General features: G+C 65.8%; 55 protein-coding genes and 1 pseudogene (1 of these 56 only partly in view). 32 read left to right on the forward strand and 24 right to left on the reverse strand.

The features are described from left to right. The first annotated feature begins 64 nt into the window (after positions 1–64). On the forward strand, positions 65–1492 hold the full coding sequence (locus ACIBJI_RS09145) for a FadD3 family acyl-CoA ligase (protein WP_397083621.1): 1428 nt from the start codon (positions 65–67) through the stop codon (positions 1490–1492). Here the strand turns inward: ACIBJI_RS09145 and ACIBJI_RS09150 are convergent. The 4 genes from ACIBJI_RS09150 to ACIBJI_RS09165 all read right to left on the reverse strand — a co-directional run bounded on the left by ACIBJI_RS09150 (position 1480) and on the right by ACIBJI_RS09165 (position 5112). After that, positions 1480–2355, reverse strand: coding sequence for an LLM class flavin-dependent oxidoreductase (locus ACIBJI_RS09150; protein ID WP_397083623.1), 876 nt, complete (start codon positions 2353–2355; stop codon positions 1480–1482). The two genes, ACIBJI_RS09145 and ACIBJI_RS09150, sit on opposite strands and share 13 nt — an antisense overlap. Further along, positions 2352–3170 (reverse strand): mycofactocin-coupled SDR family oxidoreductase, encoded by an 819-nt coding sequence (locus ACIBJI_RS09155; protein WP_364342743.1) that lies wholly within the window; start codon positions 3168–3170, stop codon positions 2352–2354. Before ACIBJI_RS09155 ends, ACIBJI_RS09150 begins: the two co-directional genes overlap by 4 nt. Then, the gene (gene mftC, locus ACIBJI_RS09160) at positions 3167–4162 is read right to left on the reverse strand and encodes a mycofactocin radical SAM maturase (RefSeq protein ID WP_397083624.1); all 996 of its coding nucleotides are present in this window, start codon (positions 4160–4162) and stop codon (positions 3167–3169) included. Before mftC ends, ACIBJI_RS09155 begins: the two co-directional genes overlap by 4 nt. 116 nt (positions 4163–4278) lie before the next feature. Then, positions 4279–5112 carry a TauD/TfdA dioxygenase family protein gene (locus ACIBJI_RS09165; protein WP_397083626.1) on the reverse strand — a complete coding sequence of 278 codons (834 nt, stop codon included), beginning with the start codon at positions 5110–5112 and terminating at the stop codon, positions 4279–4281. Between the two features lie 92 nt (positions 5113–5204). On the opposite strand from ACIBJI_RS09165, the gene ACIBJI_RS09170 reads away from it, so the two are divergent. The 3 genes from ACIBJI_RS09170 (at position 5205) to ACIBJI_RS09180 (ending at position 7688) form a co-directional block, all read left to right on the forward strand. Next, positions 5205–5882, forward strand: a complete 678-nt coding sequence (locus tag ACIBJI_RS09170; RefSeq protein WP_397083628.1) for a TetR/AcrR family transcriptional regulator — start codon at positions 5205–5207, stop codon at positions 5880–5882. Positions 5883–6125: 243 nt separating this feature from the next. After that, on the forward strand, positions 6126–7379 hold the full coding sequence (locus ACIBJI_RS09175) for an amidohydrolase family protein (protein ID WP_364342752.1): 1254 nt from the start codon (positions 6126–6128) through the stop codon (positions 7377–7379). Positions 7380–7391: 12 nt separating this feature from the next. Beyond that, positions 7392–7688: a hypothetical protein gene (locus tag ACIBJI_RS09180; protein ID WP_364342755.1), complete on the forward strand. Its 297-nt coding sequence runs from the start codon at positions 7392–7394 to the stop codon at positions 7686–7688. Between the two features lie 47 nt (positions 7689–7735). Here ACIBJI_RS09180 and ACIBJI_RS09185 read toward each other — a convergent pair whose 3' ends face one another. Both ACIBJI_RS09185 and ACIBJI_RS09190 read right to left on the reverse strand, forming a co-directional pair. Then, positions 7736–8611: an SDR family NAD(P)-dependent oxidoreductase gene (locus ACIBJI_RS09185; protein WP_364342758.1), complete on the reverse strand. Its 876-nt coding sequence runs from the start codon at positions 8609–8611 to the stop codon at positions 7736–7738. Between the two features lie 21 nt (positions 8612–8632). Next, positions 8633–9280, reverse strand: coding sequence for a TetR/AcrR family transcriptional regulator (locus ACIBJI_RS09190; protein WP_364342761.1), 648 nt, complete (start codon positions 9278–9280; stop codon positions 8633–8635). A gap of 110 nt (positions 9281–9390) precedes the next feature. Between ACIBJI_RS09190 and ACIBJI_RS09195 the strand changes: the two genes are divergently transcribed. Both ACIBJI_RS09195 and ACIBJI_RS09200 read left to right on the forward strand, forming a co-directional pair. After that, positions 9391–10740, forward strand: coding sequence for a hypothetical protein (locus ACIBJI_RS09195; RefSeq protein WP_396958125.1), 1350 nt, complete (start codon positions 9391–9393; stop codon positions 10738–10740). Then, positions 10737–12140 carry an acyl-CoA reductase gene (locus ACIBJI_RS09200; RefSeq protein WP_397083630.1) on the forward strand — a complete coding sequence of 468 codons (1404 nt, stop codon included), beginning with the start codon at positions 10737–10739 and terminating at the stop codon, positions 12138–12140. The genes ACIBJI_RS09195 and ACIBJI_RS09200 overlap by 4 nt, the downstream gene beginning before the upstream one ends. On the opposite strand, the gene ACIBJI_RS09205 is transcribed toward ACIBJI_RS09200, so the two are convergent. The 5 genes from ACIBJI_RS09205 to ACIBJI_RS09225 form a co-directional block, all read right to left on the reverse strand. After that, positions 12137–12553 carry a hypothetical protein gene (locus ACIBJI_RS09205; protein ID WP_364342769.1) on the reverse strand — a complete coding sequence of 139 codons (417 nt, stop codon included), beginning with the start codon at positions 12551–12553 and terminating at the stop codon, positions 12137–12139. The genes ACIBJI_RS09200 and ACIBJI_RS09205 overlap by 4 nt on opposite strands. Then, complete coding sequence (locus ACIBJI_RS09210) at positions 12550–13710, reverse strand: thiolase C-terminal domain-containing protein (RefSeq protein WP_364342772.1); 1161 nt, start codon at positions 13708–13710, stop codon at positions 12550–12552. Before ACIBJI_RS09210 ends, ACIBJI_RS09205 begins: the two co-directional genes overlap by 4 nt. Beyond that, entirely contained in the window at positions 13707–14879 is a 1173-nt protein-coding gene (locus ACIBJI_RS09215; protein WP_364342775.1) for an OB-fold domain-containing protein, read from the reverse strand. Before ACIBJI_RS09215 ends, ACIBJI_RS09210 begins: the two co-directional genes overlap by 4 nt. A 15-nt stretch (positions 14880–14894) precedes the next feature. After that, positions 14895–16103 carry a CaiB/BaiF CoA transferase family protein gene (locus ACIBJI_RS09220; RefSeq protein WP_397083631.1) on the reverse strand — a complete coding sequence of 403 codons (1209 nt, stop codon included), beginning with the start codon at positions 16101–16103 and terminating at the stop codon, positions 14895–14897. A 76-nt stretch (positions 16104–16179) separates the two neighbouring features. Then, positions 16180–17661 (reverse strand): aldehyde dehydrogenase family protein, encoded by a 1482-nt coding sequence (locus tag ACIBJI_RS09225; protein WP_397083633.1) that lies wholly within the window; start codon positions 17659–17661, stop codon positions 16180–16182. 220 nt (positions 17662–17881) lie between these two features. Between ACIBJI_RS09225 and ACIBJI_RS09230 the strand changes: the two genes are divergently transcribed. The 9 genes and pseudogenes from ACIBJI_RS09230 (at position 17882) to ACIBJI_RS09270 (ending at position 25853) form a co-directional block, all read left to right on the forward strand. Next, positions 17882–18589 carry a 3-oxoacyl-ACP reductase FabG gene (locus ACIBJI_RS09230; protein ID WP_364342784.1) on the forward strand — a complete coding sequence of 236 codons (708 nt, stop codon included), beginning with the start codon at positions 17882–17884 and terminating at the stop codon, positions 18587–18589. A 61-nt stretch (positions 18590–18650) separates the two neighbouring features. Next, the gene (locus ACIBJI_RS09235; protein ID WP_364342787.1) at positions 18651–19511 is read left to right on the forward strand and encodes a mycofactocin-coupled SDR family oxidoreductase; all 861 of its coding nucleotides are present in this window, start codon (positions 18651–18653) and stop codon (positions 19509–19511) included. 14 nt (positions 19512–19525) lie between these two features. Next, on the forward strand, positions 19526–19720 hold the full coding sequence (locus ACIBJI_RS09240; RefSeq protein WP_364342790.1) for a ferredoxin: 195 nt from the start codon (positions 19526–19528) through the stop codon (positions 19718–19720). Between the two features lie 11 nt (positions 19721–19731). After that, positions 19732–21087 carry a cytochrome P450 gene (locus ACIBJI_RS09245; protein ID WP_397083636.1) on the forward strand — a complete coding sequence of 452 codons (1356 nt, stop codon included), beginning with the start codon at positions 19732–19734 and terminating at the stop codon, positions 21085–21087. 20 nt (positions 21088–21107) lie between these two features. Next, a complete protein-coding gene (locus ACIBJI_RS09250; protein ID WP_396958118.1) occupies positions 21108–22766 on the forward strand; it encodes a thiolase C-terminal domain-containing protein in 1659 nt (552 codons plus the stop codon). After that, a complete protein-coding gene (locus ACIBJI_RS09255; protein WP_397083638.1) occupies positions 22763–23737 on the forward strand; it encodes an alpha/beta fold hydrolase in 975 nt (324 codons plus the stop codon). Before ACIBJI_RS09250 ends, ACIBJI_RS09255 begins: the two co-directional genes overlap by 4 nt. Then, positions 23737–24240, forward strand: a complete 504-nt coding sequence (locus tag ACIBJI_RS09260; protein ID WP_364342802.1) for a DoxX family protein — start codon at positions 23737–23739, stop codon at positions 24238–24240. Before ACIBJI_RS09255 ends, ACIBJI_RS09260 begins: the two co-directional genes overlap by 1 nt. Then, on the forward strand, positions 24240–25058 hold the full coding sequence (locus ACIBJI_RS09265; protein WP_397083640.1) for an NAD(P)-dependent oxidoreductase: 819 nt from the start codon (positions 24240–24242) through the stop codon (positions 25056–25058). Before ACIBJI_RS09260 ends, ACIBJI_RS09265 begins: the two co-directional genes overlap by 1 nt. Further along, positions 25058–25853: pseudogene (locus ACIBJI_RS09270) on the forward strand (NAD(P)-dependent oxidoreductase). The gene ACIBJI_RS09265 and the pseudogene ACIBJI_RS09270 overlap by 1 nt, the downstream one beginning before the upstream one ends. A gap of 138 nt (positions 25854–25991) precedes the next feature. On the opposite strand, the gene ACIBJI_RS09275 reads toward ACIBJI_RS09270, so the two are convergent. Further along, a complete protein-coding gene (locus tag ACIBJI_RS09275; protein ID WP_397083642.1) occupies positions 25992–27437 on the reverse strand; it encodes an MFS transporter in 1446 nt (481 codons plus the stop codon). 117 nt (positions 27438–27554) lie between these two features. Here ACIBJI_RS09275 and ACIBJI_RS09280 point away from each other — a divergent pair, with 117 nt between their 5' ends. Continuing rightward, entirely contained in the window at positions 27555–28079 is a 525-nt protein-coding gene (locus tag ACIBJI_RS09280) for a MarR family winged helix-turn-helix transcriptional regulator (RefSeq protein WP_397083644.1), read from the forward strand. A gap of 44 nt (positions 28080–28123) precedes the next feature. Here ACIBJI_RS09280 and ACIBJI_RS09285 read toward each other — a convergent pair whose 3' ends face one another. The 3 genes from ACIBJI_RS09285 to ACIBJI_RS09295 all read right to left on the reverse strand — a co-directional run bounded on the left by ACIBJI_RS09285 (position 28124) and on the right by ACIBJI_RS09295 (position 31265). Beyond that, on the reverse strand, positions 28124–29668 hold the full coding sequence (locus tag ACIBJI_RS09285) for an acyl-CoA synthetase (RefSeq protein WP_397083741.1): 1545 nt from the start codon (positions 29666–29668) through the stop codon (positions 28124–28126). A gap of 116 nt (positions 29669–29784) precedes the next feature. After that, on the reverse strand, positions 29785–29973 hold the full coding sequence (locus ACIBJI_RS09290; protein ID WP_364342816.1) for a ferredoxin: 189 nt from the start codon (positions 29971–29973) through the stop codon (positions 29785–29787). Then, a complete protein-coding gene (locus ACIBJI_RS09295; protein WP_397083646.1) occupies positions 29970–31265 on the reverse strand; it encodes a cytochrome P450 in 1296 nt (431 codons plus the stop codon). The genes ACIBJI_RS09290 and ACIBJI_RS09295 overlap by 4 nt, the downstream gene beginning before the upstream one ends. A 202-nt stretch (positions 31266–31467) precedes the next feature. Between ACIBJI_RS09295 and ACIBJI_RS09300 the strand changes: the two genes are divergently transcribed. From ACIBJI_RS09300 to ACIBJI_RS09310, 3 genes are read left to right on the forward strand one after another with little or no spacing between them, the layout of a single operon-like run. Then, positions 31468–32598, forward strand: a complete 1131-nt coding sequence (locus ACIBJI_RS09300) for an acyl-CoA dehydrogenase family protein (protein ID WP_397083648.1) — start codon at positions 31468–31470, stop codon at positions 32596–32598. Further along, entirely contained in the window at positions 32595–33821 is a 1227-nt protein-coding gene (locus ACIBJI_RS09305; RefSeq protein ID WP_397083650.1) for an acyl-CoA dehydrogenase family protein, read from the forward strand. The genes ACIBJI_RS09300 and ACIBJI_RS09305 overlap by 4 nt, the downstream gene beginning before the upstream one ends. Beyond that, positions 33822–34667, forward strand: coding sequence for an SDR family oxidoreductase (locus tag ACIBJI_RS09310; RefSeq protein WP_364342827.1), 846 nt, complete (start codon positions 33822–33824; stop codon positions 34665–34667). Here ACIBJI_RS09310 and ACIBJI_RS09315 read toward each other — a convergent pair. Next, positions 34609–35304, reverse strand: a complete 696-nt coding sequence (locus tag ACIBJI_RS09315) for a TetR/AcrR family transcriptional regulator (protein WP_364342830.1) — start codon at positions 35302–35304, stop codon at positions 34609–34611. The genes ACIBJI_RS09310 and ACIBJI_RS09315 overlap by 59 nt on opposite strands. Positions 35305–35339: 35 nt before the next feature. On the opposite strand from ACIBJI_RS09315, the gene ACIBJI_RS09320 reads away from it, so the two are divergent. Continuing rightward, a complete protein-coding gene (locus ACIBJI_RS09320; protein WP_364342833.1) occupies positions 35340–36107 on the forward strand; it encodes a tyrosine-protein phosphatase in 768 nt (255 codons plus the stop codon). Here ACIBJI_RS09320 and ACIBJI_RS09325 read toward each other — a convergent pair. Further along, positions 36093–37364, reverse strand: a complete 1272-nt coding sequence (locus ACIBJI_RS09325) for an aromatic ring-hydroxylating dioxygenase subunit alpha (protein ID WP_397083653.1) — start codon at positions 37362–37364, stop codon at positions 36093–36095. The two genes, ACIBJI_RS09320 and ACIBJI_RS09325, sit on opposite strands and share 15 nt — an antisense overlap. A gap of 184 nt (positions 37365–37548) precedes the next feature. Between ACIBJI_RS09325 and ACIBJI_RS09330 the strand changes: the two genes are divergently transcribed. Beyond that, positions 37549–38127 (forward strand): TetR/AcrR family transcriptional regulator, encoded by a 579-nt coding sequence (locus tag ACIBJI_RS09330; RefSeq protein WP_396958108.1) that lies wholly within the window; start codon positions 37549–37551, stop codon positions 38125–38127. Between the two features lie 231 nt (positions 38128–38358). Here ACIBJI_RS09330 and ACIBJI_RS09335 read toward each other — a convergent pair whose 3' ends face one another. Further along, positions 38359–39810 (reverse strand): amidase, encoded by a 1452-nt coding sequence (locus ACIBJI_RS09335; RefSeq protein ID WP_396958107.1) that lies wholly within the window; start codon positions 39808–39810, stop codon positions 38359–38361. A gap of 564 nt (positions 39811–40374) precedes the next feature. On the opposite strand from ACIBJI_RS09335, the gene ACIBJI_RS09340 reads away from it, so the two are divergent. After that, the gene (locus ACIBJI_RS09340) at positions 40375–41268 is read left to right on the forward strand and encodes an acyl-CoA thioesterase (RefSeq protein ID WP_397083655.1); all 894 of its coding nucleotides are present in this window, start codon (positions 40375–40377) and stop codon (positions 41266–41268) included. A 15-nt stretch (positions 41269–41283) separates the two neighbouring features. Continuing rightward, positions 41284–41667 carry a DUF427 domain-containing protein gene (locus ACIBJI_RS09345; RefSeq protein WP_364342842.1) on the forward strand — a complete coding sequence of 128 codons (384 nt, stop codon included), beginning with the start codon at positions 41284–41286 and terminating at the stop codon, positions 41665–41667. A gap of 147 nt (positions 41668–41814) precedes the next feature. Here ACIBJI_RS09345 and ACIBJI_RS09350 read toward each other — a convergent pair whose 3' ends face one another. From ACIBJI_RS09350 to ACIBJI_RS09375, 6 genes are read right to left on the reverse strand one after another with little or no spacing between them, the layout of a single operon-like run. Next, entirely contained in the window at positions 41815–43371 is a 1557-nt protein-coding gene (locus tag ACIBJI_RS09350) for an MFS transporter (RefSeq protein ID WP_364342845.1), read from the reverse strand. An 8-nt stretch (positions 43372–43379) separates the two neighbouring features. After that, complete coding sequence (locus ACIBJI_RS09355; RefSeq protein ID WP_364342848.1) at positions 43380–44216, reverse strand: mycofactocin-coupled SDR family oxidoreductase; 837 nt, start codon at positions 44214–44216, stop codon at positions 43380–43382. Positions 44217–44219: 3 nt separating this feature from the next. Beyond that, positions 44220–44885 carry an SRPBCC family protein gene (locus ACIBJI_RS09360; protein ID WP_396958102.1) on the reverse strand — a complete coding sequence of 222 codons (666 nt, stop codon included), beginning with the start codon at positions 44883–44885 and terminating at the stop codon, positions 44220–44222. Next, a complete protein-coding gene (locus tag ACIBJI_RS09365; RefSeq protein ID WP_364342853.1) occupies positions 44882–45367 on the reverse strand; it encodes a (2Fe-2S)-binding protein in 486 nt (161 codons plus the stop codon). The genes ACIBJI_RS09360 and ACIBJI_RS09365 overlap by 4 nt, the downstream gene beginning before the upstream one ends. After that, positions 45360–46235: an FAD binding domain-containing protein gene (locus ACIBJI_RS09370; protein WP_364342856.1), complete on the reverse strand. Its 876-nt coding sequence runs from the start codon at positions 46233–46235 to the stop codon at positions 45360–45362. The genes ACIBJI_RS09365 and ACIBJI_RS09370 overlap by 8 nt, the downstream gene beginning before the upstream one ends. Then, positions 46232–48604, reverse strand: a complete 2373-nt coding sequence (locus ACIBJI_RS09375; RefSeq protein ID WP_364342860.1) for a xanthine dehydrogenase family protein molybdopterin-binding subunit — start codon at positions 48602–48604, stop codon at positions 46232–46234. The genes ACIBJI_RS09370 and ACIBJI_RS09375 overlap by 4 nt, the downstream gene beginning before the upstream one ends. Before the next feature lie 300 nt (positions 48605–48904). Here ACIBJI_RS09375 and ACIBJI_RS09380 point away from each other — a divergent pair, with 300 nt between their 5' ends. The 9 genes from ACIBJI_RS09380 to ACIBJI_RS09420 form a co-directional block, all read left to right on the forward strand. Continuing rightward, the gene (locus ACIBJI_RS09380; protein WP_364342863.1) at positions 48905–49216 is read left to right on the forward strand and encodes a hypothetical protein; all 312 of its coding nucleotides are present in this window, start codon (positions 48905–48907) and stop codon (positions 49214–49216) included. A 35-nt stretch (positions 49217–49251) separates the two neighbouring features. Then, entirely contained in the window at positions 49252–49968 is a 717-nt protein-coding gene (locus tag ACIBJI_RS09385; protein ID WP_364342866.1) for a TetR family transcriptional regulator, read from the forward strand. Positions 49969–50326: 358 nt separating this feature from the next. Further along, positions 50327–50674 (forward strand): 2Fe-2S iron-sulfur cluster-binding protein, encoded by a 348-nt coding sequence (locus ACIBJI_RS09390; RefSeq protein ID WP_397083743.1) that lies wholly within the window; start codon positions 50327–50329, stop codon positions 50672–50674. Between the two features lie 22 nt (positions 50675–50696). After that, on the forward strand, positions 50697–51992 hold the full coding sequence (locus ACIBJI_RS09395) for a cytochrome P450 (RefSeq protein ID WP_364342869.1): 1296 nt from the start codon (positions 50697–50699) through the stop codon (positions 51990–51992). A gap of 18 nt (positions 51993–52010) precedes the next feature. Further along, positions 52011–53312, forward strand: coding sequence for an MlaD family protein (locus ACIBJI_RS09400; protein ID WP_397083660.1), 1302 nt, complete (start codon positions 52011–52013; stop codon positions 53310–53312). Beyond that, the gene (locus ACIBJI_RS09405; protein WP_364342875.1) at positions 53309–54346 is read left to right on the forward strand and encodes an MlaD family protein; all 1038 of its coding nucleotides are present in this window, start codon (positions 53309–53311) and stop codon (positions 54344–54346) included. The genes ACIBJI_RS09400 and ACIBJI_RS09405 overlap by 4 nt, the downstream gene beginning before the upstream one ends. A 5-nt stretch (positions 54347–54351) precedes the next feature. Then, on the forward strand, positions 54352–55404 hold the full coding sequence (locus ACIBJI_RS09410) for an MCE family protein (RefSeq protein ID WP_397083663.1): 1053 nt from the start codon (positions 54352–54354) through the stop codon (positions 55402–55404). Next, positions 55401–56510, forward strand: coding sequence for an MlaD family protein (locus tag ACIBJI_RS09415; RefSeq protein ID WP_397083665.1), 1110 nt, complete (start codon positions 55401–55403; stop codon positions 56508–56510). The genes ACIBJI_RS09410 and ACIBJI_RS09415 overlap by 4 nt, the downstream gene beginning before the upstream one ends. Continuing rightward, positions 56507–57361 carry the 5' portion of an MCE family protein gene (locus ACIBJI_RS09420; RefSeq protein ID WP_397083667.1) on the forward strand. The gene runs 258 nt beyond the window's last position, so only the first 855 of its 1113 coding nucleotides appear in the window; the start codon lies at positions 56507–56509; its stop codon lies beyond the right edge, outside the window. Before ACIBJI_RS09415 ends, ACIBJI_RS09420 begins: the two co-directional genes overlap by 4 nt.

A 57361-nucleotide genomic window follows, 5' to 3' on the forward strand; every position in this document is an offset into this window, starting at 1 on the left:
CCCGGAGACGGCAGCGAAGCATAACCACGCAGGGCCCCACACATACGCCAAGAAGGCACAGCGTATGAGCTGGGAGACCATCCCGCAGATGGTCCTGTCGGCGGCCGACCGCTTCGGTTCGGCCGAAGCGGTCGTCGATGGGTCACTGCGATTGAGCTTCACCGAACTCGCCGACCGGGTCCGCCGCGCCGCAGGCGCATTCACGGCGGCGGGTGTCGGCGCGGGCGATCGGGTGGCGATCTGGGCGCCCAATTCCGCCGAGTGGATCATCGCGGCGTTCGGGTTGCTGAGTGCGGGCGGTGTGCTCGTTCCGGTCAACACAAGGTTCACGGCGGAGGAGGCCGACGATATCGTGCGCCGTAGCGGCGCGAAATTGCTGCTGGTGCAGCAGGGCTTCCTCGGCGTGGACTACACGGGTCCGGACGGTGTGCCGGTGATCGATATGAAGTCGGACTTCCTGTCCAGCGGTGCACCCTACGAACGGCGGGTGCGCGGGACGGATATCGCCGACATCATCTACACCTCGGGCACGACCGGAAAGCCCAAGGGCGTCATGATGAATCATCTGCAGACGCTGCGGCTGTATGCGGAATGGTGCGAACTGGCCGATCTGCGGGAGGGCGACCGCTATCTGATCGTCAATCCGTTCTTCCACACCTTCGGATACAAAGCCGGGATCATCGCGTCGCTCATTCGCGGCGCGACCATCCTGCCGGTCCCGGTCTTCCATGTCGATCGGGTGCTCGAGCTGGTCGAGCGCGAGCGGGTGACGATGCTGCCTGGACCGCCGACCCTTTATCACTCGCTGTTGGAGGCCAAGGACCGATACGAGCTGTCGTCGCTGCGTGCGGCGGTCACCGGGGCCGCCGATATTCCGGTCGAACTGATCCGCCGGGTGCACGAGGAGCTGCCGTTCCGATCCATCATGACCGGATACGGGCTCACCGAGGCGGGCACCGCGACGGCGTCGCGCCCGGGCGACACCTTCGAGCAGATCGCGACGACCGTCGGGACCGCCTGCGATGGCGTCGAGGTGCACATCGCCGATGACGGGGAGGTGCTCGTCCGCGGATACTCCGTCATGCAGGGCTACCTCGACGATCCTGAGGCGACCGCTGCGGCGATCGACCCCGAAGGTTGGCTGCACACCGGTGATCTCGGCAGTCTCGATGCCGACGGCCGGCTACGGATCATCGGCCGCAAGAAGGATATGTTCATCGTCGGCGGCTTCAATGCCTATCCGGCCGAGATCGAAGGCGTTCTCCTACAGCATCCGGCGGTTGCTCAGGTGGCGGTGGTCGGTGTTCCCGACGAGCGGCTCGGGCAGGTCGGCAAGGCGTTCGTCGTGACCATCGACCCGATCTCCGAACAAGAACTGATCGTGTGGGTCAAGACCCGCATGGCGGGTTACAAGGTGCCGCGCGTCGTGGAGTTCCGGAAAGCTTTGCCGTTGAACGCCACCGGGAAGGTGATGAAGGATCAGCTGCGGTAGGCGCGCGGCATCTCCCGGATGACCGTCGCGCCGAATTCCGCCAAAGTCTCCGGCGCGGCGAAATCGGTGAACCACACATAGAACCGCTCGACGCCATGCTCGACGAGCTCGCCGAAGTGCGTGCGGAGTTGTGCGGCGTCACCGACGACAAGGCTGTCACCCAGCTGACCGAATCGCCGACTGCTGCGCGCACGGACCTCCGCGGCATCCTGCCCATGACCGACGAAGCCGACCATCTGCTGAATCGATATCCGCGCCGATCCGATCTCGGGCAGTAGTTCGGACAGCCGATTCAGTTGCGGTGCAGGCAGATTCCACCAGGTCGCATAGCCACGCACCAATTCCAGCAGGGGTGCGCTGGTACCTCCGATGACAATCGGAATCGGTGTGCTCGGCGACGGCACCTGCGCCGGTCCCTCGGTATTCGGTGCACCCCAATACTGATGCAGCAGTTCGAGACTGCGCCGCAGCCGATCGCGTCGCGCGGCCGCGCGGTCCCGGGTGATATCGAATCCCACCAGCTCGTGCGGCACCGAACCGGCACCGAGGCCGAGTTCGAATCTGCCGCCCGATGCCTCCTGTAGCGTCACCGCCTCCTTGGCGAGCACCGCCGGATGCCGGAACGAGTCGCACAGGACCAGATGTCCGATCCGCAGTCGCTCGGTCCGCGCAGCCACCCATGCGGCTACCGTCATGGCCTCCCACAGGGGCAACTGTTCGGCGCCGGGCGCGACCAGGTGGTCTATGAAAGCGATGCCGTCGAACCCGCTGTCCTCGGCCACGTGAGCCCGTTCCACGATGTCCTCGACGCGCAGCTTGATCTGCGGCAAGAACAGAAACCACTCGGGCGCTGGATTGTTCACAGCGCGAGGCCACCATCTACGGCGACCGTCGCACCGATCATCGCACTGCTGTCCGGCCCCGCCAGAAAGGCCAGGACACTGGCGATCTCCCCCGGGTCGAGCAACCGTCCGATCGGCTGCCGGCCCGCGAAACCCGTCGGATCGGGCATTCGGTACAGGCGCGCTATCTCGGCCAGGAGCGCGGTATCCGCGGAGCCCGGACTCACCGCGTTCGCGGTTACCCCGGTGCCGCCGAGTTCGGCACCGAGTGCTCGAATCAGCCCTGTCACACCGGCTTTCGCCGCACAGTAGGCGGCCAGCTGGGGCAGACCCTTGGTCGCGGCCGCGGAGGCGACGGCCAGGAACCGCCCTGATCGCGGTGCGGGTCGGGCCAGCAGCGCCGGTACGGCCGCCCGCGCCAGGTTCACGACCCCGCCCAGGCAGACATCCAGCACCGCGCGCTCCTGCTCGATCGGCATCTCCCACAGCGGAACTCCACCGGCGATCACCCCGGCCGCCGCGACCACAGCATCCAGCCCGCCCCAGGTCCCGACCGCCTCGGCCACCGCGGCCTGTAGCGCCGAGGGCTCGCGTACGTCGGCAACATACGGCCGCACGGCACCTACCCGGTTCACTCGACTGCTCGCCTCGGTCGCCACCGCGACGAGTTCACGTTTGCTGCCCATCGGATAGGGCAGCGCGGGATCATCGGTCGCCAGATCCACCGCGAGCACAGACCAGCCGCGAGACGCCAGTTCCCGTACCGTTGCCGCACCGATCCCCCGCGCCGCACCGGTGACGAGCGCGACTCGCCGATGCTCCGAACGCGAAGTCACGCCGACCTCCGAACCGCCGGATATTCGGCAACCGGTCGCCGCCGATGCGAATAGTCCTCCGACAGCTTCGACCCGGCTATGCGGCCGACCCCCGCCAGCGCCGAATCACCATCTCCATCCATACATTCCGTATACGCCGTGCTGCTCTGCTGGCTACGCAGTTCGGTTAACAGTTCCGAGTTCCGCCAGATGAATTCGAATCCGCCTGCGGCACGGATGTTTGCGGTGTGGAACTGGTTGTGGTCAGCGAACGCGCAGACACCGCCGACCGGGTCGATCACACACATCACCCGGCCGAAGTTCGACCCTTGCGACGATTCGCCGTAGCCGGACAGGTGGAAGAACGCTCCGGTCAGGACATCGGTTTCGTGCTGGCGCAGCCAGTCATCGAGCATCCGCTCCTGGTCCGCCGCGGGGTGCAATTCGTCCGAGACGCGGCCAGATGGCCGGGTCAGCCGAAGCTGCGCACCGAACATATCGGCGATTGCCTTGAAAGCATCGATCTGGCCGATATTTCGGCTGGTCATCGTGACGGACAGCTCGAATCCATAGACGCCCGACGAAGCAAGCAACTCCATCGCGCGCACCGCCGCCCGGTACGCCCCGGTGCCGCGCATCGCATCATTGACCGCCTCGGTCGCGCCATCGAGGCAGATCCGCACATCGATGTGGCTGTTCCCGGCGATCCGCCGCGCGGCATGGGGCGTGATCCGAATTCCGTTGGTGGAGAATTTCACTCCGATGCGCTTGGCGGTGGCGTAGTCGACCAGTTCCCAGAAGTCGGGGCGCACGGTGGGCTCGCCGCCGCCGATATCGATACGGCAGATCCGCATCCGTTCGAGTTCGTCGATCAGCGCCTTGCATTCGGCGGTGCTCAGCTCGCGCGGATCGCGGCCAGGTGTGCTGGACGAGCAGTGGATGCAGGACAGATCGCAGGCGTGGGTCAGCTCCCAGATCAGGTCGATCGGCGCTTCGCTGGTGTTGTCGATCATGGGGACTCCCGCGTCATCGCTTGCGCTACCAACTCGAATGGAAATGCAATTCTCGTCGCACGATAATGCCATTCTGCAGCGGAAACAAGGAGGCGGGCCGGTCGATACCGCCGCCGTCAGGCGACGGCTTCCTCGCCGACCAGGGTGGTGCGGTGCATCAACCGGCGTGAGCTCACCTCATAGTGCTGGGCACGGTGCAGCATGCCGGTGTTGTCCCACACCACCAGATCGCCGGGCCGCCATTGATGCCGCAAGGCGAACCGCGACTGGGTCGACCATTCGAGCAACCGATCCAGCAGCGCCCGGCTCTCGTCCGCCGACATGCCGACGACCTGCGCCGCGGTCGCACCGATCAGCAGCGACTTGCGGCCGTTCTTGCGCGTCCACACCAGCGGATGCACCCGGGTCGGCACCTTCGCCCAGGCGGCCCGCTCCCGATCCGTCGGATCCGGATTGGCCAGCGACTGCGCATGCGCGAAACTGTGTACCACGCGCAGGGTTTCGAGTTCGACTCGCTCCGCGTCCGGCAGCGCCGCATAGGCGGCAAAGGTATTGGCGAATTCGGTGCCACCGCCGTCGGCGGCCACCTCGAGCGCGGTCAGCAGGGTGGCCAGCTGCGGGATGGCATCGGTCGCGCCATCGATATGCCAGAAAAATGTGCCCTCCCGATAGGCGGCAAGCACGCTCTTGGCCGGATCGCGGGTGATGGCCGATACCTCCGGATGCGACTTCTCCCCGCCGAACGGCGCGACCACGACCTCGCCGAGCAGGCGACTCAGCGCAACGAGCGCGTCGTCGTCGATGTGGGCGTCGCGGTAGATCACCACCCCGTATCGGTCGAGCGCGGCGCGCAGATCGTCAGCAACGCGCCGGTCGGCGAGTTGATGGCCGGACAGTCCAGTGATTTCCAGTCCGATGTGGTCGGTGACGGGGACGGCCGTGACGGTCATGATGCGCCTCTTCGGTACGGCAGCACGCGAGTCGTTGCGCCTCGACATGCTGAACTACTGCCCAAACTCAAGATATGCATATGCTTAACACCGTGACGGATGACAGGTCAAGGAGCCGTTCGAGCGCGCACGAGTCGACAGCCACCACCACCCGGTCACGCCGGGTCGGCGCGCAGGATTCGTCCACCCGACTCGCCATCCTGGACGCCACCGCGCGGATCATGCTCGAGCAGGGACATGCCGCGGCGACGTCACGGCGGGTCGCCGCGCTGGCCGGGGTCAAACCCGCGCTGGTGCACTACTACTTCCCGACCATGGACGACCTGTTCCTGGCGGTATTCCGCCGCGGGGCGGAGGCCAATCTGGAACGGCAGCGCCAAGCCGTGTTCTCCGAGCAGCCGCTGCATGCGCTGTGGCAGCTCAGCCGGGAACCGCACGGCACCCGGCTACAGCAGGAATTCATGGCCCTGGCCAACCAGCGCCCGGCCATCCGCACCGAAATCGCCGCCTATATCGAACGTTTCCGCGATATCCAGGTCACCGCGCTGACTTTTATCGCCCGCGCCAACGGGCTCGACCTCACCGCGCTGCCACCGGTGGTGATATCACTGCTGATCGCCAGCATCTCCGGCGTCATCGCGACCGAAAATGCCGTGGGCGTCACGCTCGGCCACGCCGATTTGGTCGCATTCGTCGAGCAGTACCTGGCCAGGTTCGGGGCGACCGCAACCGAATCTGCCGCGACCACAATCGAGGCCGCAGATTCGTGATCCGTGCGTACGCTCAGTCAGAGTTTGAGCACTAGTTCAGCATCCAGCAGGGGCATTACTCGGCTGCGACAGCTCGCCGCCGATATCCCGGTGGGAATTTGTCGACCGCGCCCGCACGCAGGGTGTATGGTCGACCTCACAGCGAGAGTGGCATTCTCTGAAATGAAGACTGACCATCTCTCCGCTTGTCGAGATCGGGGTGGAGGCGCACCCCCGGCGTTCCCACGAACAGCGAGGAGTCACGTGAACATCGACGACATGATTCTGGTGAGCATCGACGACCACGTCGTCGAGCCGCTCGATATGTTCGACGGCCGGGTACCGAAGAAGTGGGCCGACCTGGCACCGAAGGTGATCGTCGACGACAAGGGTGTCGACCGGTGGGTCTACCGCGGGAAACCGACGGGGGTCACCGGGCTCAACGCGGTCGTTTCCTGGCCGGCGGAGGAGTGGGGGTACGACCCGGCTGGTTACGCGGAAATGCGGCCCGGTGTCTACGACATCCACGCCCGCGTACGGGATATGAACGCGAACGGCATCCTGGCCTCGATGTGCTTTCCCACCTTCGCCGGATTCAGCGCCGGCCACCTGAGTCACTTCAAGGACGAGATCACCGTCGCGATGATCCAGGCATACAACGACTGGCATCTCGAGGGCTGGTGCGAGGTCTACCCTGGCCGGTTCATCCCGAACGCCATTCTGCCGCTGTGGGATCCGCAACTGGCCGTCGCCGAGATCCGGCGTGTCGCGGCGAAGGGCTTCCACGGGGTCACAATGGCGGAACTACCGCACCTGCAGGGCAGCCCCAGCTATTTCGACGAGGACTTCTGGGGACCGGTCTTCGCGGCGCTGAACGAAACCGGTCTGGTCATGAACCTGCATATCGGCACCGGATTCGGGGCGCTCAAGCTGGCGCCGGACGCGCCGATCGACAATCTGATGTGCCTGGCACCGACTGTCTCCCAGATCACCGTCCAGGATCTACTGTGGGGTCCCGCGTTTCGCTCCTACCCCAATCTGAAGGTGGCGCTGTCGGAAGGGGGCATCGGCTGGATCCCGTTCTTCCTGGATCGCTCCGATCGCCACTACACCAACCAGAGGTGGCTGCGGCGCGACTTCGGCGGCAAGCTGCCGAGCGAGGTCTTCCGCGAGCACGTCATCGCCTGCTATGTCACCGACCCGACCGCACTCACCTATCGGGACGCGGTCGGTATGGACATAATCGCGTGGGAATGCGACTACCCGCACTCGGACTCGCTGTGGCCCGACGCACCCGAATTCGTGCTGAAGGAATTGAATGCCGCCCACGCCGACGACACCGATATCAACAAGATCACCTGGCAGAACGCCTGCCGGTTCCTGAATTTCGATCCGTTCGAGCACACCCCGAAGGAGCAGGCCACCGTCGGCGCGCTGCGAGCGAAGGCCGCGGGTTGGGATATTTCGACGAAGTCGCGCAAACAATACGCCGAAGCCTATGCCCAGCAGGCACACTGACCGAGGGACGATATGAAGTTGATGGTTTTCTCCCGCCCGCAGCCCGGCCGGGACGAGGAATACAACACCTGGCAGCACGACGTCCACGTCCCGGATATGCTCGCGATCGATGGAGTGAAATCCTGTACGCGCCATCGTTTGCGGACCACCGGGGATCAGCCCGTCGAATATCTGGCCGTCTATGACATCGAGGGCGATATCGACATCGTCATGAAGGAGCTGATCGCCCGCTCCAAGGACGGCCGGATGCGGCTGAGCCCCTCTATCGATCCCGCCAATACTCGGATGACGATCTGGGAGCCGATCTGACCACAGCCGCAAGGCAATCCGTGCTCGTGGCGCAAGCGCATATCTTTTCAGAACCCGAAATCCGCGAGCAGGCGCTCGCTTTCGGTCCAGAGGCGGTCGGCGGTGACATCGTCGAGGGCGACGGTTGCCGGTGTTTCCACCGTCTTCCGGTAGAAGTAGCGCCCACCGTGTCGACCGCCCTCGGGATCGGTTGCCAGCCACACCAGAGTCTCGGCCGGTTCATCCGGTGACACGGTATCGGCGGCGGCCATATGGGCCTGCATCGCCGTATCACCATGTGCGGCAAAGTTACTGGCGACGACGCCCGGGTGCATGGCCTGGGCGATGATGCCGTCGGGGGCCGCTCGACGCGCAAGTTCGCGGGTGAACAGAATATTGGCGAGTTTCGCGCGGCAGTAGGCCGTCGCCGGGTGAAAGTCGTTCAGGCTCTGCGGATCCGCCCAATCGAAGCCCTCGGTCGCACGATGTGCGCTCGACGATACGGCGAGCACGCGCACCGATCCAGGTGGCAGGCCCGCCGCGCTCTTTCGCAGCAGCGGCAGCAGTTCCCTGGTGAGCAGGAACGGGGCGAGGTGGTTGGTCGCGAAGGTGGCCTCGGTGCCTTCGGCGGTGACGATCCGCCGATCCCGCACGCCACCCGCGTTGTTGACCAAGACATCCAACCGCGTTGTGCGGCTCGCAATCTCGGTAGCCACACGCGCCACCTCCCTCATCAGGGTGAAGTCGGCGCGCACCATGTCGAATGCGCCGCCGTCGCGCACGGCGGCCATGATCCGCGTTCGTGCGGCTGCACAACGCTGTCGGTCACGACCGACACCGATCACCTGCCAGCCACGTGCCACCAGCTTTTCGGCGGTCGATGCGCCGATGCCGGAACTGGCTCCGGTGACGACCGCGACCGGACGGCCTACCTCGAATGTCAAAGTCGTTGCCTCTCAGTGATTTCAGCGGGGCCGCAGGCCATCCAGCAGGAGCCCGACGGTGAATTGGACCCGCTCCTCGAGCTGTTCGGGAGTGGGTGGGCGACCGGCCACGATGGTGCGCACCTGGCCGCCGACGACCATGCTCATGAAGGCGCGGGCGGCCTGATCGGAGTTGGTCGGTGCGATCGTACCGGCGGCGATCGCGCGGTCCAGGACGCCCGCGACGAAGTCGACGACAGGTCCGGCGCTGAGTTCGTAGTTGGCGACGAAGATCTCCGGAAAGCGATAGCTCTCGGTATTGATAATGCGTTGCAGGCGTAGCCCGTTCGGCGTCATCACCTGATCGATCCGCAGCCGGGCGACCGCGGTCAGTGTCTCGGCCAGATCGCCGTTATCGAAACCCGCGAGCACGTCCGGGGGCACGACCTGTCGCTCGATGGCGCGCCGGACGGCGGCGAGAAAAAGTGATGCCTTATCGGGATACCGGGCGTAGACGGTGCGTTTGGTCATATTCACACGACCGGCGATCGTGTCGATCGTCGCCAGCTCGTAGCCGTACTCCAGGAACAGATCCAGTGCGGTATCGAGCAATTCCTCGTGCCGCGCCTCGGCCTGTGCCCGCGTGGGCCGCCCGGCCGCGCGCCGAATCGGCGGACCGACCTCCGTCATCCCCGCCTCCTCGAAATTGCCGCTTGCGTCATCGTGCCTCCGATCGCTAATAATGATACGCATGAGTTGCCATTTTTCCAGCGGGCAACGTCACCGGGAAGGACTCCCCCGTGAGCTCAGCCATCGAAACTCTGACACGGCTGGCCGATGCCGCCGATCGCTTCGACCACTGCGCCGCCGACCTGCGCGAAACCCAGGTGGCGGCACTCGACGAAAAGCTCCGGCAGCACCGCGACCGGATCAAGCTGCTGGGGCACCGCGCGCGGGAGGCCGGTGTCACCGATATCCGCGACCGCGCGGATATGGTGCAGCTGCTGTTCCCGCACTCGGTCTACAAGAGCTATCCGGAAAGCTTTCTGATCGAGGAGAAGTGGGATCGGCTCGGCAAGTGGCTCGGCACCGTATCGCCCTACCCCATCAGCCCGATCGACACCTCGGACATCGCCGATATCGACGAGTGGATCGCACGGCTGCAGGCCGCGGGGCACTACGTCTCCTGTTCCAGCGGAACGACGGGCAAGTCGGCCATGCTGCTCGCTTCGGGCCGGGATATGGAATGGTCGCGCAAGGATACGGTCAATGTCTTCTCCTGGGGTTCGGGTGTGCGTCCCGCACAGGACCGGCGAATGGTCGGGATCGCCGCCACCGCATCCGTCCCGAAGAACACCGTCATCGCAGCGGCTCAGCAGGCGGCGTTCGGTGATCCGGCCAAAGAGCGTTTCCGCCTGCCGATTCCACCGATCACCGTCGGCTCGCTGACCAAAATGGTGGTGCTGCGCAAGAAGATCGCCGACGGCACCGCCCGGCCGGAGGAACTGGCCGATTTCGACCGGACCTCTCGTGAGCGGCAGGAGGCGCTCGACAAAGCGATGATTGCCGGGGCCGAGGCGCTCGTGCGTTATCGCGCGGACAAGCTCTACATCTCGGGCATGTGGAATGCGCTGTATCAGGTGGCGGTGATCGTCCGGGATTTGGGCTACTCCGCCGCGGACTTCCACCCCGACAACTGCCTCTACGTCGGCGGTGGGCTCAAGCGCGCGCAATTGCCGCCGGACTACCAGCAATTCGTCCATCAGACCTTCAATATTCCGGCCGACCGAGACTTCCAGAACTATTCGATGCAAGAACTGAATTCCGGAATGCCCAAGTGCCGCAGGGGCGATCGGTATCACATACCACCATGGATCGTGCCGTTCATCCTCGACGAAGACGGTGCGACCCTGTTGCCGCACGAATCCGGCGAAATCGAAGGCCGCGCCGCATTTTTCGACCTCTCGCTGGACGGACGCTGGGGTGGAATCATCACCGGCGACAAGATCGCACTCGATGTCGACCCCTGTGCCTGTGGCAACAAGGGGCCGTCCATCCGCAATGACATCGTCCGATACGCCGATATCAAGGGCGACGACAAGATCGGCTGCGCCGGAACCGTCGACGCGTACGTGCGGGGGCTGTCTTGACCACCACAGACACCGTGGCAGCCGCCCCGTTCTTCCTGCGCGGCGAATTACTCGAGGGCGAGGACGTCACGCACCGCTCGCGCGATCTGGGCGTCACCTTCACGACACCGCGCATACCCATGGACCGTGCGGTGCATCCGCGCAGCGCGGTGCCGCCGCTGCTGAATGTCCCACTCGCGGAGATCATCGATTTCCTCGTCGAGACCGGTCGACGACTGCGTGCCCCCGAAAACCCCTTCGTGCGCGACTGTATCGACCGGATGTCGGCCACCCATGTGCTGCCACGCACCGTGCTGCGGGCGCAGGTCATCGGTGCGGCAGGATATCTCGACAAGCGGCTGCTGGAGACCGTGGTCGAACAGAATTTTCCGGACCCGCGGGCGTTGGACGAGTGGATTCCCAAGCACGACTTCACCGGTCGCCAGAGTTTCGTGCGGGCGTTCGCACCCCGACTGATCCATGTGCTGCCCGGCAACTCCCCCGGCGTCGCGGTGAAATCTATTGCCCACGGCGCGCTTGTCAAGGCGGTCAATCTGTTCAAGATGTCCTCGAGCGATCCGTTCACCACGGTGGCGCTCCTCCGGACCATGGCCGATATCGATCCCGACCATGCCATTGTGCGGTCGATGTCCGCGCTCTATTGGCGCGGCGGCGACGATGCGGTGGAACGGGTGCTGTACCGGCCGCAGTATTTCGACAAGATCGTCGCCTGGGGTGGCGGCGAGGCGATCGATAACGTGATCAAATACCTCGGGCCGGGCTTCCAATTGGTGTCCTTCGATCCGAAGACGTCGATCTCGATGGTCGGCCTGGAGGCCTTCGCCTCGGACGAGGCGCTCGACCGCGCAGCCGAACTCGCCGCCGCCGATGTGATGGTGCTCAACCAGGAGGCTTGTGTCGCAAGCCGTTTCGTCTATGTCGAGGCCGATCAGGCCGACGCCGACCGCTTCTGCGCACGGCTGCACGCCCGCATCGTCGACCGGGCGGCCGGAACGGGCGACACCCGACCGCTCGATATCGACCTGCGTGAGCAGATCGACACCCTGACGATGCTCGACGATGAGTTCCGGGTCTGGGGCCGCACCGACGGCAAAGGACTGGTAATCCGTTCCGATGAACCGGTGGACTTCCATCCGATCAACAAGACCGCCAACGTGGTTCGCGTGGACAGCCTCGATGCGGCGATGAGATACGTCAATGTGGCGACGCAGACGGTCGGCTTCTTTCCGTTCGATCGGATGGCCGACTACCGCGACCGGCTGGCCAGCGGCGGCGCGCAGCGCATCGTCCGCCTCGGCGAAGCCGGACCGAGCACGATCGGCAACCCACACGACGCCATGTATCCGCTGCACCGTTTCGTGCACTGGATGGCGCACGAAGACGGAGTCGCGCTGGACTAGCTGGCCCGACCTTTCTTTGCCGCGAGGTCGTGGTCGGCATCGGGCAGCCGCACCGCGACCCGCACCTGGAGCGTCAGCGAGCGTGTCGGCAGCGCCATGACCGCGCCCAGTGCCGCGGCCCGCCGCACCGCGACGGCGTGCGCGCCGACCGGCCCCCACCACCAACTCCAGCCGCAGCCGTGCACTGCGAGAATGCGGGCGGTGCTGGTGAAGTCCACCGCCTCGAGTCCGACGGCGTCGACGAACAGCCCGCTCAGCGCAATGGATCCGAACAGCATCGACGGCGAGACCCCGTCACAGACCACGTGCACAGTCCCCGCCGGGCCGACACACCGCGCTGCCCAGTCCAATACGGCACGACGACTTTTCGCGCTGCCTGAAACCAGTGCGACGGCGTTCGACCCCGCCGTCAAGCGCCGGGTCCTTCCAGGATCGTCACCGCCGACACCGCTGTCGGCCCGCCTAGGTTGTGCGCCAAGCCGATACGCGCTCCATCGACCTGATTGACCGCAGTGCCGCGCAACTGCTCGAACAACTCGACGCATTGGGCAACGCCGGTCGCCCCCGGCGGATGCCCCTTTGCTTTCAGGCCGCCGCTCGGATTCACCGGCAGCGCGCCGCCGACCTCGGTGACCCCACTCTCGATCAGTTTCGCGGCCCCGAATCGCTCGGCGAAGCCGAGGTCCTCGTAGCTGATAAGTTCGATACCGGTGAAGAAGTCGTGCACCTCGGCGACATCGACATCGGCGGGCGTCAGGCCCGCCATCGCGAAGGCCGCCTTGGCGGCTCGCACGCTGGCCGGGAAGGTCGTCATATCCTGTTTGTGCTGGTGCATCACCGAATCCAGGCCGAGGCCGACGCCGCGGATCCACACCGGGCGATCGGTGTAGCGGTCGACCACATCCGCCGCGGCGAGCACAAGCGCCGCCGCACCATCGCTTTGCGGTGCACAATCGTAGAGCCCGAACGGTCCGGCCACGATCGGCGCCGCCAACGCCTGTTCCATGCTGATCTCGAAACGTAAGCGGGCCTTGGGATTACGCACACCGTGCCGATGGTTCTTCACCGCGACCATGGCCAAATGTTCTCTGGTCGCGGGCGATTCGTGCAGATATCGGGCCACGTGCAGCGCGAATCCGACGGGCGCGATCAGGCCGAGTGGGTAGTCCCAGGCCATATCGCGCGCCATTGCCTCCCATTCCCACAGCATGTCCTTCTGCGCTGTCTCACGCAATTTGTCCGCACCGACCACCAAGGCCACGTCGAACGCACCGGAGGCGATGCCGAACAGGGCGTTGCGCACCGCGTCATTGCCTGTCGCACAGGAGTTTTCGACGCGGGTCACGGGCAGATCCGGGAGGCCGAGCGCATCAGCGACAATCCCGGCAGGGAAGCCGTCGGTATTCCCCATCGCACCGAACCAGGCCGCCTGCAGATCGGAGGTGGCCAAGCCCTTATCGATGCTGGCGGCACATTCGGCGAAGGCCATCGGCACCAGATCCTTGACGCCGAGTGCGAAATGTTCGGCGAAGGGTGTCATACCCGCGCCGACAATGGCCACTTCCCTCATAGCACGACCTCCGGTTCGAATGCGTAGCCATAGTCGGGCACCCCCGAGCGCACCGCGACCCTGCGCAGCACCATGCGGCCGCGGTCCCCGATCGCCACGGTGCCCGGGTCGGCGCCGGTCACCTTCGCCAGCGCCCGCACCCCGACGTCATCGAGTTCGACAATCACCAGCGTGTACGGACTCTTCAGACCCGGCACCGGCAATGCGACGGTGGCCTCGGTGTACACGCTGCCGGTGCGTGGCAGTGGCACCAGGGTGTAATCGGTGCTCAGACCGCCGTCCGCGGCGACCCGATAGCGCGGTGGGAAGTCCAGATCGTCACTGCCGGAGTGCTTTCCGGCCTCCCATCGCACCTTCGCCTCGAATGCGCGCTCGTAGGCGGCCAGCGAGATCGGAATCTCGGATCCGGGCCACAGGTCGCCTTCGGGCAGCATCCTGGCCGTCGACTCGCGCCGGTGCAGCACGGCCGTACCAGCGGCCACCGTGATGCCGGACAGACTGGCCTGCTCCACTCCCACCAGCAAACCGGTGCTACCCCATTCCGCCATGGCCGCCAACGCGAACAGCCCGGCGCTGGCGCCCACCGTCGGCAGCGACGGCGGATTGCCGAGACACAGTGCGGCCGCCTGTTTATCCTCGACCCCGGCCACCGCTACCGGCGTATCGAGCCAAGCCGCCGCCAACGAGGCCAACAGGCCACGCGTGTGCAGCAGTCGCGGATCGCCGTAATCGTGCACGGCTCCAACGGCGTTGCGAGTGCGCACCGGCAGACTGCGCGCCACCCTGGCGGCGGTGCGTACCTGTAGGCCGCGATCGGAGATCAACGCCGCGGCCGCGCCCGCGGGCTCGGTATCCACCCCGATGATCAGCGTGCGCGGCCGGGCGGAACTGAGCGAGTCGAGGGTGGCGGGCGCGCCGCCGAGCCGCTCGATCACCTCCAGTTCCGGATCCAAACCCAGCCCTGCCAGCAGGACCGCGGCATTACTGCTTTCCACCAGCGGCAGATCGCGACTGACCACGACCACCCGTTCCACCGGACCGGCATCGTATAGCGCGGCCCGACCGGCCTCCACGGCCAGGGTGATCGCGTCCTCGTCGTCACCGAGCACCCGGTGGCGCTGGGCGCCCCAGCACGGCAGGTAGGTCCCTATCGAAGCGATGTATGTCATGGGTACTCCAACGAATTACGTGATCGCACCCGCGGTTTTGAGCGCGATGATGCGGTCCCAGTCCAGGCCGAGTTCGAGCAGGACCTCATCGGTCTGTGCGGCGAACTCCGGGCCGGGACGCAGCTCGGGTGCGGTCAGATCGAACTGCACCGGACTCGAAACCAGCTGCAGCTCACCGGCTTTGCGGACATATTCGTTCGCCTGCACCTGCGGATCGTCGACGGCCTGGAGTGCGTCCTGCACCGGAGCCCAAGGACCGGACAGGGTCGCGAAACGCTCGGTCCACTCCGCGAGTGTGCGGGTGGCGAATACCTCGCGCAGGATCTCCACGGCCACAGCGGTATTGGTCGCGATAGCCGCGGCATCGGCGAAGCGCGGATCCTCGGCGAGATCCGGACGATCGATATGTCGACATACGTCGGCCCAGAATTTGCCGGGCTGCAACATGACCAGCGACAGATACCGACCGTCCTTGGTTGCATACAACCCCGACAGCGGATTCGACGGCGAACCGTGTGATCCGGTCGGAAACGCCCGCAGCGGCTCACCCATATACGCCGAGAGCGCGATGGTGTGGCCCATCGACCACAGCCCGCTGCTCAGCAGTGACACATCCACGATCGATGGCTCACCTGTGCGTTCCCGCTTCAGCAGCGCCGCGGCGATACCACCGGCCAGATTGGTTCCCGAGATGGTGTCGCCGAACGCGGGTCCGGGCGGGGGAATAAGTCCGTCGATATCGGGCGGAGTGATGGTTGCGGCGACACTGCCACGGCACCAGTAGGCGGTCATGTCATAGCCGCCCTTGTCGGCCTCCGCGCCGCGCGGGCCGAGACCGCTGCCGCGGGCGTAGATGATCGCCGGGTTCACCGCGCGAATGTCGTCGACATCGATGCCGAACTTGCTTCGGTGCTGCGGCAGAAAGCTGGTGAGGAATACGTCCGCGGTCTTGGCCAGGTCGTGGATTACTGCCCGGCCTTCCGGCACCGACATATCGATCCCGATACTGCGCTTGCCCCGATTGGCATGTTCCACATTGGGATTGGGTTCGCCCTCGACCTTGAAGGTGGCGATCTGGCGTAGCCCGCGCTGCGGGTCACCGGTGACCGCGTGCTCGACCTTGATCACGTCCGCACCCCAGTCGGAGAGCACGGCGCCCGCGGAGGGCACGAACCCGTACATCGCGACCTCGAGGACGCGGATCCCGTCGAGTGGCCCGCTCATGCCGCCGCCTCGCTAGCGCTCGGCGGCGTCACGAGCGGTCGCCCGGCTGTGTTGATTGTTCGCTCGCTGCGCTCGCTCATCGCGCCACCGCCGCGAAGGTCTTGGTCTCCAGGAATTCCGTCAACCCGTCGACTCCCATCTCCCGGCCGATACCGGACTGCTTATAGCCGCCGAAGGGTGCGTCGGCGGCGAAGTAGTTGCCGCCGTTGATGCTCATGGTGCCGGTGCGGATGCGCCGCGCCACCGCCAGCGCCCGCTGCTCGTCGGCGCTGAAGACGCCGCCGGACAGGCCGTAGATGGAGTTGTTCGCGATCCGTACGGCATCGTCGTCATCCTCGTACGGGATCACCGCGAGCACCGGCCCGAAGACTTCCTCCTGGGCGATTTCGCTGTCCGGATCGACGCCGGCCAGCAGCGTCGGCTGATAGAAGAAGCCCGGGTCGACCTTCTCGCCACCGCTGACCAATTTCGCACCCGCCGCCACCGCACGCTGCACCAGACCGTCGACCTTGTCCCGCTGACGTTCGCTGATCAATGGGCCCATATAGGTTTTCGGATCGCTTGGATCGCCGTAACGGACATGCGCGAAGTTCTGCGCGACCATCTCGACGATCGCGTCGTGGTCCTTGCTCGGCACCAGCAGCCGGGATGTCAGCGCGCAGCCCTGGCCCGCGTGGCTGACAATGCTGAACGCCGCGAACTGCGCGGCCGTCCGGTAGTCGGCATCGTCGAGCAGGATCGCCGCCGACTTCCCGCCGAGCTCCAGGAATACCCGCTTCAGCGTCGCACTTGCCGCGGCCATGATCTTGCGTCCCACCGGCGTAGAACCGGTGAAGGTGACCACGTCGACATCGGGATGGGTCGTCATCCGTTCGCCGACAGCAACATCCGAGGAGGTGAGCACATTGACCACACCCGCGGGAATGTCGGTGTGGCGGGCGATGATCTCGCCGAGCGCGAGGGTGGCCAGCGGCGTATCCGGTGCGCCCTTGAGCACCACCGTGCATCCGGCCGCGAGCGCGGGCGCGAGTTTGGCCAATGCGAGCTGGTGCGGATAGTTGTAGGCCGCGATCGCTGCCACCACACCGGCGGCCTCCTTCTCGACCCAGCGCCGATGGCGCTGACCGCGGAATTCGACGTCGTCGAGTTCCTCGGTGAAGGTGAACTTCGGCAGCAATTCGGCGTAGTAGCGGACGATCTCGAAGGGGATTTCGAGCTGGTTACCGTGCGTGAGCTGCCTCGTCGCGCCGACCTCCGCGATCGTCAGCGCCCGGAGTTCTTCGACGTTATCGCGAAACGCCTGGTAGAGCTGTTCGAGGCAGTGCGCGCGGAAGGCGGCGTCGGTGGCCCAGGTCGTGGTGTCGAAGGCCCGGCGGGCCGCGGCGATGGCCGCGGCGGTCTCGGTAAGGCCCGCCTCCGGCGCGTAGCCGTACACCTCGCCGGTCGCCGGATTGAGCGAGGCGAGGGTGCGCCCGGTCTCGATCAACTGTCCGTCGACGAGCAGCCGCCGAGCCGGAACCTGCTCCGGCCGGGCGGCCACTTGTTCTTGCACTGACATCCGGTCTCCTCGACAGCAAATGGAAACTTCATTCTCGCTATTGGAGAATCATACGTTCAACGCTTGCGCGACTGTAGCAACATTCCGAAATGGGCAACACCCCGTTGCGCGCGGATGACCATCAGCCCTCACATGCCGATTCCCGGCAGCACCCGGGAAGTCTTGCGCATACGATCAGCGCGAGAGTACGGTTCTCAACATTCGGAAGGGAGATTCTTGCGTGAAAACCGCTGTGGTCACCGGAGGCGCCTCGGGCATCGGCCTCGGGATTGTCGAGCGTCTGCGCGCTGATGGCCTGCACGTCGCCACCCTCGACCTGAACCCGGCCGCCGAGGAAGATTTCGCCTATCAAGCCGATGTGACGAAACCGGACGAGATCGCCGCGGCGTTGACCGATGTGCGCGCCGAGCTGGGTCCGATCACCGTGCTGGTCAATGCCGCCGGAATCGAGAAGTACCGCCGCTTCCAGAACCTCACCTTCGAGGAGTGGCAGCACATCATCGACGTCAACCTGCACGGCGTCTTCCACACTGTCCAGGCCGTACTGCCGGATATGACGGCCGCGAACTGGGGTCGCATCGTCAATATCTCCTCCTCGAGCACCCACTCCGGCCAGCCGTTCATGGCGGCGTACGTGGCGGCCAAATCCGGACTCAACGGCCTCACCAAATCGCTTGCCCTGGAACTGGGTCCGTACGGAATCACCGTCAACGCGGTCCCGCCGGGCTTTATCGACACCCCCATGCTGCGCCGATCCGAGGAGAAGCAGCTGCTCGGCGGAACCATCGAGGAGCACATCCAACGCACCCCGGTGCGCCGGGTCGGGCGACCCGCCGATATCGCCGCCGCGTGCTCGTTCCTGATCTCCGAGGACGCGGGCTACATCACCGGGCAGATCCTCGGCGTCAACGGCGGCCGTAATACCTGAACCCGTCCGTGCCCGGCACGGGTGGCGCAGCCCAGAAATAGTAGGACCGAAAGGAAGACCCGTGGGACGTGTGCAGGGCAAAGTCGCCTTCGTCACCGGAGCCGCGCGAGGCCAGGGCCGCAGCCACGCGGTAAAACTTGCCGAGGAGGGTGCCGACATCATCGCGGTCGATATCTGCCGTGATATCGAGAGCATCCAGTACTCGCTATCGCGCCCGGAGGATCTGCAGGAGACGACCCGCCTCGTCGAGAAGACCGGACGGCGCATCATCGCCGAACAGGCCGACGTGCGCGACCGACCGCAACTCGCCGCGGTAATCGAGCGCGGTATCGCCGAATTCGGCCATCTCGACATCGTGGTGGCGCAAGCCGGTATCGCCGGTATGAAGGGCGAGCCGCAATGGCAGGCCTGGTCCGATGTCATCGATACCAACCTGATCGGCGTAATCAATGCCGTACAGGCGGCGCTGCCGCATCTCGGCGCAGGCGCATCGATCATCGCCACCGGTTCGACCGCGGCACTGATGGACTTTTCGAAGGTCGATCAGCCGGGCAAGGATCCCGGTGGTGTCGCCTATATGGTTGCCAAACGCCTTCTGTCGCAATACATCCACGAGATAGCCACCCACTTGGCGGCAAGCAGTATTCGGGCCAATGTCGTGCACCCGACCAATTGCGACACCCCCATGCTGCACAGCGAGCCGATGTACCGGTCGTTCCGCCCGGATCTCGAACATCCCACCCGTGCCGACGCCGAACCCGCCTTCTTCGTGCAGCAGGCCATGCCGGTCCCCTATGTCGAGCCGGAGGAGATCAGCAACGCGGTGTTGTTCCTGGCCTCCGACGAGTCCCGTTTCATCACCGGTACCCAGCTGCGCGTCGATGCCGGCGGCTATCTGAAGTGGTACGACTACCGCGTCTGAAGGGAAGAAATACCGTGAAGGTTCGAGTCGATGCCGAGCGCTGTCAGGGGCACACGCTGTGCGCGATGATCGCCCCGAAAGTGTTCGAGCTCAGTGAAATCGACGGACATTCGTCACCGGTCAGCGAAGACGTTCCCGCCGATCAGCAGGACAACGTGCGCGAGGCCGTCCGGTCCTGCCCCGAACGGGCGATCTCCAGCACCGAATAGAGGAACCGCCGATGACCGACATCGCATCCGACGCCGAGCGCAGGCGGCCGGAATTTCATTTCGATCGACACACTCCGCAATATCGCGAACAATTCGTCGACATCACCCAGCAGATGCAGAGCAAGTGCCCGGTCGCCTGGACCGAAACCTACGGCGGGCATTGGGTGGCCGCGGGTAACCGCGAAGTGTTCGAACTGGCCCGCTGCCCGCACATCTCCAATGACAACGACCCCAACGGGGAACGCCGTGGCTACAAGGGGATTTCCATTCCGACCCCGGAACGCGGCCAGGGTATCCGCGCGGGCATCCTGGAAATGGACCCGCCCGAACAGCGGGAACTGCGCTCGACGCTGAATCCGTACCTGTCCCCCGCGGCGGTGCAGCGTTGGATTCCGTTCGTCGACGAAATCGTGCGCGCCAGCATCGACGAGCAAATCGAAAGCGGCACCATCGATTTCGTCGACGAGCTGGCCAATATCGTGCCCGCGGTGCTGACCCTCGCGATGCTGGGCATCCCGCTGGACAAGTGGACCATCTACAACGAACCGGCGCACGCCTCGGTATACACGCCACCGGATTCACCGGACACCCCGCGCATCGCCGAGATGCACCGCGCCATGGGTCTGGATCTGCTGACGAATTACGTCGAAGTCAAACAGAATCCGCGTCCGGGAATGCTGCACGCGGTCGCCGAGTCAACCCTGAACGGCGAGCCGATCTCCGATATGGACGCCCTCGGCATGCTCAGCCTCATTATCGGCGGCGGCTTCGACACCACCACCGCGCTCACCGCGCACGCGCTGGAATGGCTGTCGGAGAATCCGGATCAGCGCGAATTGCTCAGCCGGGAACGCGATCTCATCCTGGATTCGGCGACCGAGGAGTTCCTGCGCTACTTCACCCCCGCACCGGGTGACGGCCGTACCTTCGCCCAGGATTGCGAGGTCGCGGGCACGCGGTTCGCCGAAGGTGAGCGGCTGTGGCTGTCGTGGGCGATGGCCAACCGGGATCCCGAGGTGTTCGACAACCCCAATGAGATCGATATCGAACGGCGGGGCAATCGTCACTACAGTTTCGGCCTCGGCGTACACCGCTGCATCGGCTCCAATATGGCGCGCATGGTGTTCAAGAGAATGCTGCTCGCGGTGCTGGACCGGATGCCGGACTATCGTTGCGATCCCGCGGACGCCGTACATTACGACACCATCGGCGTCATCCAGGGCATGCGGCATCTACCCGCCGGCTTCACCCCCGGTCCTCGGCTGGGCGCCGGACTGGACGAAACCCTGGCGAAACTGCAGCGCGTCTGCGATGAGCAACGACTGGCCGAACCGGTCACCGTGCGCAAGGGCGACGCCCAGATCTGACGACACAGCGAGGAGGCGATATGGGCGAAGCATCGGGACGTCCACTGCCATTGCTCACCCTCGAAAACGAGTTCTTCTGGACTTCGGGGAGCGATGGCACGCTGCGCATACAGGAATGTGAATCCTGTGCGGCACTGATCCATCCACCGCAGCCGGTGTGCCGGTATTGCCGTGGACACGAGATGGGAGTGCGTGCCGTCTCCGGCTTCGCCACACTCGCGGGTTTCACCGTCAACCACCGTTTCGGGGTGCCGGGACTGCCCGCGCCCTATGTGGTGGCGCAGGTCGCGATCGAGGAGGATCCGCGAGTTCGGCTGACCACCAATGTGATCGACTGCGATCCGGACGACCTGGTCCTCGGCATGCGACTCGAGGTGGTCTTCCAACAGGACGACGACATCTGGCTGCCGCTGTTCCGGCCCGTCGAAACGCAGCCGGAACCGGCTCCGCTGCCCGTGGACGATATTGCGCCACAAGAGTTCTGGCGGCACGTGCGGCCCATGGTGCGGCCGGAGAAGTTCGAGGACCGGGTCGCACTCACCGGTATCGGCAGGTCGGCGATCGGGCGGCGGCTGCAGGTCCCACCGCTGCGGCTGACCATCCAGGCCTGCGAACGCGCGATCGCCGATGCCGGACTGACGCTGGACGATATCGACGGCCTGTCGACCTATCCCGGCGGCGGCAATATGGGCGGATTCAGCGAGGGCGGTGTCACTGCGCTGGAGTCCGCCCTCGGCATCCGGCCGACCTGGTACAACGGCGGCATCGAAACCTTCGGCCCCGGTGGGGCGGTCATCGCTGCGATGCTGGCGGTCGCGGGCGGGCTGGCCCGGCATGTGCTGTGTTTCCGCACCCTATGGGAAGCCACCTTCAACGATCTGATGCGCACGGGCAAGATCAAGCCCTCCGGGGGGCGCACACCCGGATGGATGGCCCCCTTCGGCGCCACCTCGGCGGCACATACCTTGGCGCAGAACGCACAACGGCATTTCCACCGCTACGGCACCACCCGCGAAACCCTCGGCTGGATCGCACTGAATCAGCGCGCCAATGCCGAACTCGAGCCGACCGCGATCTACCGAGATCCGTTGACCATGCAGGACTATCTCGAGGCGCGCACGATCACCACCCCGTTCGGCCTCTACGACTGCGATGTGCCCTGTGACGGCGCGATCGCGGTCATCGTCTCCAGCGTGGACACGGCTCGTGATCTGGCCAAACCACCGGTTCTCGTGGAGGCTGTCGGCACCCAGATCATCGAGCGGATCGAATGGGATCAGAGCACCCTCACCCACGAACCACAGGTGCTCGGTCCAGCCGCGCACCTGTGGACCCGAACCACGTTGCGCCCCACCGATGTCGACATCGCCGAGCTGTACGACGGCTTCACCTTCAACTGTCTGTCCTGGTTGGAGGCGCTCGGATTCTGCGGTATCGGCGAGGCCAAGGACTTCCTCGACGGCGGTAAGAACATCGCCCGCGACGGCCTGCTGCCGCTGAATACCCATGGTGGCCAGCTCTCGCACGGCCGCACCCACGGCATGGGCCTGCTGTACGAGGCGATTGCGCAGTTGCGCGGTGAAGCCGGTGCGCGTCAGGTCGCCGATGCCCACATCGGTGTGGTGTCCAGCGGCGGGCTCACCCCCGGTGGGGCAATGCTGCTGCGGAGCGATTCATGACGATTACCGAATCCGATTTCTCACTGCTGACCGGGGACGAACCGATTCCGGTCGTGACCGAGGTCGACGGCATCCCGATGTCGGGGTTGTTGGCCGAGGCGCGGGCACCACGGGCGGTGCTGCTGGCCCTGCACGGCGGGGCCACCACCTCGGCGTATTTCGACTGCCCGGATCATCCGCGACTGTCACTGCTGCGGCTGGCCGCCGCGGCCGGATACACCGTCTTGGCCCTGGACCGGCCCGGATACGGCAGCTCGCATACGCATGCGGACGAACTCGCCGACCCACAGCGTCGTGTCGATCTGATGTACGCGGCGGCCGAGCAGCATCTCGGGTCGCGGCCCCGCGGCGCGGGCACCTTCTTGCTCGCCCATTCCGCGGGTAGCGAACTGGCACTGCGGATGGCGGCCGACGAACGCGGACGCGAATTGCTCGGCCTCGAATTGGCGGGGACCGGGCTGGAACATCAGCAGGAGGCCTACGACATCCTGTGGGGACCGGATCCGCAGGGGCGCCGCCGCATGCGTCGTGACGGTGTACCGGGCGGAGTCACCGAACTGCTGTGGTACCCGGCCCGGCTTTACCCGCCCGAGTTGGTCGGTGGTGCGCGGATCGGGTCGTATGGTCCACGCTACGAAGGGAATTCGGTCGAGGACTGGCCGCAGGTCACCTTCCCGACGCTTGCCGCCGAAGTTCGGATTCCGGTGCGGTTCACCGTCGGCGACCACGAACGGGTGTGGCGCAACGATCCGGAGGCACTCGCCGAAGTCGCCGCCCGGTTCACCGCCGCGCCACGGGTTGTGCTCAATATCCAACCCAACAGCGGACACAACCTCAGCATGGGACATACAGCCGCCGCCTACCACCTCGGACTACTGGCCTTCGTCGAAGAAGCCGCAGTCTCCCGGAACATCGGCGAATTCTCCAGCCCGGCAATACAATTCAATGGCGCTACACAGGAGGCGAACTGATGGACGTCGTCGACGTGGCCATCGCACTCGTGCGACTCGTCGTGGGAGGCACCATGATCGCCCACGGCGTCAATCACTGGGTGGGCGGCGGCAAGATCGCGGGCACCGCGCGCTGGTTCAGCGGTCTCGGACTGCGCGGCGGCATCCTGCACGCGTGGCTGAGCGTCGTCACCGAAATCGGTGCGGGCGTGTTGTTGATCGTCGGCCTGCTCACCCCACTGGCGTGTGCGGCGGTCATCTCGGTGATGGCGGTCGCGGGTCTGCTGGCACACCGCACCAACGGATTCTTCGTATTCAAAGAGGGGTACGAGTATGTGCTCGTGCTCGCGGTCGTTTCACTGGCGCTGGCACTGCTCGGCCCAGGGTGGCTGTCCATCGATCACGCCGCCGATATCGAGATAACGGGCTGGACCGGTGGCGGCATCGCCCTCGGTGTCGGCCTGGTCGCCACCGCGGGTCTGCTCGCCATGTTCTGGCGACCCGAAGCGAAAGGCGAAGTGTGATGCGGGTCGGATTCATCGGACTCGGCAGCCAGGGTGGGCCGATGGCGCGCCGGATCGTCGAATCCGGATACGAGACAACATTGTGGGCGCGGCGAACGGCGTCGCTCGAGCCGTACGCCGATACGCCGGCGAAGGTCGCCACATCACCCGCTGAACTGGCCGCCGCGAGCGATCTCGTCTGCCTCTGCGTAGTCGGCGACGCCGATGTGCGCGAGGTCGTGACCGGTGCCGATGGCGTGCTGGCCGGTATGTCCGCGGGCTCGATCCTCGCCGTGCACAGCACGGTGCATCCGGACACCTGCCGCGATCTCGCCGATATCGCGGTGACACAGGGGATTTCGATCGTCGACGCTCCGGTCAGCGGTGGCGGCGCGGCGGCCGCCGACGGCCGATTGCTGGTGATGGTCGGCGGCTCTGCCGATATCGTCGAACGCGCTCGCGCGATATTCGAGACCTACGCCGATCCCGTTGTCCACTTGGGCCCGCTCGGCGCCGGACAGACCGCCAAGCTGCTCAACAACCTGCTGTTCACCGCGAATCTCGCTACTGCGGCAAGCACTCTCGCGCTCGGTTCGGCGATCGGTATCGATCCTTCCCGCCTCGGCGAGGTGATCTCGCACGGCACCGCCGACAGCTTCGCGCTCGGTCGTATCGTCTCCGCGGGCGGCGCGCTGGACCGCATCGCCGCGCACGCCGGGCCGCTGCTGCGCAAGGATGTCGGCCTGATCGCGAATCTGGCCGAAGTCGTGGGCGCCGAACCCGGCATCGTGCTCGACGCCGCGGACGCGACCCTCGCGATGATCGATCATCCGCGCTGATGCGCGTCGGATTCCTCGGCGCCGGGCGGATGGGGCGTCCCATGGTGGAACGGCTGGTCCAAGCCGGACATGAGGTGTGCGCGCTCGGCCGGTCGCTCGAAGCACGCCAGGCCCTTACCGAGATCGGCGCGCAGGCGGTATCCGCCGCCGCGGCCGTCGGGGCCAACGCCGATCTGGTCATCGTGTGCGTCTTCACCGATGAACAGGTTCGCGCGGTATGTCTCGGCACACCGTTGCTCGCCGCCATGCCATCCGGATCGACTCTCGTCCTGCACACCACCGGCAGTCCGCACACGACCGCGGCCATTGCCGCCGAAGCCATTGCCTCGCACGACATCCAGGTGCTGGATGCCCCCGTCAGCGGCGGCCCACCTGATATCGCGGCCGGACGGCTCACCCTCTTCGTCGGTGGCCCGGACGAGACCGTGGACCGGATCCGGCCCGTGTTGGCCGCCTACGGTGACCCGATTCTGCATGTCGGTCCGCTCGGCGCGGGCCAGCGCGTCAAGTTGGTCAATAATGCCGTATTCGCCGCTCAGCTCGGAATACTCACCGCCGGCAGTGGATCTCGGGAAGCGGCTCGGCGTCGCGGAAACCACCCTGTTGTCCGCGCTGCCGCACGGAAGTGCGGCGAGTCGCGCGCTGACCGGTGTCGCGGGGCGGGGGTCGGTCGCCGAATTCAGCGCATCGGTCGGCGAATTCGTCGGTAAGGATGTCGCGGCGGTCCGATCGATCGCCGCCGAACTCGGCACCGATCTCGGCCTGCTCGACACGGCCATCGACCAGCGGCACTGACACCACATCCGACGCGACGCCCCGAGCCTGTCGAGCACCTGCGTGACGCCCCGCAACCATTGCGGCGACGCCCCGAACCTGCTGCAGGTGCGGGTTCGGGGCGCCGTTCCCACCGCGCCACGCTGCGCGGTTGAGCTATCAGACCCGTGCTGGGACTTCCGCTTCGGGCTGCTCGGCCGGACCGACAGCGAGCGCACGGCGAACCGGAATCGCCATGGCGACCAAGGCCGCCAAGACCGATACGCCACAGCCGATCATGAACGCGACCCGGAAGCCGTTCTCGGTGGGGATGCTGTGACCGCCGACCGTGACGGTCAGCTGTGCGAGCACCGCGCCAACTACCGCCGCGGAGGTCGAGGTGCCGATCGAGCGCATCAGAGTGTTGAAGCCATTGGCGGCAGCGGTTTCCGACTGCGGCACCGCACCCATGATCAGGGCGGGCATGGCGCCGTAGGCGAAACCGACACCCGAGCTGCAGATGATGTTCACGATCAGCAGGCCCCAGGTGCTGCACATCAGAACCTGCGCGGCGCCGTAGCCGATGGCCATGACGACGGCACCGACGACAAGGGTGAACTTCGGACCGCGCAATGCCGACAGCTTCGCGCCGACCGGGGAGATGAGCATCATCATGATTCCGGCGGGCGCCATCCACAGACCCATCGCCATCATCGACTGGCCGAGACCGTAGCCGAGTGAGCTGGGCAGCTGCATCAACTGCGGAACACTCAGCTGCAACGCGTACATACCGACACCGATAGCGACCGTTGCGAGATTGGTGACGAGCACCTGCGGCCGCGCAGTTACCCGCAGATCGACCAGCGGCTCGACAGTCCGCAGCTCCCACCAACCCCACACCAGCAGCAGCACTACGGCGGCACCGAACAGGCCGAGAATGTTGCCGCTCGTCCAACCCCACGTCGCCCCCTTGGACACGGCGAGCAGCAGCGACACCAGACCTCCCCCCAGCAGCACCGCACCGAGTCCGTCGAAGTGACCCGACGGCCCTTCGGCAATACCCTCCGGAACGATCACCGTGATCAGTGCGGTGGCGATCGCGACCAACCCCGCCGCGGCCCAGAACAGCACCCGCCAGTTGCTGTACTCGGTGACCGCCGCCGCCAAGGGCAGACCGAGCGCGCCGCCGATGCCGAGCGAAGAGCTGATCAGCGCGATGGCCGAGCCGAGTCGCTCGGGCGGCAACACATCTCGCAGCAGCGCGACGGCCAGCGGGATGGTGCCGAAACCGAGTCCCTGTAGGCCGCGGCCGATGATCATCGGCAGCAACGAACCCGCCATGGCACAAACCACCGAGCCGACGATGAGCGGCACGGTCGAGGCGATCACCATCCGACGCTTGCCGAACATATCGCCGAGGCGACCGGCGACCGGGGTGGCGACCGCACCCACCAGCAGGGTGACCGTGACTACCCAGGACGTATTGGCCGCCGAGGAATTCAGAATCTGCGGCAACTCGCCGAGCAAAGGCACCACGAGCGTCTGCATCAGCGACGCGACGATGCCGGTATATGCCAGCACCGCCAGGATGGCGCCCGGCCGGACGGCGGAATCAGGCTTGTCCACGCAAATCTCCCTCGGACTCACAACAACTAGCGTGTATCGTACACTGAATGTGTAACATGCATTACGCGTGAACAATACACGCATTGTGTGCGATGCACATATCCGGGGAAGGAAGGCATGGACAAGCGCATGCAACTGATCGAGTTCGAGACCTTGCTACTCGGCCACTACCGACCGAGCCCGCAGCACCGACGCACCGACGACCCCCTGGAGCGCAGCTCGTATCTGCTACTGAGCCGACTGCGGATCCAGGGCCCGATGTCGCTGCGTCAGCTCAGCGACGCACTGGGATTGGATGTGTCGACGCTGCATCGGCAGACCGCCACACTGCTGCACACCGGACTCGTCGAACGCATCCCCGATCCGGCGGGCGGTATCGCACGCAAGTTCCGCGTCACCGCTGCCGGCGATCAGCGCCTCGACCAGGAGCGCGCGGGCATCATCGACGTACTGGCAGCGGTGACACAGAATTGGACCACCGAGGACCGCGCCGAATTCGCCTGCTACCTAGAACGTTTCAACAGCGACATCGAGCGCCTACACGGACGGACCTGGCCCCGCCCCAACTCGCGAGCCGCCGGCGATCAAGATCAGGTGGAAACCATGGCGGCATCAGCCGCCCCAGCCACCAGCTCCGCTTGATCTCGATCGCCACGCGTCGAGTGGACGCCCGGCTGGCAGGTGGGTCAGTTGACCAGCGTCTCGTGGCCTTTCCAGTACCGGGCGCGTAGTTGGCGTTTGTAGAGCTTGCCGCTGGGATCACGAGGCAATTCGGTGACGAAATCGACGGTGCGCGGGCATTTGTAGGCGGCTAATTCCGCACGACAGTAGGCGATCAGCTCGGCCGCGATTTCGGCACCGGCGGCGGGCGGATCGACCAGTTGGACAACGGCTTTCACCGCCTCGCCCATTTCCTCGTCCGGTACGCCGAGCACGGCGACATCGGCGACCGCGGCATGTGCGGCGAGGACGTTCTCGGCCTCTTGCGGGTAGATATTGACCCCGCCGGAAATGATCATGTGGGCCTGCCGATCGGTCAGATATAGGTAGCCCTCGGCATCGAGATAACCCACATCGCCGAGGGTGCGCCAACCCTTCTCATGGGTCACCGACGCGGTCTTCGCGGCATCGTGGTGGTATTCGAACGGCCGTCCCCCACCGAAATACACCACCCCGACTTGGCCGAGCGGCAACTCCTCGCCATCCGCGCCGACAATGTGACACTCCTGCGCCGGTCTGCCCACCGAACCCGGATGTGCCGACCACTGTTCGGCACTGATGTAGGTGTTTCCGACATCCTCGGTCCCGGAGTAGTACTCACTAATGATCGGCCCCCACCACTGCAACATCTGCCGCTTCACCGGCACCGGGCACGGGGCCGCCGAGTGCACCACATCGACCAGACTGGAGATGTCGTAGCGTTCGCGTTCGGCCTCCGGTAACCGCAGCAGGCGCACGAACATGGTCGGCACCATCTGCGCGTGCGTGACCCGATGACGCTCGATCAGCTCCAGACATTGCCGAGGTTCGAAGCGTTCCATCACGATCACGGTCGCGCCGATTCGATGCCATGACATCGAGAACACCAGCGGCGCACCGTGATACAGCGGCGCTGGCGACAGATACACCGCATCCGCGCTGGCGCCGCTCACCAGCAGACCCCGCGCGATCTGCACCGGCGCCGAATCCGGATCGCCGAGCGGAGCGCCGGGCAGCGGTTTGCGAACTCCCTTGGGCTGCCCGGTCGTTCCCGAGGAGTACAGCATCTCCCGGCCCTCGCATTCGTCGGAGCCGAGCGGATGCGGCGATGTCGCCGTCAGCACATCCTCGTACTGCTCGAAACCGACAAGCTCCCCCAGCGCCACGATCCGGACCGGGATGGCGGAGAGGTCGAGTTCGGCCACCACCTCGGCCATCGACTCGCTGGTCACCAGCGCGGTGGCGCCGCAGTCGTCCAAGATGTACTGCACCTCACCGGCTTTCAGATGCCGGTTGACCGCGGTGTAGTACAAACCGCAGCGCTGCGCCGCCCACGTGATCTCGAGAAACGGGCGATTATTCTCCATAAGAATCGCGATGTGGTCGCCGACCGCCAGCCCGCGCATGCGCAGGGCCCTGGCAAACCGGATCGACCGCTGCTCCAACTGGGCGTAGGTCACCACCTCACCACTGGCCGCCAGCACGATCGCCGGGCGATCCGGTACCCGACCGGCATGCCAGCCGGGCGTCATCGGTGCCGCTGTGGTCCGCACACCAACGTCGCCCGCCACGGGATCGCCTGGCTCGGCAATGTGATTCTCGGCCATAGAATAACGCTCTTCCTCGAGATGCCGGTCAGCTGCGCCGATCAACTCGCGGTGATGGCATGCTCCGGACAGGCCGACACCGCCACCAGGACGGCACTGGCGGAGTCAGCCGGAACCTCGGGAGTCTGCACTTCGGCGTACCCGTCGTCGTTGAGGGCGAACACCTCCGGGCACAACGACAGGCACACACCGTGTCCGCGACAGCGGTCGGAATCGACCGAGACCTTCATCGGGTACCACCTTCCGCGGTATCGAATTCCAGATGCAGCGCGGTCAGGCCGCGCAGGACGAAGGTCGGCACATACTCGTACGCGCGTGCGTCGGCGGCGCCGTGCACCGCTTCGTCGATGCGGATATCGGTCGTGCGGTCCAGCAGCCGCTCGATGGCCACGCGGGCCTCGGCCCTGGCCAGCGGCGCCCCCGGGCAGGTGTGGATGCCACGGCCGAAAGCGATGTGGGTGCGGGCATTCGAACGCTCGGGATCGAAGGTCGACGGATCGTCGAAGCGGCGCGGATCCCGGTTGGCACCGCTGTTGACCACCATCAAGGTGCTGCCTGCGGGCAGGTCGACCCCGCCGACGCTGACCGGCGCCCGCGACAACCGGAAGTCCCCCTTGACCGGGCTCTCCATGCGCAGCACCTCCTCGATGAAATTGGGTATGCGCGAGTGGTCCTCGCGCAGCCACCGCTGCAGTTCCGGCTGTTCGGCGAGCAGTTTCAGCGCGGAGCTGAGCAGTCGAACGGTCGTCTCCTGACCGGCCGAGAACAGATTCGCGGCCACCCGGACGACATCGAGCACCGTGGGTTCGGAGCCGTCCGGGAACATCGTGGTAGCCATGCTGCCGAGCACATCACCGCGCGGCTCGCGACGACGGTCCTCGATGTAGTCGGCGAACCTGCCGTAGAGGAATTCGATCGGGTTGTGGTGCATGGATTCACCCTCGGTACTGCCGAGGGCGGAGCCCTCCCGGTGCGGGTCGCGTTGCAATGCCTGGAGGAATTCCTCCTGATCGGCCGCGGGTACGCCGAGCAGGTCGGCGATGACGTACAGCGTGAACGGTCCGGCGAAGTCGCGGATGAAGTCGCCGCGGCCGGGCGCGAGGTAGCTGTCGAGCATCCGGTCCGCGAGCGTCCACATCGCGTCCTCGTTCTCCTTGAGGCGCTTCGGGGTGATCAGACGCATCAGCAGACCGCGATGCTGGGTGTGCACCGGCGGGTCCAGGGTCGGCAGCTGGTCGCTGAACGGCAGTTTGTCGCGATGCTCGGCGATCAGCGCATCGATATCGCCTTCCAGCGGCACCGGGAAACCGGGGAACGGACCGGTCACCGAGGTGCAGGAGGAGAAGTGCTCGGTGTCGTTCAGCACCTGGAGCGCCTCGTCGTAGCCGGTCACCATGTACACGCCGTGGTGGTTCTCGCGCGCCACCGGGCACTGCGCGCGCATGGCGTCGAAGTACGGATACGGATCCGCTATGAGCTCCCGCCCGAGAAAGAAATCCATCTCCTCGAAGTCGTTCACCACTGATGGCTCCCTTCGGCACCGCGCGCTCGCCACGGATCTACCGACCGGCACGCGAGAATGCTACTCTCAATAACTGTTGAATCCGATTCTCACATCGGTATCGGAGACCGTCAAATAGGAGCCGGCGGCGCGCGGTTTCCGACCAGCGCGTCTCAGCCCGGTGAGCAGGTTGCTCAGTGGTTGATTCGGAGGACCGAAATTCATGTGTGTCGAGCCGACCGCCGATCAGCGGCTGTTCCAGACGACAGCCCGCGAGTTCCTCGACCGCACCGTGCCGATCGAGACGGTCCGCGAACTGGCTGATACCGCAACGGGTTTCGATGACCAGTGGTGGCGCCGGGGTGCGGCGTTGGGTTGGACGGCGATGCTGGTGCCCGAAAGTCTCGGCGGCGGCTCGATTTCCGGCCGGCCGCTGACCGAACTCGCGCTGGTGGCCGAGGAGTTCGGTCGCACATGCGCGCCCGGCCCGTTGATTCCCACCAGCGCCGTACTCGCCGGACTGACGGCCGCGGGCGATCGGTTCACCGATGTGATCGCCGAGATCGTCAGTGGCGACGCCATCGCCGCATGGGCGCTCTACGAGCCGGGCCACGGTTTGGATCTCACCGCCCCGGACACCCGCGCCGAGCCCGATGGCACCGGCTACCGGATCACCGGACGGAAGGATCGCGTCGAAGCCGGTGACCGCGCCGAGGTTTTCCTCGTCACCGCACACGGCCCGGACGGCCCGATCCAACTCCTGGTGCGCGCCGACACCCCGGGCGTGACGGTCACCCCGACCTGGACGCTCGACCTCGTTCGCCGCACCGCCCGGGTCGAGTTCGCGGATGTTTTCGTCGATGCCGATGCCGTGGTCCAACAGGGCGAAACCGCCACCGCGGCAACGCAATCACAACTGCATATCGCAGCTGCGCTCAGCGCCTCGGAATCGGTCGGCGCTGCCGAGCGCGCCTTCGACGCCACCGTGACCTGGATGTTCGACCGCTACACCTTCGGCCGCCCGCTGGCCTCCTATCAGGCCCTCAAACACCGCATGGCCGATAACAAGACCTGGCTGGAGGCCTGCCACGCGACCACGCGCGCAGCAGCCGCGGCAATCGACGAAAACCCGTCCACGGCAGCCGAATTCGTCAGCGTCGCCAAATCGTATGTCGGGACGAAGGCGCCGGTGATCGTCCAGGACTGCGTCCAGATCCACGGCGGTATCGGCGTCACCTGGGAACACGACCTGCATCTGTTTCTGCGGCGCGTCACCTACGGTCGGGCCCTGTACGGGACCCCGGAGGAACATCATCGCCGCATCACCGACCTACTCGTCCGCAGCGCCGCATGACCACCGATCTCGAACCAGTCGACAGCTTCCGCGACCGCGCCCGGCGCTGGCTGAAGGAAAACCTCCCGCCAACCACGCAGACCTACACCGTCGCCGACCACGACGAGGTGTGGGATCGCGCGCGCGAACTGCAACGCATCCTCTTCGAAGGCGGCTTCGCGGGTATCTGTTTCCCGAAAGCCTATGGCGGCCAAGGGCTCACCCCCACCCACCAGCAGGCCTTCACCGAGGAGTCGCTCGGTTACGAGATGCCGCTGGTGCTGAATGTGCCCACGCTCGCGATCTGCGCGGCTACCCTGCTCGAGCTGGGCACCGAACAGCAGAAGCGCGCGCATCTGACGGCGGTGCTGCGCGGTGCGGAGATCCTGGCCCAGTTCCTATCCGAACCACGTGGCGGCTCGGATCTGGCAGGGCTGATCACCCGCGCCGATCGCGACGGTGCCGAGTGGATCCTCAACGGCTCCAAGATCTGGAGTTCGGGCGCCTATGCCGCCGACTACGGGCTGTGCCTGGCCCGCACCGACTGGGCCGTGCCCAAGCACAACGGCCTCACCCTGTTCCTCGTCCCGGTCGCCACGCCGGGAGTGACCATCCAGCGGATCAAACAGGTCACCGGGTCGACCGAGTTCTGCCAGGAGTTCTTCGACGATGTCCGGCTACCCGCCGAGGCCGTGATCGGCGAGGTCGGCGGCGGCTGGGCGGCGGCGTCGCGGCTACTGAATCACGAACGGGCCGCCATGGGCGGCACCTCGCCCTACACCAGCGGCCAGCGCCCGCATCTCGGCGCGGAGGCCACCACGCTGGTCGACCTGGCTCGCGCGACCGGCCGCCTCGACGACCCGCGGGTGCGTGAGGATATCGGGGCGGCCAGGGCCATGATCGTGGTCCGCAACCAACTCATCGCGCATGTCTCGCACGCCATCGGCACCGGCGCCCTGCCGCCCGCGGCCGGGTCCATCGTTCGCCTGTTCAGTGCCGAAAATGCCTTGCTGCAAACCGATTCCGCGGTCACGATCGCGGGTGCGGCGGCGGTGACCGGCGATCCGGATGGTCCTGGCATCGGCCAACTCGGCATCGACTATCTGTTCCGCAATGCCTGGAGCCTCGCGGGCGGCAGCACCGAAATGGCCCGAAACATCATCAGCGAACGGCTACTCGGCATGCCCCGCGAACACACCGCCGACCGCGACGTGCCGTTCAACAAGGTCGAACGGAGTCGTTGAGTGACGAGATGGTTCGAACAACGCGGCGGCCTCGATGGCACGGTAGCCGTGATCACCGGCGGCGCAGGCGGACTCGGGCAGGCGATTGTGCGGGATCTGGTCGCCAACGGTGTCCGGCCCGCGGTCCTCGACCTCGATGCAGAAGCCGCCGAGGCCCTGCGCCGCTCGATGGCCGATCGCGATGCCCTGGTGCAGGTCGGTGACGCCCGCGATCCCGATACGCTGACGGCGCTGTTCGCCGCCGTCGACGAGCGCTGGGGTCGGCTGGACATACTCGTCAATGTCGTCGGCGGCACCTTCCGTGCCCCGTTCACCGACACCACGCCGAAGGGCTGGGACGCGCTGCTGCGCACCAATCTGCTGCATGTATTCCACGCCTGCGCATTGGCGGTGCCGCGGATGCAGGCCGGTGGGCGCGGCGGCAGCATCGTCAATATCACCACCATCGAAGCGCACCGTGCCGCACCGGGTTTCGCTGTCTACGCCGCCGCGAAGGCGGCCGTCGAACAGTTCGGCCGCACGCTCGCTATCGAACTCGCACCGGACCGGATCCGGGTCAACAACGTGGCCCCGGACTTCGTACCTACCCCCAACCTGGCCAGGTTCTCACACGGCGACGGCGCCATGTCCGATCCGACCGGGGCTCGGGTCGCCATCCCACTGGGGCGCCCCGGTGAGGTCACCGACGTCTCGAACTGCGTAGTCTTCCTCGCCTCGGCCCTTTCGGCCTACCTCACCGGCACCACCCTGCATCCCGACGGTGGCACATCGGCATCGGCGGGTTGGTTCAACTGGCCGGATACCGGTTGGGCCAATTACGCTCCGCTGCGCTATCTCCAGAGTTGATCGGGGTGATCGCGCGCAGGCAGAACGCGGTCGTGCGGTCGATATCGGCGGCGGTCGGCTCCACCCGACGCCAGAGGAAATCGGTCAGACTGCCGACGGTCGCGTGTGCGACGAGCGCGGCATCGAATTGCGGGTCCTGGCTGCCCAATTCGGCGAAAGCGCCGTGCAGCAGTGTGGCGAGCCGATCGCTCGGCGTCGGCGATCCGGCATCTATATCCGGAGCTGACCCACCGGCGTTCCACAGCACCGCCCTGGTCAACGTCGCTGTGGAATCGGCCGCCTGGGACAGCACCGCCTCGACCCACCGGCGCACCTGGTCTTCCGGTGTATCCGCTTTGCGCATTCGACGGGCGGCATAGCGCACCAGGCGCTCGGCGCCATCCTCGATGAGGGCGGAGATGAGTGCGTCCTTCGATGGAAAATGCCGGTAGAAGGCGTCATTGGACAGACCGGCGGCCGCGACGATATCGGTTACGCGCGGTCGCGACGCGGTCCCGCTGGCGCGGATGACAGCCATCGCGGCATCCAGCAGGCGGCGCACCTCATCGGCATAGGTCGCCTCGCGTTTGGCGAGAGCCCTGGCGGCGATGCGGCCCACCACATCCACCTCGGGACCCGCAAGGCTATTCTCACTCACAAGAAGAGTATTCTCAGAAATAGGAGTCGGCGCAAATGCGCGAGCGTGTCCTCACCCTGCAGGGTGCGACGAACTTCCGCGATCTCGGCGGCTATCGGACCGTCGACGGCGGATACACACGCTGGGGCATGGTCTATCGCTCCGACGCTCCGCACCGGCTCAGCATCGCCGACCTCGCCATCGTCGAGCGCCTCGGTCTGCTCGTCGCCTACGACCTGCGCACCGACGAGGAGCGCGACCGCTCCCCCTCGGCGCTGCCCGCGACCGTGCGTCGGATACCGCTCACCATCGGCGGCACCGCGGCCCACACCCGGGCCAACGCCGAGCTGATCCGCACCCGGCCCGCGGAAATTCCCGACGACTTCCTCGCCGAAATGTACCGCCGTATGGTCGATTTCGACGCCGAGATATTCGGGCGGATACTCTCTGACTTAGCCGACGCGAACGGTACCCCGGCCCTGATCCATTGCACCGCGGGCAAGGATCGCACCGGCGTCGCCGCCGCATTACTGCTGGCGGCGCTCGGCGTCGACGAGACGACAATTCTCGACGACTACGAATTGAGCGCCATCCACTTCACCGAGCGGCGCCTGCCCCGCCTGCTCGCGCGCCTGCCCGAGGATGTCGACCCCGCGCGCTACCGCGCGGTCTTCGGCGCACCGCGGCTGGCGATGGCCACCATGCTCACCACGCTTCGGGAAAACCACGGAAGTATTGAGGGCTACCTGCGTACCAGGGCCGGGTTGTCGCCCTCGACTCTCACCGCGCTGCGAGAGCGGTTGGTCCAGTCATCCGTTTCGTGACCGCGCCCGGTACCCGGCCACGAAGTCGGCAGCCTGCTTGTGCAAATGCCGCAACAGGATCTCCTGGTCATTGAGCGGAAACTCGGTGACCGCCCGTGATTCGAGCATGGTCTGGGTGGCCTCGAGGGTGTTGCAGTCTTGCAGGCCGAATTCCTTGAACGTGAGGGCGGCCAGTTCTTGCCGCAACCGGTCGGTGGCGTTGCGCGCCGGGGCGAAATAGCAGGTGCCCTCGAAGATGTGCTTGTTGTAGGCGGTCGGCCAGTAGTGATACGTCAGGTACCAGCCCGGCGCCCACACGACGATCATGAAATTCGGGAAGAAGACGTAGGAGTCCAGGCCCCATGCCCGGTGCCGGGTCGGGTTCAGTCCGGGTGGCAGATTGTCCAGCGCGGGAATGTCCGGGCGATCCCAGGCGCCGAAATTGCCGCTGCGCAATACCCTTTCGATCGGCTTGACCATATTCAGATCCTTCGGCGGCGCCATGCCACCCCATGAGGACACCATGCCGTGCGGCCCGTCCAGTTCGTAGTGCAGCGCCTCGAAGCCGAAGTTCGACAGCTTCTGCGACTCCCCGGCCACGTACTGCTTCGCATGCAGGATGGGCGCGTGGTAGAACTCGGCGAAGGCATCGACGTAGAGCTTCCAGTTACTCCCGACCTCGGCCTGGTACTTGTACATCGCGGTCATCTTCCCGAACGGGTAGCCCGCCAGTCCTGCGGCGAACTTGCCGAGATAGTCGGTCAGCGGCGCGGCATCGTCATCGAGATTGACGAAGACGAAGCCCTCCCACACTTCGCAGCGCACCGACTTCAGACCGAACCGGTCCTTGTCGAAGTCGAAGAACTCCTGCTCCTGCTGTACGAAAGTGGCCTCGCCGGCGAGGTTGTAGCGCCAGGCGTGGTACTTGCAGGTGAACTGTCGGCAGGTACCGGCTGTCTCCTGCCCGGGATAGTCGTCCCAGACCAGCTTGTTGCCGCGATGGCGACAGATATTGTGGAATGCGCGGATTCGCTGATCATTGTCCTTGACGATGATCAGCGAAGTGTTCACCACCGCAAGCTCTTTGGTGAAGTAGCTACCCATACGCGGAAGCTGTTCCACCCGACCGACATTCAGCCAGGTCCGCGCGAAGATCGCGTCGCGCTCGAGCTCATAGTGCTCCGGCGAGATCGAGTCCTCGAACGACACCAGGCCGGTGCCGAGCTCTGGATAATGCTCCGTCCACGACCCCTCCGCCGGCTTCGCGAAATGCGGCATCTGCAGCTCCCGTCATATCGAATACCGCGGCCGATTGGGCCGCCGACACGCGTGAATGCTAGTCGTTCGTAAAGTAGATTGCTAGTCGTTCGTACAGCAGATCACTAGCCATTCGTAAAGTAAAATCCTGGCCGATCGTCAAGTACAGTCGTATGCACCACGACGAGCCCACCGGAAGGAAGGCATGACCAGGGCAGATGTTGTCGCGCGCGAAGCCGATAGTCGGCAGCGCCTAATCGACGCCGCGGTAGCACTTTTCATCCGCCACAGCTTTGCCGGGACCTCGCTACAAATGATCGCCGACGAGCTGGGCTTCACCAAGGCCGCGATCTACTACCACTTCCGCACCCGCGAACAACTACTCCTCGCCGTGCTGCGGCCACTGCTGCAACAACTCCGGTCGGTGATCGAGACCGCCGAACAGCAACGCACCGCGCGCGCCCGCGCCGAGTCGATGCTGAACGGTTACGCCGAACTCGTCGCGGCGAGCCGATCGATCGCCGCCGTCGTGACCACCGATCCCAGCGTCATTCGCGTGGTGCGTGAGCAACCGGATTGGCGCGAGGTGATCGACCGGCCTGTCGCGCTACTGGCAGCACCCACCCCCGGACCGGATGGTGTTATCGCGGCCACCGCGGTGCTGACCGGTCTGGCCGGCGCTGCGTCCGGCGCACCGAACGACGTCGACCAGCAGACTCTGCACCAACAGTTGCTCGACATCGGCCGCCGGACACTGGGACTGCGTAGACCGCGAAACCTATGACGCGGCAGCGCATTTCGGAAGGAACAAACCACCGCCAGACCGCTGGAGTTTCCGGGGACTTCCCGTCCGGCTCGACAAATTCATTGCGCCGGAATGGATCTGAGCGAGCCTCGGCTGAACTGCTGCGCCCGGCGGTGTTCGACAATGCTGCGGGATCGGCGTACCGGCCGCCGGACGGTGAGCGCTGCCGTTCGGCACTGGCGAAGTGACCAGGATCCGACGGGGTGCGGCCTATTCCGGTGCCTCGAACCCGCCGATCTCCTGCTCGAGCAGTTCGGCCAAGCGCAGCGGGGTCCGATCCTCGAACATCGGACCGATGAGCTGCACGCCCACCGGCAGGCCCTCGGGGGACCGGCCCGCTGGTATGGCGGTTGCAGGAAGGCCGGGCATGGTCGCCAGACCAGCCCAGACGAGCTGGTCGGCGAACGGGTATGCCACGCCGTCGATGTCGATCCGCCGGTCTCCCAGACTGGGAGTGTGGTCATGCGGGAACGCGGGAGTCGGCGTGATCGGACAGACCACGGCATCGAACTCGGCGAACAGCTGCCGCCAGCCGTGGCGGTGGCGCTCGCGACGGTTGTTGGCCTCGATCCAGTCGCGGTGGCTGAACACCGCGCCGCGCAACCGCACCGCGTCGAGACTCCGGTCGTCCGCGTTCAATCCAGCGGCGTGGGTCCGCAACTGCTCGTACCTGTCCGCGGGATACATTGCGGCGAGGTTCGCCAGCAGCAACTGCGTGTAGAGCGTCGCGGCCTCGGTCAGATCGGGCAGCAGCGGACTGTGCCGTTCGACGCGAGCACCACCGGCGACGAGTGCGTCGGCGACTCGGTTCACCGCGGCTCGCACTGCGGACCCGGTCGGAATGAGCGGATGGTCGTCGACGACCAGCACACGGAAATCGGAGAGCCGCTCGCCGCGCGCAACCGGCAGAGCCAGGTCGAACGCGACGCCGAGCGTCAGCGGATCCGGTCCAGCCATCACGTCCAACAGCAGCGTGAGGTCGCGGGCGGTGCGCGCCATCGGCCCGACGACGGCGAGGTCGCGCTCGGATGGCAGCGCCGGCGCGGGCGGCGGGACATGACCGCGGCTCGCCACCAACCCGTACGACGGCTTATGCGCGTAGACGCCGCAGAAATGCGCGGGGGTGCGCAGCGAACCGCCGATGTCGGAGCCGATGGACAGCGCGCCGAACCCGCATGCGAGGGCAGCCGCAGATCCGCCGGAGGATCCGCCCGGAGTGCGGCCGAGATCCCACGGGTTGTTGGTGGTGCCGTAGATCTCGTTGAAGCTCTGCAGATCCCCCAGCATGAACGGCACATTGGTCTTACCGAGCACCACCGCGCCCGCGGCTTTCAGCCGCGACACCTGTACCGCATCCTCGGCGGGCACATAGTTGGCATAAGGCGACATGCCCCAAGTCGTCGGCAGCCCGGCGATGTTGTAGGACTCTTTGACCGTCACCGGAACGCCGAGCAGCGGCCGATCCTCGCCGCGAGCACGCGCCTCGTCAGCACTGCGCGCGGCGGCACGCGCCGGTTCGAAGTCCGGCACACAGATCGCGTTGATCGCCTTGTCGTCCCGCTCGATCCGGGCGATCGCCTCGTCGGTCAATTCCGCCGAGGTCACTTCACCGGCACGCAACGCGACCGCGAGCTGTTCAGCCGACCGGAAACTCCACTCCATTGAACCGACCCTACCGGCCCGGCGCACGCGCTCGACGAATATCTGGTAGACACACCGAGCTGAGTACGTTCGTTTGCGAATTGTGTAGTGATACTTGATTTTCCGCAGACTGCTCAGGCGCCTGGTCGCTTCGCCGTGCGGATGGGAATAGACCCTCTACGGCGGAGGCGATCGCGACCGGGCGGGCCGGGACTCGGCGACCGCGCTCGAGTCGGCCAGCGAAGCCTAGGTCACCGCTGGGTCCACGGATCCCGGCGTAGCCCGAGGCCGTACGCGCTGTCGTTGGCGATACGAACCGCATCGTTCTCGTTATCCTAGGGTCGATCCCGACTGGCGAGAATGATATTCTCGAATTGAGAAGGAGAACTATCCATAGCTCTCGCCGTCGTTGCGTCTGGAACGATCTGGGCCACCGCCCCGCGGCGATCCGACGAAATACCGCTTGGACGTAGTACTCATCGTCGGCGCCTACGCAGTGGTGGCTATGGCATTGCCTTCGTTCGGCGTCGAGCCCGAGATCGAGCTGCTTCCATATCTTCCGAGCGGCCACTGAGTGAGAGCCATATGTTGAGCAGCGATATGCGGGCAGACATCGCGGCACCTGCATGGACACAGGCGGAACTGCAGCGCCTGATGGATGTCCAGCCGTGCGCCATTGGCCGATATCTGGCCCCGGCCCACGGTCCGACGGCCCGCGATGTAGTCGAAGCCGGGCAATTGCTCGGCGACGCGGTAGTGGCAGCGGCCAAACACGTGCCGCATCAGCGCGTTACCTCGGCATCGATGATCTTCTCGCGCGCGGCCGCGCATACAGCTCCGCTCGATATCGAGGTCGATGCGCTGCGGTCCGGGCGCACCTTCACCACCGCGCAGGTCACCATTCGCCAGCTCGATTCGCCGCGCTGCGCGGGGATCGTACTGCTCGATGCCGGTGCGCCCGACCTGATCCGCTCGGCGGCCCCGATGCCCCGGGTAGACCCGCCTGCTCGGCTGCGTCCACTCGCGATTACGGGCACCGAGGTGGACGGTCGCGATATGCGGGTGGTCGACGACGCTTACGACCCGGATCCGAATCGGGTCGGCCCGCCGGAGTTGTTCGTCTGGACGCGATTCCGCGACGCACCGGAGCAGGACTACCTGCATGCCGCGCTGCTGACCCAGTCCAGTACCCATTGGACGGTGGCCGCCGCGCTGCGCCCGCACGCGGGTTTCGGCGAAGCGATGGCACATCGGTCGATCTCGACCGGAATCACCATGGCCACCATCACATTCCACGACGATGTCGACGTGACGAAGTGGCTGCTGTACGCGACCCGCGTCACCTACGCTGGGCGCGGCCACGCTCAGAGCGAAGGCCGGGTTCATACCGAAGACGGGACCGTAGTCGCCTCATACAGCGTGCACGCGATGATGCGCGGCCTCCAACCACGCGCTGCGACCCCCGATACCCTGCTCTGACCCACAGGAGACCTCGTGGAGCCATCGGGCTATATCGATCGGCCGGATTATCGCGTCGATATCCGGCGCATCCGCAATCTGGTGCGTGTCACCTACGGCGACCAGATATTCGCCGAGTCGACCGCGAGTCTGCTTGTCGCGGAACAGGATCACGGCATCGTGTGCTATCTGCCCGCATCCGATGTGCGCTTCGACCTGCTCGTCCCCCACGAGCAGACCTCGCGCTGCCCGTTCAAGGGCACGGCGCGCTACTGGCGTCCGGCCGATGGCCCGGATCCGATCGCCTGGGAATACGCCGAGCCCTATCCGGAGGTCGCGATATTGAGCGGCCACATCGCTTTCTATCAGGATCGAGTCCGCGTCGAGGTGGGCGTAGCCACCCCTGCGGTCATCCAGTAAGTCCCTGGCCGCTCATTCGCTCGATCGGGAGTGGGGCACGAGGCCGAGGTTCGGGGTCGGCGGCCGCTTTGCTGATGAGCGTCGATGGCCGTACCGCGCTCTGCAGCAGTTCGCCTCACTCGGTCTGCCGCTGCAGCACAGTCGGGGCTAGTCGGGTTCGGCCGCCTGAGTGGAACTCGTGGTGGCGGTGGGTGGGGTTCGACCACGGCGCCGCCCCGGAGCCAATAGGCCGATGGCAACTGCGGCGACCAAGGTCAGTGCGCCGAGGATCGCCGCTGCTTGGCGGACGCCGTGGACGAATGCGGCCTTGGCCGCGTCGGCGAGGGGTTGCGCTTGCGGGCCCAGATGCTCAGCCACGGCCAGTGCGCCGACGAGTGAGCCGGCGACCGGACTGCGCATCTGTTGCGGGAGCATCGGCAGGATCGTCGCGATCTGGTGGCCGTAACCCGCGGCGAGAATGCTTCCGGCCAAGGCTATTCCGATCGCGGCGCCGACCTCGCGCGATACGTCGTTCACGGCTGCCGCGACGCCGTGCTGGTCGGCAGGTACACCCGCCATGATCGCGGTCGTGGCAGGTGCCGCCGACAGGCTGATGCCGAGACTGACGATCAGCAGCGGCCAGACGACATCGAAATAGGTGCCATCGACCGTCAAGTGGGCGACCGCCAGGAGCCCGACACCCAGCAGTGCGAGACCGCAGAAGGTTTGCAGCCGCAAGCCGAATCGCTCGGCGAGCCACGGCGAGATCGGCGAGATGGTCACGAACGGAATCATCATCGGCGCCATGGCCAGTGCCGAGATGAGCGGACGGTAGCCGAGAATCAATTGCAGGAACTGCACGACGAGCATGAACATGCCGAACGAAACCAGGAATTGAATTGCGACGGAGGCGGTCCCGGTGCCGAATCGACGGTCGGCGAACAGCCGGACGTCGAGCAGCGGCGCCGGCACCCGCAATTCGATCAGCGTGAATGCTCCGATCGATAGGATGCCGCCGACGGCGGCACCGATCACCAGCGGATGCGACCAGCCGAGCTGAGGCGTCTCGGTCGCCGCCGCCACGATCAGGCCGACGCCGATTGCCGAGGTCAGCGTGCCCCACGGGTCGATGCCGGGCCGTGCCGATGCGATCGATTCGGGGATGACGCACCCGGTGACGGCAAGCAGCGCGCTGGATGCGCTCATCGCCGCCATGATCGAAAGCCAGGTCCAGAACTGAAACAGCACACCGGACACGAGGATTCCGCCCACCGCGCCCATACCCACGGAACCGGCCCACATCCCGACGGCGACGCCGCGCCTGCTCTCCGGCAATCCGGCGGTGAGCAGCGACAGCGTCGACGGCATCACCAGCGCGGCGCCGACCCCGGCCGCCGAACGAGCCGCGATCAGCCATATCGGACCGTCCAACAGCAGCGGCACAGCGGAGAAGAGCGCGAACACCCCCAGACCGGTGAGCAGCATCCTGCGGCGTCCGTACCGGTCGCCTAATGCGCCGCCGGGCAACACCAGACAGGCCAGCGCGAGGGTGTAGCCATCGACGATCCAGGTCAGCTGCTGCTGGGTGGCGCCGGTAGCCGCGGCAATCTCGGGCAACGCGGTGTAGAGCGCGGCCATCGACGCGACGATAAGCGCCACCGCCGCACAGGACAGCATCAGCGCCCACCGCTGGATGACGGACAACCGCGTCGCGGTGGAGTCCATGGCCTGCCCTACTTCAGCATCATGCCGCCGTCGACCGGTAATGCCACCCCTGTGATGTAACGGGCGTCGTCGGAAGCAAGGAACAGCACCGCGTTGCTGATATCTTCCGGCTCCACCCAGGCGATCGGCAGCACGTGGAACATCTGCGCGACGGGGATGAAGTCGTCGACGGTCGGATTCTCCAGATCCGGTCGGAACATGCGGAAGGTGGGCTCGTTCAGCAGCATCGGCGTCGCCACGTTCGTAGGGCAGATCGCGTTCACGCGAATGCTCTTGTCCCCCAACTCCATTGCCAGCGAGCGCATGATGCCGATGACACCGTGCTTGGCAGCGGCATAGTGGCCGATATTCGGGACGGCGCGCAGGCCGCCGATCGAGCTGGTGAGCACGATCGACCCGCCGCGACCGCCCGCGACGATATGCGGCACCGAGACCCGGGTGGTCATCCAGACGCCGGTCATATTGACATCGATCATGTCGCGCCAGGTCTGTTCGCTCATCTTGTCCATCGCATCGCCATCGCTGGCCAACCCGGCATTGGCCACCACGATGTCGAGGCGACCGAGTTGTGCGACACCGTCGTCGACCACGGCCTGCATGGTCTCCAGATCGCGCACGTCGGCCTCGACGGCGATGATGCGCCGGCCGGTCGCCTCGACAAGCGCGACCGTTTCGGCCAGGTCGTCCGGTGTCGACATCGGAATGGTGACACCGTCGAGCTGCTTACAGACGTCGACGGCGATGATGTCGGCGCCCTCCTGCGCCAGTTTCACGGCGTGGCTACGCCCCTGGCCGCGCGCTGCACCCGTGATGAAGGCGACCTTGCCCTCTACTCGTCCGGTCATCATTCACTCCCTGGATTCGTGGCCGCCGTCGGCCCGGTGCCGACGGCGAAGCAAAAGCAGAACGGTCAGCAGCACGGCGGCGGCGATCGCGCCGTAGCGCGCCGCACCGGTCATTCCGCTGACGGCGAGCAGATCGATCGGTGCGGCGGACTCGCGTGGCTCGGTGACCACGTCGGATTCGGCGCTGTGCGCATCGACCGAAGCGGATTCGGGTTCGGTGTGCGCCCCTGCGGTGATCTCGGCCGCGAGATTGGTGGCGAATGTTCCGATGAGCGTCCCGGCGACCTCGGCGAGCGCGCCGCGGCCGAATTGGGCCGGCTTGCCCGTAACGGCCAGGTCGGTTTCGACGAAAACCTCTGTCACGCCAGCGGATTCGACGAGTCGGCAGGTGATCATCGCCTTCGCGGTGCCGTTGCCGCGCGCCTCTCGCCCGCCGCCCTCGAGCACCGCGATCCCGGCCGCCTCGTCCTGAGAGGCGATCTTGATGGTGCCGGTATAGGACAGGGTGACCGGACCGAGTTTGACCTTGATCTTGCCGCGGTAGTCGTCGCCGTCGCGCCCGGTGATGGTCGCTCCGGGAACGCAGGGGGCGATCCGCTCGAGGTCGAGCAGCACCCGCCAGGCTTGTGCGGCGGGGGCGGGAATACTGAAGGTGTTCTCGAACTTCATGCGGACTCCTTCGCGATCGATTCCGCGGCCGCACGAACGGCTTTCACAATCCCCTGATATCCCGTGCACCGACAGACATTGCCGGACAATGCTTCTCGGATCTCGTCATCGGATGGATCTGGGCTTTCCTGCAAAAATGCGGTCACGCTGGTGATGAAACCCGGTGTGCAGAAACCACATTGGAGTCCGTGACAGTCACGGAAGGCGGCCTGCACCGGGGACAGGCGGCCGTCCGGCGATGCGATCCCCTCCACGGTCGTCACCTCCGCACCGTCGGCCTGCACGGCCAGGACCAGGCAGCCACGCACCGCCTGCCCGTCCAGCAATACCGTGCACGCACCGCACACCCCGTGCTCACAGCCCAGGTGGGTCCCGGTCAGCCCGCATATTTCGCGCAGGTAGTCGGCCAGCGTCAGCCGAGGTGGCACCCGATGGCGCCGGGCCCGCCCGTTGACCCGCACCTCGATTTCGATGTCAGTCATCACTCGCCTCCTCAACGGCGCGGCGCCAAGCGCGCGCCACCATCACCGCCCCGACCCGTTTGCGGTAGTCGGCCGTGCCGTGCAGATCGGACGCCACCGCGTCCAACGGTTCCGTTGCCGCGTGACCGACCTCGTCGGGAGCGACTTCGGCAATGTCGCGGCCGATCAGTTCCGCCTCGAGGGCGGTGGCCCTGCTCGGGGTGGGTCCGAGTCCGAAAAGACCGATACCGCACCGGTCTATGTGGGAGTCGGCGTCGAGGCCGACGGCCACGGCAGCACCCGCCAGCGCGAAATCGCCACTGCGGCGGGCGAATTCCTCGATCGCGAAACCACACCGGCCGCGCCGCGCCGGAAAGACGATCCCGGTCAACAGTTCGTCGGCGGCCAGTTCGGTGCTCCACATGCCGGTGAAGAAATCCGACGCGGACAGGGTGCGGCGCCCGCGCGGCGATTGAGCCTCGATTCGCGCGTCGAGAACCATGGCCACCGCCGGATATTCGGCCGCGGCATCGGCGTGCGCGATCGAGCCGCCTATCGTGCCGCGGTTACGGATCTGGGCATGACCGATCAGCGGGGTGGCCCGTGCCAGCAGTGGCACCGCTCGGTTGACTTCCGCGGACCGGCCGACCGTGGTGTGGGTGGCCCCCGCACCGATCCACACCGAGTCCACGCGCGACTCGATACCGCACAGTTGATCAATGCGGCGCACGTCGACGAGATGCTCGGGGACCGCCAACCGCAATGCCAGCATCGGCACCAGACTCTGCCCACCGGCGATGAGCTTCGCATCGTCACCGAGTTCGGCGAGCAGCTCGACGGCCGCCGTGGTGGAGATCGGCGCGTGATATTCGAACGGCGCGGGTTTCATGCCGACACCGTCCCGGTTACATCGGCGCGCGCCCGGTCGACCAGTGCCACAATCGCCGCGGGCGACAGCGGCAATTGGCCGACCTCCACGCCGAACGGTGCCAGGGCATCGACCACTGCATTGATCACGGCGGGCGCGGACCCGATCGCGCCGCCCTCGCCGACCCCCTTGAAACCGCCCGGACCGGGACTCGATGTCTCGACATGTCCGACCTCGATGACCGGCACCTCGGTCGCGGTGGGCAGCAGGTAGTCCATGAAGGTTGTGCTGATCGGATTCCCGCTGTCGTCATAGGCGAGGTGCTCGTACAGCGCGCCGCCGATGCCCTGGACGGTGCCGCCGAAGATCTGGCCCTCCACCACATCCGGGTTGATCATCGGCCCGCAGTCCTCGCTGACGATGTAGCGCAGCAAGGTCACCGCACCTGTTTCTATGTCGACCTCGCAGGTGCACACATGGGTCGCGTTGGCCCAGATCATCATGTGCGGCGTCCGATATCGGCCGCTGGCCTCCAAGCCCGCAGGCACTCCCGGCGGCAGGTCGTATCCGTTGAAATAGGCGATGTCGGCTATCTCGGCCAGCGTCATCGCCGCATCGGGCACGCCACGGACCCGCGCCTGTCCGCGGGTCAACTCCACATCCTCGATGGGCACGCCCAGCTTGTGCGCGGCGATCGCCACCATCCGCTCACGCAGTACGGAGGCCGTCTCCGCGATCGCGCCCGCCAGCATGGAACCCGACCGGCTGCCACCGGTGCCGCCGCCGAACGGTGTCAGTGCGGTATCACCTTGAATCGTGTGGACATCGGCGATGTCCACACCGAGCGCATCGGCGGTCAGCTGAATGACGGTGGTCTCCAAGCTGTTTCCCGATGATCCGCCCGACACATACACATTGACCTTCCCAGAGGGTTCGATCCGAATGGTCGCGCCTTCGGTGCTGTGCAACGGCGTACCGCCGGTGGTCGGTTCGAGGTAGGTGCAGGTGCCGACCCCGAGATAGCGTCCGTCCGCTCGGGCGCGCCGCTGCTGGTCACGGAAGGCGTCGTAGTCGAGCATGGCCAGTGCCTGCTCGAACGTCTCGGACGGCGACACATCGGAATACGGCATGCCATTGGGGTTGAACATCGGGAACTCGTCCTGTCGCAACATATTGCGTCGTCTCAGCGTCACCGGATCCATCCCCATCCGGCGCGCCGCGGCATCCAACAGCACCTCGCGGGCCACCGACTCGAACTGCCAGGGACCGCGATAGGCGACACGTCCCACGGTGTTCGAATACATAAGCCGCACATCGAAAGTCGCGGCAGGCACCCGGTACGGACCCGGGAACAGCATGCCGACCGGGATGGCGGCTGTCAGCGGTGACGGCGTCGGGTACGCGCCGACATTCTGCACGTAGTCGATGGCGGCGGCGAGAATGGTGCCATCCGCATCGAAGGCCATGCTGGCATCGCCGTGCTCGTGCCGGGCCATACCGCCCGCCATCAGGTTTTCCTGCCGATCCTCGATCCATTTCAGCGCCACCGGCAGCTTGCGGGCGGCCAGCACGATACAGACGTCCTCCCGCAACGGCGCGGCCTTGAGCCCGAAGCCGCCGCCGGTATCGCGCATGATGACCCGCACCGAATGTTCGGCGATACCCAACAGTCGCGCGCAGAAGCCGCGGATCTCGTGCGGCACCTGGGTGGATGCCCAGACCGTCAGCTCCCCGCTGGGAGCCCACCATTGCGCGATCAAACCCCGCGTCTCTATCGGCACCGGCGCGTACGCCTGTTGAAAGATCCGCTGCCGCACCACATATGCGGCGGAATCGAAGATCGGGTCGAGCTCTGCCGCAGGACGACCGCTCAGCGCGCCGGCTAGGTTGCCCGGGCACTGCGCATGCACTAGTTCGGCGGTTTCGTGTGCCGTGCGGTAGTCGACGACCGGCTCGAGCGGTTCGTAATCGACGACCACCAACTCGACCGCATCCTCGGCCACATACCGATCGAGGGCGACCACCAGGGCGACCGGATCACCGACGAACCGCACCTCGCCCTCGGCCAGCGGCGGCCGCGGCACCGGCGGCAGTCCGGGGGCGTCCAGCGAGTACGAGAACTGGTGCACTTCCGGATTCAGGTCGGCCGCGGTGAACACGGCATACACTCCGTCGAGCGCCGCGGCCGCCGCGGTGTCGATGCCGACGATGCGACCACGCGAGATCGGACTTCGCACGAAGCAGGCGTGCAGCATGCCCGGTCGATGCACATCGTCGACGAAACTGCCCGCGCCGGTCACCAACCGGAGGTCTTCGACCCTGGGGACCCGGGTGCCGACGAATCCGGCCGGCGGCGCTTCGGTCACCTGACGAATCCCGATATCTGTCATCAGGCGGGCCTCCCATTCACTGTGCGGAGCGTTTCCGCCACCACCGGATAAATGGTGTCGGGAAACGCTCGACCGGAAGAAATATGCACTACGGCAACGAAAGTCTGGGAACAGAGAAAAAGGGCATCGCAATCCGTTCGAATCAACGCGATCCGGCCCCCTCGGAGCCGCTCATCGCTGCTGATGAATTGTCTAGCACCGTATCCACAACGATGTCAAGAGTTCAATATGTCTTGACTGAGAATTACGATCTCCTATCAGGCACTTATGATTCTTTCACCTGCACCTGCCGTCGCGCAAATGTCGCCGAGCGGGTCGATCACGCGGGAACCGACCGTGTTATTACTGCGCTGGCACGCGACCGATACGCAATACACGATCGCGACCGTCGGCGGGGTGACCGGAAGCACTCCCCGACCGGGCCTCACCGACACCGAGCCGGCTCGCCCGCATTCACCTACCGGCCTGGATCTGAGCGGTCGGACCGAGGCCGCCGTCGCCGTCGCCGTCGGAACCGAAATCGTCGCGGTCCGTCGCGGCGGATCGACCCGACTGCCGCACGTCACCGATCGGCCGATCCATCCCACCGAAAGCGTTCCATCGCGACAGTAACACGGTTACTATGATAACCGTGTTACAGTTCTCGGGTGAGTCGGACAGCAGTACGGATTCCGTCGAAGAAGATCATCAAAACCGTGCTCGCACTGCTGCAGACCGACGGCTACGACGCCGTTCAACTGCGCGAGGTAGCGCGGCGCGCCCACGTATCCCTCGCGACCGTGTACAAGCTGTTTCCCACCCGGGACGCGTTGATCATCGCCGCGGTCCACGAGTGGATGGCCACCAACACCTATCCCGACATCGCACCGCCCACCCCCGAGGAATCGATCGCCGACGGCGTGATTCGCGTGCTGCGACATGTGTTCGAGCCGTGGGAGCGCAATCCAACGATGCTCGAGGCGTTCCACCGGGCCCACTCGGCTCCAGGCGGCGCGCGCCTGAGCGTCGACGGGTTCGCCGCGGTCCTGCCGGTAGCCGGACAGATCCTCGACGGTGCCGATCCCGAGTACCTCGAGGACATCGGACTGATACTGACCAACGTGATCTACGCCCTGATCGCGCGGGTCGCCGACAAGACCCTCGACATCGACGAGATCCTGCCGATACTCGAGCGCACCGTGCGGCGCCTCACCGCGGACAACACAGACCAGGACCGGGCCGTTCGCGAGCGGCGCAGCGCCACCGACCAGCGGCAGCCATTGGTACTGGATCCATCGATCACCGCACCTTTCGTACGAGAACGATCCCGGGACGCCGACGCGTCGGCGCAGGACGACGCCGCTCATCGACCGAACGCGGGCTAGCAGGTCCCGAGTACAGCCACACCGTCGGCCGAGTCGCCGCGACACCGCGGCCAGGCCACATCGGGGGGTGGTATTTCTGATCGGAAATCCGGTCGTTCAACAGAAATAGAATTAGGCCATACGGGTGACCGAATTTTTCGGTTCCCTAATTCGAGGCACCCTCCGATTACCATGCGGTGAAGGTGCATTCCAGCGACGCCGAAAAAAGGAATCGACAGCCGAGAAATATTTGCTCGCACCTATTGACCCGGCCCGCGACCACGCGCACAATCATCGGCGTAGCAAATCGAATCGGAAACTCGGATTCGATTTCGAGCAGCTTTCCCCGCATGCGCTGCCCCCTAATCCCACGAAAGTGATTTCGCGATCGATGTTGATCCCGCACACTCCCGCGCCCGCCGAACCCGGGCTACCTCACAATGCGGCGGTGGCCAATGGAATTGTGACAATTCACTTGGACGGTGCCACGACGTCACAGCCCGGCCGAGCCGGCGATACCGTGCTCGAAACCGCACGCCGGGCCGGGCTGACCCCACCGTTTTCCTGCGAGGCGGGCAACTGCGGAACCTGCATGGCCACCCTCGTCGATGGGCGGGTCGTGATGAAGGTGAACGACGCGCTGACCGACGACGACGTCGCGGCCGGCTACATCCTCACCTGCCAGGCCGTTCCCCAGACCACCTCGATCACTGTGGAATACCCATGACCTCCCGACCCAGGAGCCGACGATGACCGATTTCGATACCATCGACTACTTCACCGATCCGGCCCTCGTGCCCGATCCCTATCCGTATTACGACCATCTACGCGCCAAGTGCCCGGTGACCCGGGAGCCGCACTACAACGTCCTCGCGGTGACCGGATACGAGGAGGTCTCCGAGGTACTGCGGGACGCCGAGACGTTCTCGTCGTGCATCGCGGTGGGCGGCCCGTTCCCGCCACTGCCGTTCCAGCCCGAAGGCGAAGACATCAGCGCGCAGATCGAGCAGCACCGCACCCAACTGCCCATGTACGAGCACATGGTCACGATGGATCCGCCGGAGCACACCTATGCGCGGTCGGTGCTGAACCGGCTGTTGACGCCGGCGCGGCTGAAGGAGAACGAGGAGTTCATGTGGCGGCTGGCCGACCGCCAGCTCGACGAATTCCTGGCCAACGGCCGCTCCGAATTCGTCGCCGATTACGCGAAACCGTTCTCGCTCTTGGTAATCGCCGACCTGCTCGGCGTTCCGGAGCAGGACCACCAGGAGTTCCGGGTCGTGCTCGGTGCCGAGCGACCCGGCAGCCAGGTCGGTTCGCTGGACAAGGTAGCGGTGGGCATCAATCCCTTGGAGTGGCTCGACGAGAAGTTCAGTGCCTACATCAGCGATCGGCGGCGCGAGCCGCGCGATGATGTGCTGACCTCGCTGGCGCTGGCGAAATATCCGGATGGGTCGACCCCCGAGGTCCTCGATGTGGTCCGTTCGGCGACCTTCGTTTTCGCCGCGGGTCAGGAGACGACCGCCAAGCTGCTCGCCGCCGCGGTCCGCGTGCTCGGTGACGATCCGGAGCTGCAGCGGACGCTGCGTGCCGATCGCAGCCGCATCCCGGTCTTCATCGAGGAGACACTGCGCATGCACGCACCCGTCAAGAGCGGCTTCCGGCTCGCCCGCCGGTCCACCGAGGTCGGTGGGGTCGACGTACCGGCCGGATCCACGCTCATGTTCTGCCCCGGTGCGGCCAACCGCGACCCGAACCGGTTCGAGAACCCGCACGAGTTCCGCCTCGATCGCGCGAACTTCCGCGAGCACTTGGCTTTCGGACGCGGTGTGCACTCCTGCCCGGGAGGTCCGCTGGCACGGGTGGAGGGTCGGGTATCGCTCGAACGAATTCTGGATCGGATGCTGGACATCACGATCAATGCGGATGAGCACGGTCCCGCGGACGACCGCCGCTACCGCTACGAGCCGACCTACATCCTGCGCGGGCTCTCCGATCTGCACATCCGATTCACGCCACGAGACGCGTCCGCCCCGCGAGAGTGAGTGGATTTCGTGTCGATCATGTTCGAGCCAGACGGCCGAGGCCCCTCCTCGGTTCGCCTGCTGTTGACCGGTGTCTGTTGCATCGTCGCTATCGCGGCAGCCGCCACACTGATGGTCGCGAATTCCCGGGGGGCACTGCGCAAGTCCGTGCCGGTGACGGCAGTCATGGCGAATGTCGGCGACGGGCTGCCCGCCAAGTCGGATGTGAAATTCCAAGGCGTTCGCGTCGGGTTGGTCACGGCGGTGACGCCCGCCGCCGATAGCGGAATGAACGATGTCCGTATCGAGCTGAATCCCCACCTCGCGCAGACGATTCCGGCCACGGTGACCGCGCGGGTGGTGCCGAGCAACGTGTTCGCGGTGCCCTCGGTACAACTCGTCTACAACGGTGCGGCACCGGTGCTGACTTCGGGAGCCCGCATCAGCCAGGATCACAGCCTGGCGACCGTGCGCCTGCAGACCTCGCTCGATCAGCTGCGGCGGATCATCGCCGCGGTCGGTCGGGACGAAACCGATAACGCGGTGGGCATGTTGGCGATCCTCGCCGAAGCCACCAATGGGCGCGGCGCAGGCATCGAGAATGCGGCGGCACGGCTGCGCGATATCGTCGTCGAACTCGACAAGGTCGTCTCGGTGCAGGCGGTGCCGTCCACGCTCGACTCGCTCTCGGCGGCGATGCGTGAACTCCAGTCGGCGGCACCGGATCTGCTCGACGCCCTGCATCAGGCGATACTGCCGCTGCAGACGCTCGCACAGCAGCGCGCGAAACTCACCGCGCTGCTGTCCGGCGGCCTGCACACGCTCGGCACCGTCGGCACCGGACTCGACAACAACACCGACAAGATCATCGAAATCACCACGCATATGTCACCGGCCCTCGGCGCATTCGGTGACGGTGCGAGCAAGTTTCCGCAGATCAGTGTTTCGCTGACGCGAACGATCACCCGTTTCAACGGGTTGTGGAATCCGCAGACACAACGGCTTACCCCGCGCGTCATAGTGCAGCTCACACCGAACCGGCAGTACACCGCGGCGGACTGCCCCCGATACGGCGAGCTGGCCGGTCCCAACTGCGCGAGCGGTCCGGCGACACCCGCCCCGGCCGAGGGTTTGCCGCCCGGCTTGGATCCGCGCCGCTTCCAACCGCCGGCCTCGCTGCTCGATAGCGATATCGGGCCGGTCGGCAGTCCCGCCGAACAGGAGCAGATCGCGGACATCCTCGGCGGAAATCCCAATGCCGCCGCGGACATTCTGTTCGGTCCGCTGGCCCGCGGCGCCAATGTCTCGATCACGCCGGACCCGAGCGGAGGCACCCGATGAGCTATCGCGGATCACTGCTCGTGCTGATCGCCTTCCTGATCAGTTCGGCGCTGCTCAGCTGGTCGGTCGCGATCACCCTGCAGCGCGGCATCGGCGGCGAGACCACCGAGTACTCCGCGCTGTTCACCAACGTCTCCGGCCTGCGTGTCGGCGATGACGTCCGGATGGCCGGGGTACGGGTCGGCCGGGTCGAATCGGTCGAGTTGGCGGGCACGCTCGCGCGGGTCGGTTTCCGGATCCACAGCGATCAGGTGCTCACCGGGAACACCACCGTATCGGTGACGTATCAGAACCTGATCGGTCAGCGCTATCTCGGTGTAGCCATGGGCAACCACGGCGACCCGACCGTACTGAAACCCGGTGCCGAGATTCCGGTCGACCACACCGAGCCGTCGTTCGATATCTCCAAGCTGCTCAACGGTTTCGAGCCGTTGTTCGGCACACTGGACCGGACCGCGGTCGACAACATCACCGCTGCCCTGATCAAGGCTTTGCAGGGCGACAACGGCTCGATCACCACGCTGATCGCGGAGACGACCCGGCTGGCCGAATCGTTCGCCGGGCCGGACGAGGTGCTCGGACAGGTCATCTCGAATCTCGCCACCATCGTCGGCAATCTGGCCCAGCAGAGCGGAAATCTGACCACGGTGATCGACCAGACACGAGCCGTCTTCGAGGGCCTGCAACAACAGCAGCGAGCACTATTCGATTCCGTGGACCAGATCGCGAAGGTGGTCGGCCGAGCGTCGGAGATCGTGGCTGCCGACCAGCCCACCCTGGTCGAATTCCTGACTCGGGAACCCGGATTCACGCAGCACTTCCTGGACAACAAGGGCAAGTTCGAATACCTCGGCTACAACCTGCCACTGGTTCTCAAAGGACTGGCCCGCATCACGCAGGAAGGCGGCTACGTCGACGCCTACATCTGCGATGTGACCGTGTCGCTAGTCCCGGGCCTGACACCGCTGATTCCGCAAATAGTCGACGCGGTATCCCCCGGCGGGGTTGCCCAACACACCTCCAAGTGCAGGTGAGGCGCATGCGCATACCGTGGAATCACAACAGCCGCACCCGAATCGCGCGTCGGCAACTCGAAGAACTCAGCAGGCCCTGGCTCGGATTCGCGGCGATCGCGCTGCTGGTAGTCGCGGTCGCCGCCGCACTGGTGGTCAATTCGCTCGATATCGGTGAGCGACGTCTGGAGGCGGATTTCGCACAGGCCGCGCAGCTCGGTGCCGGCGATCAGGTGACGGTGGCGGGCGTGCCGGTCGGCCATGTGGTCGGCCTGCGGTTGGCCGGTGAACACGTGACGGTCACGCTGAGCATCGCCGACAATGTCGCGCTCGGCCCCGCCACGACCGCGTCGATCAAACTCACCACCTTGCTGGGCAATCGGTATGTGGAACTCGCACCGGCCGGTTCCGGTGCGCTGCCGAATGGCCGAATCCCCTTGGCGCAGACCAATGTTCCCTATGATCTGCAGTCGGCCCTGGCCGATGCCACGACCACCTTCACTCAGGTCGATGCCGATAAGGTCGGCCAGGCGCTCACCGAACTGTCCACCCAGCTACAGGGGCTGCCACAGCTGGTTCCGTCGGTGATGCAGAACGTCACCATCCTGTCGGGTGTGATCGCGGAACGACGCGGGCAGATCGGCACATTGCTGACCAGCACGAGCCAACTCACCACCGTCATCGAGAATCAACGGGCCGGCCTGGGCGTGCTGTTCGACCAGGGCCGCGACCTGCTGCGGGAGGTCGCGGCCAAGCGGCAGGCCATTGCCGCCCTCATCGCAGCCACCAGCAATGTGGTGCGGACACTGCAACCGATCGTCGTGGACGACCAGCCCGAAATTCAATCCCTGCTCGACAACCTCGGCCAGCTGGTTCAGATGCTCAGCCGGCACGACGACCTGCTGCGCAACATATTGCAGATCCTGCCGGTGCCCTGGCGCAGCTGGGCGGACCTGAGCGGCTCCGGGCCGGAACTGGAGGCCAACGCGTCCTCGGGAGCGTTCATCGACTCCTTCATGTGTGCGCTGGTCGGCCGCGCGAAGATCCAGCTGCCCCCCTATTCGGAGGACTGTCGATGAGATCGTTACCCCGTCCCGTGAAGCTGGTTCTGGTACTCGCGGCCACCGCGCTGATCGCCGGGACAGCCGGCGCTCCGCTGTCCCGGCTGAACGAAACCATCACCGTGACAGCGCATTTCGACAGCGCCGCCGGTGTCTTCGTCGGTAATCCGGTGGATGTGCTCGGCATGCGGATCGGTAAGGTCGACCGCGTCGAGCAACGTGGCGCGCATGTCGAAGTGACGATGCGGGTGGACGCCTCGGTGCGGATTCCCGCCGATGTCACGGCGGTGACCGTCTCGGATTCGGTGCTGACCGACCGGCACATCGAGCTCACCCCGGTCTACCGCGGCGGACCGACCCTGGCGGCCGGGGCGACGCTTGGTACCGATCGCACGAAGACGCCGGTCGAGTTCGACAGTCTGCTGGCCATGGCGGAGAAGCTGTCCACGTCACTGCAGGGCGACGGGCAGGGGCACGGCCCGATTGCCGACGCGGTCGGTGTCGGCGCGGCGGTGGCAACGGATAACGGCGATGAGATCAAGGCCGCGCTGGACCAGCTGTCCCGAGCGCTGCGCATGGGCGACGATCATGGCGCCGCCACCAAGAACGCGATAACCACTCTGGTGCACAATCTGGACTCGCTGTCCGCCGCGGCCGCGCGCAACGACGAGACGATCCGCGAGTTCGGCAGCGGGGTCCGCCAGCTGAGTGAGCTGCTCGCCGAACAAAATCTCGGCACCGGCGACACCGGCGCGAAATTGAACGAAATCCTCACCGGGACAACCGATCTCATGCAGCGCAATCGTGGCGCCCTGTCGAGTACGGCGAGCGGTGCGAACGTCATCTTCCAGAGTCTGTCGGATTACAACCGCAACATCGCGGAATTCATGGATCTGTTCCCGTTGGTCGTAGACAACGCCTATGCCGTGATCGACCAGAACGTGGGCGCCGGTCGGGTGCACGTGAATGTGGACAAGATCGTGCTGGACGGGCAGATGGTGAAGCAGGTGTGCAACCTGCTCGACTTGAAACAGCTCGGCTGCAACACCGGGAAATTGTCCGATATGGGGCCGGACTTCGGCATCGTGGCCATGCTGGCCGGAATCGCGGGTTTGCCGAAATGATTACCAGGAAAGCAACTTTCACCAGTGCCGCCGTCGTGCTGCTGTGCGTGGTACCGGCGAGCGCTTGTTCGATGGGGCTGGATCGGATGCCGCTGCCCGCGCCATCGGTCGGATCGCACACGTTCACGCTGACGGCCACCTTCGCCAACGCGCTCAACCTCCCGACCAAGGCCAAGGTGAAGGTCGACGGCGCCGATGTCGGAGAGGTCGAGTCCATGACGGCACGCGATTACGCCGCCGTGGTCACCCTGCGGATCCGATCCGAGGTGCTGCTACCGACGGGCACGACCGCCGAATTGCGGTCGGCCACACCGCTCGGCGATGTATTCGTCGCACTCGATCCGCCACCGAATCCGGCTCCCGGTGCCGCGGTGCTGCACGATGGGGACAGCATTGCGCAATCGTCGACCTCGGCGGCGGCGACCATCGAGGAAGTACTCGCCCGGGCGGCATTGCTGGTCAACGGTGGTGTGATCCGAGATCTGACGAAGGTGATCAACGGTCTCGGCGCCGAATTCGGTGGGCGGGGCGACCGCATGGGTGAGCTGATCGCCCAAACGACCACATTGGTCCGGACGCTCTCGGCGCGATCGGACCAGATCCGGGCGGTAGTGCAGGACACCGCAACGCTGACCGCCACCGTGGCCGCGCAACAGTCGGCGGTCAACGATGTGGTGGCCGCCGCGAGCCCGGCCCTGGATGTTGTGGCCGCCAGCACCCAGGACATCGTGGATCTCGCAGCCCAGTTGAATCGGATCGCCGGCCAGCTCGCGAAGTTTCCGTCGATCAACGGAACCGGAAAGCGCAGCCTTGTTACCGACCTCAACAATCTCGCCGCCGGACTCAACACC

Source organism: Nocardia sp. NPDC050408 (assembly GCF_044458905.1).
GTDB lineage: Bacteria > Actinomycetota > Actinomycetes > Mycobacteriales > Mycobacteriaceae > Nocardia.

Bases quoted from the DNA above. Each gene is read 5' to 3' on its own strand.
- ACIBJI_RS09245 (WP_397083636.1), top strand. From the start codon at position 19,732: ATGACCGACATCGCATCCGACGCCGAGCGCAGGCGGCCGGAATTTCAT.
- ACIBJI_RS09250 (WP_396958118.1), top strand. From the start codon at position 21,108: ATGGGCGAAGCATCGGGACGTCCACTGCCATTGCTCACCCTCGAAAAC.
- mftC (WP_397083624.1), bottom strand. From the start codon at position 4,162: ATGATCGACAACACCAGCGAAGCGCCGATCGACCTGATCTGGGAGCTG.
- ACIBJI_RS09210 (WP_364342772.1), bottom strand. From the start codon at position 13,710: ATGAGGGAAGTGGCCATTGTCGGCGCGGGTATGACACCCTTCGCCGAA.
- ACIBJI_RS09410 (WP_397083663.1), top strand. From the start codon at position 54,352: ATGCGCATACCGTGGAATCACAACAGCCGCACCCGAATCGCGCGTCGG.
- ACIBJI_RS09165 (WP_397083626.1), bottom strand. From the start codon at position 5,112: ATGACCGTCACGGCCGTCCCCGTCACCGACCACATCGGACTGGAAATC.
- ACIBJI_RS09375 (WP_364342860.1), bottom strand. From the start codon at position 48,604: ATGACAGATATCGGGATTCGTCAGGTGACCGAAGCGCCGCCGGCCGGA.
- ACIBJI_RS09215 (WP_364342775.1), bottom strand. From the start codon at position 14,879: ATGACATACATCGCTTCGATAGGGACCTACCTGCCGTGCTGGGGCGCC.
- ACIBJI_RS09320 (WP_364342833.1), top strand. From the start codon at position 35,340: ATGCGCGAGCGTGTCCTCACCCTGCAGGGTGCGACGAACTTCCGCGAT.
- ACIBJI_RS09395 (WP_364342869.1), top strand. From the start codon at position 50,697: ATGACCGATTTCGATACCATCGACTACTTCACCGATCCGGCCCTCGTG.
- ACIBJI_RS09350 (WP_364342845.1), bottom strand. From the start codon at position 43,371: ATGGACTCCACCGCGACGCGGTTGTCCGTCATCCAGCGGTGGGCGCTG.
- ACIBJI_RS09300 (WP_397083648.1), top strand. From the start codon at position 31,468: ATGTGTGTCGAGCCGACCGCCGATCAGCGGCTGTTCCAGACGACAGCC.
- ACIBJI_RS09280 (WP_397083644.1), top strand. From the start codon at position 27,555: ATGGACAAGCGCATGCAACTGATCGAGTTCGAGACCTTGCTACTCGGC.
- ACIBJI_RS09400 (WP_397083660.1), top strand. From the start codon at position 52,011: ATGTTCGAGCCAGACGGCCGAGGCCCCTCCTCGGTTCGCCTGCTGTTG.
- ACIBJI_RS09360 (WP_396958102.1), bottom strand. From the start codon at position 44,885: ATGAAGTTCGAGAACACCTTCAGTATTCCCGCCCCCGCCGCACAAGCC.
- ACIBJI_RS09220 (WP_397083631.1), bottom strand. From the start codon at position 16,103: ATGAGCGGGCCACTCGACGGGATCCGCGTCCTCGAGGTCGCGATGTAC.
- ACIBJI_RS09225 (WP_397083633.1), bottom strand. From the start codon at position 17,661: ATGTCAGTGCAAGAACAAGTGGCCGCCCGGCCGGAGCAGGTTCCGGCT.
- ACIBJI_RS09380 (WP_364342863.1), top strand. From the start codon at position 48,905: ATGTCGCCGAGCGGGTCGATCACGCGGGAACCGACCGTGTTATTACTG.
- ACIBJI_RS09260 (WP_364342802.1), top strand. From the start codon at position 23,737: ATGGACGTCGTCGACGTGGCCATCGCACTCGTGCGACTCGTCGTGGGA.
- ACIBJI_RS09415 (WP_397083665.1), top strand. From the start codon at position 55,401: ATGAGATCGTTACCCCGTCCCGTGAAGCTGGTTCTGGTACTCGCGGCC.
- ACIBJI_RS09325 (WP_397083653.1), bottom strand. From the start codon at position 37,364: ATGCCGCATTTCGCGAAGCCGGCGGAGGGGTCGTGGACGGAGCATTAT.
- ACIBJI_RS09335 (WP_396958107.1), bottom strand. From the start codon at position 39,810: ATGGAGTGGAGTTTCCGGTCGGCTGAACAGCTCGCGGTCGCGTTGCGT.
- ACIBJI_RS09305 (WP_397083650.1), top strand. From the start codon at position 32,595: ATGACCACCGATCTCGAACCAGTCGACAGCTTCCGCGACCGCGCCCGG.
- ACIBJI_RS09255 (WP_397083638.1), top strand. From the start codon at position 22,763: ATGACGATTACCGAATCCGATTTCTCACTGCTGACCGGGGACGAACCG.
- ACIBJI_RS09190 (WP_364342761.1), bottom strand. From the start codon at position 9,280: ATGACGGAGGTCGGTCCGCCGATTCGGCGCGCGGCCGGGCGGCCCACG.
- ACIBJI_RS09290 (WP_364342816.1), bottom strand. From the start codon at position 29,973: ATGAAGGTCTCGGTCGATTCCGACCGCTGTCGCGGACACGGTGTGTGC.
- ACIBJI_RS09340 (WP_397083655.1), top strand. From the start codon at position 40,375: ATGTTGAGCAGCGATATGCGGGCAGACATCGCGGCACCTGCATGGACA.
- ACIBJI_RS09355 (WP_364342848.1), bottom strand. From the start codon at position 44,216: ATGACCGGACGAGTAGAGGGCAAGGTCGCCTTCATCACGGGTGCAGCG.
- ACIBJI_RS09285 (WP_397083741.1), bottom strand. From the start codon at position 29,668: ATGACGCCCGGCTGGCATGCCGGTCGGGTACCGGATCGCCCGGCGATC.
- ACIBJI_RS09365 (WP_364342853.1), bottom strand. From the start codon at position 45,367: ATGACTGACATCGAAATCGAGGTGCGGGTCAACGGGCGGGCCCGGCGC.
- ACIBJI_RS09265 (WP_397083640.1), top strand. From the start codon at position 24,240: ATGCGGGTCGGATTCATCGGACTCGGCAGCCAGGGTGGGCCGATGGCG.
- ACIBJI_RS09405 (WP_364342875.1), top strand. From the start codon at position 53,309: ATGAGCTATCGCGGATCACTGCTCGTGCTGATCGCCTTCCTGATCAGT.
- ACIBJI_RS09330 (WP_396958108.1), top strand. From the start codon at position 37,549: ATGACCAGGGCAGATGTTGTCGCGCGCGAAGCCGATAGTCGGCAGCGC.
- ACIBJI_RS09370 (WP_364342856.1), bottom strand. From the start codon at position 46,235: ATGAAACCCGCGCCGTTCGAATATCACGCGCCGATCTCCACCACGGCG.
- ACIBJI_RS09145 (WP_397083621.1), top strand. From the start codon at position 65: ATGAGCTGGGAGACCATCCCGCAGATGGTCCTGTCGGCGGCCGACCGC.
- ACIBJI_RS09180 (WP_364342755.1), top strand. From the start codon at position 7,392: ATGAAGTTGATGGTTTTCTCCCGCCCGCAGCCCGGCCGGGACGAGGAA.